We start from the raw sequence: 57,671 nt of genomic DNA on the forward strand, positions 1-57,671 counted from the left end.
TATGGCCCCTTATGCAGCCATTAATTTTATCCGGAATGGCATGGGATACGAAGAATACTTGCAGGAATATGCAAGGTATCGTAAAATAAAACCGGAAGAGCTTATGGAAACCCTGAACCGGATCCATGAAAGTGCCAGAGGAATGAAAACATTGGAAGAATGGATGGCCTATATGGACGAGTATACCAGAAAGCTGGAAGAACAGGCGAAGAAACAGGATGTGAAACGGGAAGGAGTGGTGATATCCACTCTTCATGCGGTCAAAGGTCTGGAATATGACAATGTATATATCATGAATGTAAATGAAGGCAGCATGCCTTATCGGAAGGCAGTCCTGGAGGCACATCTGGAGGAAGAACGGAGGCTTTTCTACGTTGGTATGACACGGGCAAAGAAGAAACTCTGCCTGTATTATGTAAGACAGCAGTATGAGAAGGAACGGGAACCGTCCCGTTTTCTTGAGGAGGCCGGATTATGAATGGGATTATTTATTATACGAAGATCAGAGATGAATATAACAGCAAGAACATGGAGCATATGATCGGGGAAAAGCTTCTGGAAATCGGACTTGAGCGGGAATTTGGACGGAAGCTTGCTTTTGAGCCTCGGTCAAAGGGGGAACATGGGAAACCGTTTTTTACCCTGCTTCCAAGAATTCATTATAATATCACACATTCCGGAAAATATGTGATGTGTCTGTTTGCCGGAGAAGAGGTGGGCATTGATGTGCAGATCCACAAGAAGGTAAATTACGAACGGCTCCTTGAAAGAATGGTGCCGGCAGATATGATACGGGAAATCCTGGATGCAGATGATATGGAGAAAGCCTTTTTTGCCCAGTGGGTTTTGAGAGAGGCATATATCAAATGGACCGGAGAGGGACTGTCCAGGGATCTGCGTACGATTTCCATGGATAAGGGAAATTACATAATGCTGGAGCTGGAACCGGGATACAGTGGTGCGATCTGGTCCAGAGACAGCCTGGAATTACGATTTGAATACGAAGACATCATTTTGAGATAGCAAATAGAGACGATGAAATGAACAAAGAGATGAAACACAGCTTCAGGATTTTCATTCTGAAGATCCTGGCAGTTGTTTTTGTGCTGTGCATATGTTATTTTTTATATGCATTTGTTTACCGTGCAAAAACTGAGCTGCCCACAAAAGCTGTGGTGACAAACCGAGGTGCTGCAGTGTATACACTGCGGGGACAGAAACAGATGCTTTCCCAGAAAGAGGATTTTTCTTATTTTGCCTTTGATGGGAGAGAAAAAGAGAAGGAATATGGAACATATGTCATTCCCGGGCTGAAGAATACCAGGACGCTGCTCACAAAAAAAGGTGCCACTCCTGCCATGTGTACATCCATGACGCCTCAGGGACTGGCGGTTACAGAGGATTATGTGCTGGTCAGCGCTTACTGCAGCACACAGAAACATAATTCGGTCATTTATGTGATCGATAAGGAAAAGCATAATTTTATTAAAGAAGTGATACTGCCTGGACAGCCTCATGTGGGAGGACTTGCCTATGACCCGGAGCATAAGTTATTATGGTATTCCTCCAATATCAACGGGATCGCACAGGCAGTGAGTATAAAGATGGATACAATAGAAGCCTACGATTATGATGACAGCCATCTGCCGGTGGATACTTTCCAGATAGTCAGTCTTTATGGGATCGTGAGAGATTCTTTTATGACCTTTTATAAGGGATGTCTGTATGTAGGCTGCTTTGAAAAATATAACGAAAGTGTAATTGCACGATACGGAGTTGACGAAGAGGGAAAACTGATCAATACCATGGACGAGAAACTGGGCATGGATTTTGAAATGGCAGTTCCGTTGGATTATTCCACCATATCGGAGCAGGTTCAGGGAATTGCTTTTTATAATGATAAGCTTTTGATCTCTCATTCTTTTGGAATCCTGCCATCCAGGCTGATGTTTTATGAACAATCCGATAAGCGTTTGTATGTAAACGAGAATTCTGCCAGAACTTATCGTTTTCCGGAACGACTGGAACAGATCGTGGTGGAGGGTGACAGTCTTTATGTGATGTTTGAATCCTGTGCCTATGCATACCGTGCGTCCTCCGTAAATATTGTGGATCGGGTCCTGAAGCTGAATCTTTCGAAGATGGAGACCTATGACGAAGAAGAAAGTCTTTTTTTTCTGTCGGAATAAAGAAAAAACGAGAGAGCATCAAAAAAGACAACAGGTACTAAATCCGGCATGTCCGCAATATATTTAAGTGTAAGAGGTGAAAACATGGACGCAAACCAGATCCAGAACCTGTTTGCCAGTAATGTCCGCCAGCTTCTGGTGGATGCAGACCTTGATTATGATAAATTATATGAGATACGTCTCCGCGTGGGAAGACCTCTGTTCCTCACTTATGATGGGGGAGAATGTTTCCTCCGGCAAAAAGATACAGAACCTTATCTGGTTACGCGGGAGGATCTTAAGGAAACACTGGAGTATGTCAGCGGCTATTCCCTGTATGCTTATGAAGATGAGATCCGCCAGGGGTTTTTGAGTGTACAGGGTGGGCACCGTGTAGGAGTTACCGGAAAGGTGATCCTGGACGGAAACCGTATCCGTGGGATGAAATATATTTCCTGCATCAATGTCCGTCTGGCACATGAGATCCAGGGATGTGCAGAAGAAGTGCTGCCATATATCCAGACAAGAGAGCAGATCATGCATACCTTGATCGTTTCTCCGCCCAGATGTGGGAAGACCACGCTTCTTCGGGATATCATCCGGCAGATGAGTAATGGATGGGGAAATATTTCCGGTGTTACGGTAGGAGTAGTCGATGAGCGCAGTGAGCTGGCCGGATGCTATCAGGGGATCCCTCAGAATGACCTTGGAATGCGTACGGATATCCTTGACGGCTGTCCGAAAGCAGAAGGGATGCAGATGCTGATCCGGTCAATGTCGCCGGTTGTGGTTGCTGTGGATGAACTTGGAAAAGAAGAAGATTTCAAGGCTGTGGAATCAGTTATCCACTGTGGATGTCGTCTGATCGCAACTGCACATGGAGCTTCCATGGAAGAAACATTATCCCAGCCGTTTTTCCGGAAATTGTGGGAAGCGCGGGTTTTCCAGAGATATATTTTTCTGGGAAAGCATGAACGTGCAGGAATCGTGGAAGGAATCTATGATGAAAATGGGAAATGCCTATGTACCGGATTGTAGGATGTATTCTGGTAGTGGCGGCAGGAGCCGGAATGGGATTTTCCGGAAGTATGAGACTTTCGGAGCAGATCCGTATACTGGAAAAACTGCTTCAGATGGTGATCTGCCTGAAAGGCGAGATCCGCTGCGGGAATGCATCACTGCCGGATGCTTTTTATGGAGCCGCAGGAAGAATGAATGGAAAATACAGAGAGTTTCTCATCAGTGCCGCGGACAGGATGAAAGCGGGAACAGGAGAAAAACTTTCACAGATATGCAGGGAATGTGCGGAAAGCGCCCTGAAAAAAAGCTGCCTTACCCATGGGGAAAAGGACGCTTTTTTTTCTTTCGGAGAATATCTGGGCTATATGGATCTGGAAATGCAGATGCGACAGCTTTCCCTGTATGAAAATAATCTGGAAGCAGAGATATTGAAGCGGAAAGCGGAGGTTTCCGGAAAGAAAAAACTGTACCAGGGAATTGGGATTCTTGGAGGCCTGCTGCTTGCGGTTCTCCTGGTATAGTATTGTTTATCAGACAGTAGTAAGAAGGACAGGCTTTCAGAAGAAAAGGAGGGATCATTTGGAGGTCAGTATCATATTTAAGATCGGTGCAGTAGGGATCCTGGTCTCTGTTCTTTCTCAGATCCTGAAACATAGCGGAAGGGAGGAACAGGCTTTTCTGGTGAGTTTTTCAGGACTTCTTTTAGTACTGTTCTGGATCGTGCCGTATATTTATGAGCTTTTTAAAAATATCCAGCAGCTTTTTGTACTGTAGGGGAGGGAAAGAACCGTGGATATTCTGAAGATTTCTGTTCTGGGAACAGCGGGGGTTCTTCTGGGAATTCTTCTGAAAGACCGTGCGCCGGAGTATGTAAGCCTTGTTACGATGGGAATAGGTCTTGTGATACTGGGATTAGCGGTAGGGAAGATCAGCTATCTGTTCCAGTCCCTGGAGAGACTGAAACAGAGTCTCCCGATTGATGGAAGCTATATCACTACTTTGCTGAAGATGATCGGGATCACCTATATCGGACAATTTTCATCCGGTATATGCAGAGATGCAGGATATTCCTCCACTGGTGCACAGATCGAACTGTTCTGCCGGTTATCTGTAATGGTTTTAAGTATGCCGGTTCTTCTGGCACTGCTGGATACTATACAGGGATTTCTTGCATGAAAAGATATTGGTCAGAGATTTGTGCAGCCCTGTTTCTGGCTGTAGTTATAAGCTGTTTTGGCGGTGTGATCGTTTATGCTTCTTCGGCGGAACAACAGATCACAGATCAGATGGAGCTTACCGACCTGCAGTCCATGGTAGATGAGATGCTTGGAGAAAAAACATTTTCTGTTGCAGAAGCGTTTCACAGACTGTTGTCAGGGGAAGAGGTGCTTTCGGAGGAGAGTGTGCGGGAATTTTTGCACAGTCTCCTTTTTTATGGTATTGAAAGAGAAAAAGAGCTGATCGTGAAGTTGTTGCTTCTGCTGTTGTTCGCTGCCGTTTTTTCCGGGTTTGCCGGTGCCTTTGATAACGGGCAGGTAGGAGAGATCAGTTTTTATGTGGTGTATCTTCTTGTTTTTACTCTTCTGATGAACAGTTTTTCCGGTTTGAGTGCATCACTGCTTTCAATGCTTGCGTGGATCACGGAGTTTATGAAGGAACTTTCACCGGTGTATTTTATGGCAGTGGCAGCAGCGTCAGGTGCATCCAGTGCAGCTGCTTTTTATCAGGGAGTATTGCTTCTGGTGTGGCTTTTTCAATGGATCCTGGAACGAGTACTGCTTCCCGGAGTGAGTTTATATATTCTTCTGAAATTTGTAAATCATCTTTCCAGGGAAGAAATGCTGGGAAAAATGGCTGAGCTGATCGAGACTGTGATCTCCTGGGGGCTTCGGACATTACTTGGAGTGGCAGCAGGACTGCAGGTGGTGCGTGGGCTTGTAGCTCCGGTAATGGATTCTCTGAAGCGGAGTGCTGTGGGAAAAACTGCAGGTGCTCTTCCTGGGATCGGGAGCGCGGTAAATGCAGTTACGGAACTGGTCCTTACCACAGCTGTTCTTGTAAGAAACAGTCTGGGCATTGCGCTTTTACTGGTAATCCTGGCGGTGGGGGCGGGGCCATTGGTCCGATATGGACTTTTGTCACTGACCTATCGCTTTCTGGCGGCTGCGGCGCAGCCTGTATCAGACAAACGGCTGGTAGAAGCCTTTGGCACCATGGCAGAGGGATGTGCACTTCTGATGAGAATCCTGTTTACTGCGGAAATTTTATGTATGCTTACATTTCTGATCCTGATGGCAGGAGGAGGCTTGGGATGAGAACAGAACTTTATCAGTGGATGAAAAGCCTGGCTTTTTTTCATGTACTTACTACAGCACTTCTGCATATTCTGCCTGATAAGCGTTATGAGCAGTATATACGGCTGTTTATGGGGCTTCTGTTGGTGCTTTTGATCTGTACGCCTATATTTGCCGTAGTGGGAAAAAGTGAAGAACTTCTGTCCGGATTCAGCAATAATTATGGGAGAGAAGAACAGGTACGTATGAAGACAGAAGCAGAAGGAATAAGGGAAACATTTCTTAAAGGAGCATATGAACAGGAGTTGAAGGATCAGGTTCAGGGTATCCTCAGGAAAGAAGGGGTTTTTTCGGCAAAAACAGAAGTAGATATGGAGAAAGAGCTTCAGCTGACCATAACACTTTATGGAACAGTCACAGAAAAACAGAGGGAGGCGGTGAAAAATGAGCTCGAAAGAATCTGCGGACTCAGGAAAGGACAGTATCAGATCCTGGCTTCTGAGGATGGGATGGAAGGAGTGGGGAGTTTTCCTTCTTCTGGGAATCCTTCTTCTGGTGGCAGGACTTCCGGTAACCCGAAAGAACAGTAAAACAGCAGAGGATCAGAATGCGGAGAAAACCCGCCTGGAGAGCCGCCTTGAGGAACTGCTTTCCAATGTAGAAGGAGTCGGAGAAGTGGAAGTGATCATTATGACCGGGGATGAGGGAAATACGGAAAACTTTTCCATAAGCAGCAAAAATGAAGTTACCGGTGTGCTGGTGGCGGCTCAGGGAGCAGGCAGCGCAGTGACAGTCCAGAATATTCAGCAGGCAATTATGGCATTATTTCAGATCGACGCTAATAAAATTAGAATAATGAAAATGAAATGAGGAGAGTAGAAGTGAAAAAGATCATGAAGAAAAATCAGGTAATCATCACCTCGCTGGCCATTCTCATTGCTGTGGCCGGATATCTGAATTTCGCAGATGTGGATCTGGGATTTAAGGATAAGGAGACGAGTACAGACAGCAGCAGTATCCTGGATGACGTGGATTATGACCTGACCGATGAAACAGCCCTTCTGGATGAGAACGGGGCAGATGGCACAACCCAGTCGGAGGTGATGGATACCGCATCCCCGGGCGAGGCCGTACTTACCGGTGCTTCGGATTTTGCAGCACAGGCAAAAGTCAGCAGGGAGCAGGTGCGTTCCCAGAACAAAGCGGACCTGCAGGCGATCATCAGTAATAAAGATATCAGCGAAGAGGAAAAACAGAATGCTATTAACACAATGGTTTCCATGACAGATCTTACAGAAAAAGAGGCGGCTGCAGAGCTTCTTCTGGAGGCGAAGGGCTTTGAAAATGTGATCGTAAATCTAACGGGTGAAACTGCGGATGTTGTGGTGCCGGATGCAGATCTGGAGGATGCAAAACGTGCACAGATCGAGGATATTGTAAAGAGGAAAACCGGTGTGGCAGCAGAGAGCATTGTGATCACGCCTCTGAGTCAAAGTAAAAATGCATCGGATGTCATAAATACTGCAGATGAAGCTGAAAAAAATACGGGAGGTGCAGAGGATAATGCGGAAAGTACAGGTGAGGAGGTGCAGGATACCGCTGCATCTGTGGAAAGCGATCCGGCGGATCAAACATCTGAGGACGCAGAGACGGCTGCAGATATCCAGAACGATCAGACTATTGATACAGAGGGAATTTACGACTGAATTGCCTTGACAGCAAAGCCTTGTCTATACTAGAATAGGAAAGGTTATAGTAAAATAGAGATATCAGAGAATATACAGGAGGCTCACGTGTCGAAGTATACGAAAGAAATAGAAAAAAGAAGAACATTTGCCATCATCTCTCATCCGGATGCCGGTAAAACAACATTAACAGAAAAATTCCTGCTGTATGGAGGGGCCATCAATCTGGCCGGAAGTGTAAAAGGTAAGGCTACGGCCCGCCATGCAGTATCAGACTGGATGGAGATCGAGAAGGAAAGAGGTATTTCCGTAACTTCATCCGTTCTTCAGTTCCATTATGACGGATATTGTATTAACATTCTGGATACACCGGGACATCAGGATTTCTCCGAGGATACCTACCGTACATTGATGGCTGCGGATTCAGCAGTTATGGTCATCGATGGATCCAAGGGTGTTGAGGCACAGACCCGTAAGCTTTTCAAGGTCTGTGTTATGAGACACATTCCGATCTTTACATTTATCAACAAGATGGACAGAGATGCCAATGATACGTTTGATCTTCTGGATGAGATCGAAAAAGAGCTTGGCATTGCTACCTGTCCGATCAACTGGCCAATCGGTTCCGGTAAGAAATTCCGAGGCGTTTTTGACCGTAATACAAAGAAGATCCTTACCTTCTCTGATACACAGAAAGGTACCAAGGAAGGTGTGATCGAAGAGATCGATATTGATGATCCTCATGCAGATGAGGTCATGGATCCGGAACAGAAAGAACAGCTGATGGAAGAGATCGAGCTTCTGGATGGCGCAAGTGCGGAGTTTTCTCAGGAAGAAGTCAGCAAAGGACAGCTGACACCGGTATTTTTCGGTTCTGCTCTTACCAACTTTGGTGTGGAAACATTTCTGGAGCATTTCCTGAAGATGACCACTTCTCCGCTTCCGAGAACTGCAGACTGCGGACCGGTAGATCCTATGAGTGATGATTTTTCAGCCTTTGTATTTAAGATCCAGGCGAATATGAACAAGGCTCACAGAGACCGTATCGCATTTATGAGGATCTGTTCAGGCAAGTTTGATGCGACCAAAGAGGTTTATCATGTGCAGGGAGACAAGAAGATGCGACTTCTTCAGCCGCAGCAGATGATGGCAGAATCCCGTCATGTTGTGGAGGAGGCTTATGCAGGTGATATCATCGGTGTCTTTGACCCGGGTATTTTTTCTATTGGAGATACCATCTGCGCACCTGGAAAGAAATTTGCCTTTGAGGGGATCCCGACCTTCGCGCCGGAGCATTTCGCACGTGTGCGTCAGATCGATACCATGAAGAGAAAACAGTTTGTAAAAGGTATCAACCAGATCGCTCAGGAAGGTGCAATCCAGATATTCCAGGAGTTTAACACCGGTATGGAAGAGATCATTGTGGGTGTTGTAGGTATCCTGCAGTTTGATGTCCTGAAATACCGTCTGGAGAATGAGTATAATGTAGATATCCGCCTGGAAACACTTCCATATGAGCATATCCGCTGGATTGCCAACAAGGAGACTGTAAAAGTAGACAAGATCGTGGGAACTTCTGATATGAAGAAAGTCACAGACCTTAAGGGAAATCCGTTGCTGCTCTTTGTCAATGCATGGAGTGTTGGCATGGTTGAGGACAGAAACCCTGATCTGGTACTGACAGAATTCAGTAAATAAGCCCTTTTATTTCATAACTTTTTTTGATATAATAGTATAAAATTACGAACAAAAATATTATATCCGTAGGAGGGTTTCCCATGGCAGAAAAAAGAACAACATATAAGATACAGGATTTGGGCGGAATCGGTGAAGTTCACATTGCAGATGAAGTTGTTGCGATCGTTGCAGGACTTGCAGCAACAGATGTGGATGGAGTTGCTTCCATGGCAGGAAATATCACCAATGAGCTGGTAAGTAAACTTGGAAAGAAGAATCTGTCCAAGGGCGTGAGAGTAACCATTCTGGAAGGAGTCGTTACCGTGGATCTGTCACTGAATATCGAGTATGGCAGAAACATTCTTGAGACAAGCAAGAAGGTTCAGGAGAAGGTTAAATCCGCTATTGAGAATATGACAGGACTTGAGGTTGCAGATGTAAATATTCATATTGCCAGCGTGGATATGGAGAACGAAAAAGGAAAGTAAACCTTTCCTTTTTTCCGTCTTAGGAGGAAATTATGAGAAGAAGAGAACAGAGAGAACATGTATTTAAACTTATGTTTATGACAGAGTTTAATTCAGAAGAAGAGATGACAGAACAGCTCTCTCTTTATTTTGAAGGTCTTGGAGAACTTTCAGAACAGGACCAGGAATATATGAAGAAGAAGTACGCACATGTGAAAGAACATCTGGAAGAGATCGATGCACAGCTGAACAGTGCAAGCCGTGGATGGAAGACAAAGCGTATGAGCCGTGTGGATCTTGCGGCACTTCGTCTGGCAGTATATGAGATGGAATATGATGCAGACGTACCGACAGGAGTAGCTATCAACGAAGCGGTAGAACTTGCCAAAAGATTTGGCGGAGATGCTTCCGGCTCCTTTGTAAATGGAGTACTGGGTAAGATCGCATCTGAGAAGGATGAGAAGAAAAACGAGGAGGAGACTGCTGACACAGAAGAGAAGGCAGCAGAAGCCCCGGAAGAGAACGCATGAGAAACGTCTATTCTGTCGGTCAGGTAAACCATTATGTCAAAAATATGTTTACCCAGGATTACTTTCTCCGGAAAGTCTACGTAAAGGGAGAGGTATCCAACTGTAAATACCATACCAGCGGACATATTTATTTTTCCCTGAAGGATGAAACAGGCACATTAAGCTGTGTGATGTTTGCGGGACACCGCAGAGGTCTTGCTTTTCGCATGAAGGACGGGGATAAGGTAGTTGCAGGCGGAATTGTAGACGTATATGAGAGAGACGGGCGTTATCAGCTTTATGCAAAAGAGATCACACTGGAAGGTGCTGGTGCCCTCTATGAACGGTATTTGGCACTGAAACAGGAACTTGAGGATATGGGGATGTTTGCCCAGGAATATAAGCAGCCCATTCCTCATTTTATTCATACCCTTGGCGTGGTGACAGCACCTACTGGTGCAGCAGTACAGGATATCCGCAATATTGCAGGCAGAAGGAATCCATATCTGCAGGTGATCCTTTATCCGGCACTTGTGCAGGGAGAGGGAGCGGCGCAGAGTATCGTAAAGGGAATCCGGATGCTGGATAAAGCAGGGGTGGACGTGATCATCGTCGGCCGTGGAGGTGGCTCTATTGAAGATCTCTGGGCCTTTAACGAGGAGAGCGTTGCCCGTGCTATTTTTGAGTGCAGGACACCGGTGATCTCGGCAGTGGGACATGAGACGGATTTTACCATTGCGGATTTTGTAGCAGACCTGCGGGCACCTACACCATCTGCTGCAGCAGAGCTGGCAGTGGATGATTTTCGCAGTGTTCTGGAGAGCTTTCATATGTACGGAGACCGTCTGCAGCGTGCCATGAACAGTAAGACAGAACTTTTTGCCGCAAAACTTAAGGCCTATGAGAACAGATTCCAGTATCTGAGCCCGGAGTCCATGTTACGTGAAAAACGTCAGTATGCATCGGAGCTGGAGGAATGCCTGCGTTCTTCCATGGAACAAAAGCTTACAGAGAAAAGACATGAACTGGCAATATGGATCCAGCGGTTTGAGGGACTTTCTCCATTAAGAAAGCTAAATGGAGGATATGCATTTGTGTCCGACTCAGACGGACATGCGGTGACAGAGATCAGTCAGATAAAAAAAGGTGACAGGATCTCCATTGCAGTAACCGATGGAGTCATAGAAGCAGTTGCGGATCGCATCAGGAAGGAAGAGCGATAATGGCAGAAGCAAAGAAAGAAGAGAAATCCATAGAAGATACTTTTGGGGAGCTTGATCTGCTTGCCCGGAAGCTGGAGGATAAAGAAACACCTCTTGAGGAGTCTTTCCGCCTCTACAGACAGGGAATGGAGCTCCTAAAGGATCTGAACGGAAGACTGGATACTGTAGAAAAAAAGATGCTTCAGATGAATGAGGATGGGACATTTCGTGAATTTTAAAGAAGAACTGAAAAGAAGAACAGAAGAAGCAGAACATGTGATCCGGGAATATCTTCCGGAAGAATCCGGTTTTGCAAAAACCATGGCAGAGGCCATGAATTACAGTATGACGGCAGGTGGAAAGAGACTCCGCCCGATCCTGATCAGGGAAACCTACGAGCTGTTTGGAGGAAAGGATAAGCTTTGTGAGCCTTTTATGGCGGCTATGGAGATGATCCATACACATTCGTTGATCCATGATGATCTCCCTGCACTGGATAACGATGATTACCGAAGGGGAAGGCTGACCACACATAAAGTATACGGAGAGGCCATGGGCGTTTTAAGCGGTGTGGCACTCCTTAACAGAGCTTATGAAGTGATGCTTTCCGCCTTTGATCTGACCGAGGATAAAGACCGTGTGATAGCCGCCATGCGGATCATTGCAGATAAGACCGGCATCAACGGTATGCTTGGTGGACAGAGTGTTGATGTGGAGAATGATGGGAAACCTCTGGAACACAAGATGCTGGATTATATTTACAAAAACAAGACCTCTGCATTGATCGAGGCTTCCATGATGACCGGTGCTGTGCTGGCAGGGGCATCTGAGAAAGAACTTAAGGTTGTGGAGCAGGCTGCAGAAAACATCGGGCTGGCTTTTCAGATCCAGGATGATATCCTTGATGTGACCAGTACCCAGGAGGAACTGGGAAAACCGATCCACAGTGATGAAAAAAACAACAAGGTTACCTATGTAAGCCTTGTTGGAGCCCCGGCAGCAGCCAGCAGGGTTAAAGAACTTTCTGACCATGCGGTAGAACTTTTAGACGACCTTGACAGGAAGAACGGATTTCTGGATCTTCTTGTGGAAAGTCTTGTCAGCCGCAGGAAATAGAAAGAACAAAGGAAGGGTACAAATGATTCTGGAAAAAATTAAAAAGCCAAATGATATTCATAAAGTTTCATTGGAGGATTTTCCGCGCCTTGCTGAGGAAATCAGGAGCTTTTTGATCCAGAGTGTAAGTGAGACAGGTGGCCATCTGGCATCCAATCTGGGTGTGGTGGAGCTGACTCTTGCTCTGCATAATGTGCTTGATCTTCCACAGGATAAGCTGATCTGGGATGTGGGACATCAGGCTTATACACATAAAATCCTTACAGGAAGAAAAGACGGCTTTAAGGATCTTCGTAAAGAAGGAGGTTTAAGCGGTTTTCCAAAAAGGAATGAAAGTAACTGTGATTCGTTTGATACCGGACACAGTTCCAATTCCATTTCCGCAGGACTTGGCTATGTCCGTGCCAGAGACCTGATGGGAGAGAAATACCATGTGGTTTCCGTGATCGGAGATGGTGCGCTTACCGGTGGGATGGCTTATGAAGCATTGAACAATGCGGCTGAGCTGAAGACTAATTTTATTATTATCATCAATGATAATAACATGTCTATTTCCAAGAACGTAGGAGGAATGTCCACCTATTTAAGCGCTCTGCGTACAGCTGAGACTTATACAGGAATGAAGATCGGCGTGACAAAAACACTCAAAAAGATTCCCCATGTTGGAACCGCCGTGGTAGATACGGTCCGAAAGACCAAGAGCAGCATCAAGCAGCTGATCATTCCCGGAATGCTTTTTGAAAATATGGGGCTGACTTATCTTGGACCGGTAGATGGCCATAATATGCGCCAGATGATGAAGCTTTTTAATGAGGCAAAGAGAGTGGAGGGACCGGTTGTTGTCCATGTCCTTACAGAAAAAGGCAGAGGCTATGGACCGGCATCTTCCCATCCGGAGCGTTTTCACGGAACAGGTCCTTTTGACATCCAGAGTGGCAGACCTCTTGCAGCAAAAACAGCGCCGACATATACGGATCATTTTTCCGGTGCAATATGTTCTTTGGCAGAGAAGAACAAAAAAGTAGTTGCTATTACAGCTGCTATGCCAGATGGAACCGGACTGAACCGATTCCGGAAGAAATTCCCGGAGCGTTTTTTTGATGTGGGTATTGCGGAAGAACATGCAGTAACCTTTGCGGCAGGCATGGCACTTGGGGGAATGATCCCGGTTTTTGCGGTATATTCTTCGTTCCTGCAGAGAGGGATCGATCAGATCCTTCACGATGTATGTATGCAGGATCTTCATGTGATCTTTGCCATTGACAGGGCAGGATTTGTCGGAGCAGATGGTGAAACACATCATGGATGCTTTGATTTATCCTATCTGTCCATGATTCCCAATATGACAGTTATGGCTCCCAAGAATGGAAAAGAGCTTGAGGAGATGTTGAAATTTGCAGTAGAAGAGCTGGATGGTCCCTGTGCGATCCGATATCCGAAAGGATCGGCATGTACCGATATGGAAGAATGTCATGAGCCACTTAAGAAGGGCAGAAGTGAAGTGATCACTCCAGGCAGTGAGATTGCAGTTCTCGGGGTTGGCAGCATGGTTTCTGTCTGTCAGAAGGTCTGTGAAGAGATAAGAGATCACAAAATAGCAGGAGCTACGTTTGTCAATGTCCGTTTTGTAAAGCCTCTGGATACAGAGCTTCTTGATCGGCTTTCGCAGAACCACAGTCTTTTGGTCACTGTGGAGGAGAATGTAAAAAGCGGTGGGTTCGGAGAACATGTATCTGCTTATATGGAAGCCTGTCATCCGGAAGTAAGAGTTCTTCCACTGGCAATACCGGATCATTTTATTGAGCATGGAACGGTGGACCGTCAGCGAATGAAAATAGGTTTAAATGTACAGGGAATCCTGGATGCGGTAGAACAGAGCTGGGAAAATCTTGTGAATAACAGAAAATAAAGGACATAGCCTTTGCAGAAGAATACGAAGCTGTGAGGCATTTTACAGCCCGGCACATAAAGAGCCGGGCTGTTGGAGGATAATATGAAAAAAAGACTGGATATCATGATGGTGGAACAGGGACTTGCACCGTCACGCGAAAAAGCAAAAGCGTATATCATGGCCGGGGAAGTATATGTCAACGGTCAGAAGGAAGACAAGGCTGGCTCCATGTTTGCTGAGACTGTCAAGCTGGAGGTAAGAGGAAAGACTCTTCCTTATGTCAGCAGAGGCGGACTGAAGCTGGAAAAAGCCATGAAAAATTTTGGCGTGACGCTGAAGGATAAGGTGTGCATGGATGTAGGCGCATCCACCGGCGGCTTTACAGACTGTATGCTTCAGAACGGAGCGGTCAAAGTCTATTCCATTGATGTGGGATATGGACAGCTGGACTGGAAACTCAGAAATGATCCGAGAGTTGTGTGTATGGAAAAGACAAACATTCGCTATGTGGTACCGGAAGATCTGGAAGATCCGGCAGCATTTTCTTCGATCGATGTTTCTTTTATCTCCCTTACAAAAGTGCTTCTTCCTGTAAGAAACCTTCTCACAGAGGACGGAGAGATCGTATGTCTCATCAAACCTCAGTTTGAGGCCGGCAGAGAAAAAGTTGGAAAAAAAGGCGTTGTCCGTGATCCGAAGGTCCATGAAGAAGTCATTGAGAAAGTCAGAGATTATGCCATGAGTATTTCTATGGAGCCCTGTCATCTTTCCTTTTCTCCCATCAAGGGACCTGAGGGAAATATTGAATATCTCCTTCATCTGAAAAAACATCCGGAAGGAACAGAAGTACCTGTGAGTCTTGACGTATCCGTAGAGGATGTGGTAAAGGAAGCCCACGGACAGCTGGACTGATGTTTGGAAAGGACTGAAGCAATATGGACAGATTTTATATAATTCCAAACAGTGCCAAGGATCCGGAACTGACATTTTCTAATAGGATCATTGCCTATCTGGAGAAGCATGGTGCCAGGTGTCATGTGCAGAAGATTACCGAAAAAATGGAAGGACCGTATCATTATACGGACCCGGATGGGATTCCGCAGGATACACAGTGCATTATTGTACTGGGTGGAGATGGAACACTTCTGCAGGCTGCAAGGGATGTGGTGCATCTGGATATCCCTCTTCTTGGAATCAATCTGGGAACTCTGGGATTTCTTGCCGAGGTGGATAAAAATTCCGTGTATCCGGCTCTGGATCGGCTTCTGTCAGATGACTATGAGCTGGAAGATCGTATGATGCTGGAAGGAAAGATCTATCGGGGAGAAGAACTTATTGGAAAAGATATCGCATTAAATGATATTGTGATCGGAAGAGAAGGACATCTCCGTGTGATCCGTTTCAAGAATTATGTTAATGATGCATATATGAATTCATACAATGCAGATGGTATCATCATTTCCACTCCGACCGGTTCTACCGGATATAGTCTGTCAGCGGGAGGTCCCGTGGTTTCTCCCAGTGCCAGTATGATGATCATGACCCCCATCGCTCCCCATACCATGAACACCCGAAGTATCATTCTTTCTGGGGAAGAGGCAGTTACAGTAGAGATCGGTGAGGGAAGACATAATACCATTGAGAAAGCGGTGGCCTCTTTCGACGGGGATACCCAGATATCCATGGTCACCGGTGATCGGATCGTGATCCGGAAAGCCACAGTCAGGACAAAAATCCTCAAGCTGAACCATCTGAGCTTTGTGGAGGTTCTGAGACAGAAAATGAGTAACAGCTGATGCAGGAGGTTCAATTTTGAAAGTAGCAAGACATGAAAAAATTATCGAACTGATCCGTCAGTACGAGATCGATACACAGGAAGAACTTGCGGCAAGACTGAATGAGGCCGGTTTTAAGGTTACGCAGGCTACCGTATCCAGAGATATCCGTGCTCTGAAAATGACAAAGGTTGCAGGCAGCAATGGAAAGTCCAGATATGCGATCCTGGAAGAACATACACCGGATGTGTTAAGTGATAAATATTCCAGAGTTTTGAAAGATGCAGTGATCGCTATGAACATCGGACAGAATATCGTAGTGGTAAAAACAATTCCGGGAATGGCCATGGCGGCAGCAGCAGCTCTTGATGCCATGAAATGGCCGGAAATCCTGGGATGTATTGCCGGAGATGATACCATTATGTGTGTGGTGAAAACCTCTGAACAGGCACCGGGTGTAGTTCAGAAGCTTGGCGGGATCTTATCCAGAGGAAAATAAAATGACAGAATATGTAAATGCTTTATACCAGAAAGGAAATCAATGTTAGTACATCTGCATGTAAAAAATCTTGCACTGATAGAGGAATCAGAGGTGGAATTCGGACCAGGCTTAAATATCTTAACTGGTGAGACCGGAGCCGGAAAATCCATTCTGTTAGGATCTATACAGCTTATCCTGGGTGGAAAAACTTCCAGAAGCATGATTCGTGAAAATGCTTCCTATGCCCTGGTAGAGTTGCTGTTTCAGGTTGAAAACACGAAAGCCAGAGAGTCCCTTGCGGCGCTTGACATCTATCCGGAAGACGGACAGGTGCTGATGTCCCGCAAGATCATGGACGGCAGAAGTATCAACAAGATCAACGGAGAGACAAGTACTGTCAGCCAGATGAAAGCAGCAGCAGCCTGTCTTCTGGACATTCACGGACAGCATGAGCATCAGTCACTTCTTTATGGAGACCGCCAGCTGGCTATTTTGGATGTATATGGAAAAGAACAGATCCTTCCTGCCAGGGAGAAGGTCCGGAAAGCTTATCAGGAGTATCGGGACTATGTGGATCAGCTGAAAGCACTGGATATGGATGAGGAACAGCGCAACCGTGAAAAAGCCTTTCTGGAATTTGAGATCAATGAGATCGAGGAGGCAGCTCTTATTCCAGGAGAGGACGAAACACTGGAGGACCGCTACCGGAAGCTGAGCAACGCCAGAAGGATCATGGAAACAGCACAAATGGTTCGTGGGATGACCGGATATGAACAGGGCGCCGCAGATATGACCGGAAATGCCCTGAAAGAGTTTTCAAGAATTGCAGATTACGATAAGGATCTTGCACCTTTACAGGAAGCTCTTGTGGAAATCGATTCACTTCTCAGTGACTTCTGCCGTGATCTGTCCTCTTATATGGATAGTTTGACTTTTGACGAAGAAACTTTTTTCGAAACAGAAAAAAGACTGGATCTGATCAATAGTCTGAAGGCAAAGTATGGACAGACGATCCATGAAATTTTGTCCTATCAGAAGGAACAGCAGGAAAAATTAGAAAAACTTCAAAGATTCGAAGAAAATTTCCGGTTACTGAAAGAAAAACTTATGCAGGCAGAAAAGATTCTTGAGGAAGCTTCGCATGAACTTTCAGAGATCCGGAAAAAATACAGTAAACAGCTGGATGAAAAGATTATCGAAGGATTGAAGGAACTGAATTTTGAGGATGTGGATTTTTCTATCCGTTTTGACCGCAGAAAAAATTATACAGATAATGGTTATGATGCGGTGGAATATGAGATTTCCACAAATCCAGGTGAGAGTAGAAAACCGCTGGGACAGATTGTATCCGGTGGTGAGCTTTCCAGGATCATGCTTGCCATCAAAGCGATCCTTGCAGATAAAGATCAGATCGATACACTGATCTTTGATGAGATCGATACAGGGATCAGTGGGCGTACTGCACAGAAGGTCTCTGAAAAAATGGCAGTGATCGGACAGCACAGGCAGGTGCTTTGTATCACACATCTTCCACAGATCGCAGCAATGGCAGATACCCATTTTGAGATTGAGAAACATGTAGAAGGAACAGAAACTATCACCCAGATCCATCCTCTGGAAGGAGAGGAATCTGTTCGTGAGCTTGCCAGACTTCTGGGCGGTGCCCAGATCACGCCGGCTGTTCTTGGAAATGCAAGAGAGATGAAGGAATTGGCACAGCAACAAAAAAATACAAGACTGAAATAATTTATACGTTACATACTAAGAGAGGACGGCCGAAAGGTCGGTCCTCTTTTTTAACCGAATCAAGTCAATCCCCTGCTTCAGTTGCGAAAAGCAATAAGCAGTGGGTGGGGATTTGTTTGTATCAGAAAATTACAAAGGATGTGACGTAAGATGAACAGAAAAAGAAAATACCGATGTTGGCTCCTTGTATTTCTTGCGCTGGATCTGATTCTGATGGGATGGCTGGGCTACCGGCTTTTGGACAGAAAGATCCCGGATCAGATCCTGGTGGATCATGAGGACAGCCGGGAAGTAGCCAATCTTCTTAAACGCCCTTTTATCAGCTTTGATGATGCGATCACCGTTTCAGGAAAAGACAGCTATAAGTTGCACTGCAGACTCTTGGGAGTGATCCCTTTTAAGGATGTGAAGGTAAAAAATATAACTGCAAAAGAAGTATATGCAAGCGGAGATGCAGTAGGTATTTATATGCAGACGAAAGGAGTTCTGATCATTGATACAGGCGAGATCCTTTCGGAAAGTGGTGAGATGGAAGAACCGGCCCGGGACATTGTAAAGCCGGGAGATTATATTGTGGCTTTTGATCAGAACCGGATCCAGTGCAAGCAGGATCTTCTGGAGGATCTTGCAGATCTTTGCGGAGAATCTGTAACACTGAAGGTCCGCCGGGGAAAAGAGACGATTCCCCTGTCCCTGACGCCGGTGAAAGATGATAAAGGAAACTATAAGCTTGGCATCTGGGTGAGGGACGATACACAGGGAATCGGAACCCTGACTTATGTGGACGAAAATGGAGGGTTCGGTGCTCTTGGTCACGGGATCAGCGATGTGGATACCGGCGAACTTTTAAGTATCGCAGATGGAAATCTTTACAACGCCCAGATCCTGGGGATCCGGAAAGGAGAAAAAGGAAATCCCGGAGAACTATCTGGTCTGATCCGATACGAAGCTGACAATATCCTGGGTGAGATTTCCGAAAACAGTAAAAACGGCATTTTTGGAACTGTGGATGCTGATCAGGTGAAAAATCTGGATCTGAAGAAGATTCCTGTAGGTTACAAACAGGATCTGAAAATTGGACCCGCATCTGTTCTCTGCTGCACAGACGGCGAAGTAAAAGAATATGCCGCAGAGATCACCAGGATCGATATGAACCATGAGGATTCTAATAAGAGCTTCGTGATCCAGATCACAGATAAAGAACTCCTGGAAAAAACAGGTGGGATCGTTCAGGGAATGTCTGGAAGTCCTGTGCTTCAGAACGGAAAACTCTTTGGTGCTGTGACTCATGTATTTGTGCAGGATTCTACCGGCGGATATGGGATTTTTATTGAAAATATGACAGGCAATGCATAATCTGCAGTTGAGGAAAGAGGCACAAAAACATGGAAAAAGTCCGGGAAAAGTGCCTCTTTTTTATATGGGGAAAAATGCCGGATACAGATTGAAATACCTGCATTTTGGTGAATTTTGTGATATATAAGAGAAAAAATGTCGAAAAATATCGTACGAAAGTGTGATAAAATAACTACTTTTATCTTGATTTTACTACAGGATTTCCACTATAATAATTTTGTCGCCAGCAAGGGGAAAGCGCAGGCAGCTAACAGTGTCGGTTACTGCCGTGGTGACAGGGGGTATGTCTGGAAACCCAAGGAGATAGAAGTTAGGAGGGTCCTCATGGACAAATTAAATGTTGCAATTGCTGATGATAACGCGAAAATGACAGACATGCTCGGTCAGATGATCGAAGAAGATAAAGACCTTGAACTGGTCGGAAAAGCACACAACGGAGAAGAAATCTGTAACATAATTAAAGATAAGGAGCCGGATGTGGTGATTCTCGACATCATTATGCCGAAGATGGACGGCCTTTCCGTTATGGAGAAATTTTCCCATAACGCAAATGTCAAAAAAGTTCCAGTGTTTATCGTATTATCTGCAATTGGACAGGAGAGGATTACAGAGGATGCATTCAGTCTTGGAGCAGACTATTATGTTTTGAAGCCTTTTGACAACACCACACTTTTAAACCGGATCAAACATATTCGGAAGATTGGGGACAGAAGAGTGCGGGAGATTGCAAGGCCAGGTATCACAGAAACCAAAAAGCCTCAGCCGGAGAGGAATCTGGAAACCGATGTGACGAATATCATTCATGAGATCGGAGTTCCGGCACACATCAAGGGGTATCAGTATTTAAGGGATGCGATCATTTTGTCTGTCAATGACATGGAAATGCTCAATTCCATTACCAAGGTATTATATCCAACCATTGCGAAACGTCATCAGACAACACCGAGCAGAGTGGAGCGGGCGATCCGACATGCGATCGAGGTGGCATGGAGCCGGGGAAAGATGGATACCATTGATGAATTGTTTGGATATACTGTAAGCACCGGAAAAGGGAAACCCACGAATTCTGAATTTATAGCACTGATCGCAGATAAAATCAGACTAGAATATAAAAATCGGTCTTTAAATTAGATGAATTTTGGAGTATAATCATAAATAAAAACGGGTGTACCCAGGGAGGGGAATACAGATGAAAAAAATTCTGTTTGCTACATCAGAAGCAGTACCTTTTATCAAAACAGGAGGACTCGCTGATGTTGCCGGCTCACTGCCTAAGTGCTTTGACAAAAAATATTTTGATATACGCGTGATCTTACCGAAATATGCCTGCATGAAACAGGAATGGAAAGACAAAATGGAGTATGTGACCCATTTTTATATGGATCTGGGATTTAAGAACTGCTATGTAGGCATTATGCAGATGCAGTATGACGGGATCCAGTTTTACTTCATTGACAATGAATATTATTTCAGCGGTCCGAAACCATATGACAGTGCACCATGGGATCTTGAGAAATTTGCTTTCTTTTCCAAAGCTGTGTTATCGGTTCTTCCGGTGATCGGATTCAGACCGGATATCATCCATTGTCATGACTGGCAGACAGGACTTGTTCCGGTTTACCTTCACGATTCTTTCCAGGAGAATGAATTCTTCCGTGGAATCAAGACTGTTATGACAATACATAACCTGAAATTTCAGGGTGTATGGGATGTTAAGACTGTTAAGGATATCACAGGCCTTTCCGATTACTACTTTGCGCCGGATAAACTGGAAGCATACAAGGACGCAAACTTCCTGAAGGGCGGTATGGTATTTGCAGATGCCATTACCACAGTAAGTAATACCTATGCAGAAGAGATCAAGACACCGTTTTATGGTGAGAAGCTGGACGGACTTCTCAATGCGAGAGCCAACAGCCTGCGTGGTATTGTAAATGGTATTGATTACAATGAATTCAATCCGGAGACAGATCCGAATATCACCAAGAACTACAATGCAAAGAACTTCCGCAAGGAGAAGATCAAGAACAAGATCCAGCTTCAGAAAGATCTTGGACTTGAGCAGGATCCGAAAGCTATGATGATCGGTATTGTATCCCGCCTGACAGATCAGAAGGGATTTGATCTGATCGCTTATATCATGGACGAACTGTGTCAGGATGCGGTTCAGATCGTTGCTCTTGGTACCGGTGAGGAACGTTATGAGAATATGTTCCGTCATTTTGACTGGAAGTATCATGGCAAGGTATCTGCACAGATCTACTATGATGAGGCAATGTCTCACAGAATTTATGCAGCATCTGACGCATTTCTGATGCCGTCACTGTTTGAGCCATGTGGCTTAAGCCAGCTGATGAGCCTTCGTTATGGAACTCTTCCGATCGTCAGAGAGACCGGTGGTCTGAAGGATACAGTTGTCCCGTACAATGAATTCGAGGGAACCGGAACAGGATTCTCCTTCGTAAATTACAATGCACATGAAATGCTTGCTACGATCCGTTATGCAGAGAGTGTATATTATGACAAGAAACGTGAATGGAATAAAATGGTAGATCGCGCGATGGCTGCAGATTTTTCCTGGAACAATTCCGCACGTCAGTATGAGGAAATGTACAATTGGTTAATTGGTGAGTAAGGATTCACCGAAGCGGTTCTCGCAATAAAAAGGCGCAGACGACAGATAATATGTCGTTTGCGCTTTTTTATTGCGGGAATATACATGGATGTTATTGTATGTCTGAAAAAAAATATGAAGATGTTTGTTTATCAAACAGGAATTGTGTTAAAGTGAGAAAAAATATAAATGTTAATGATAAATAACTTTTGAATTGGTATTATTTGTACGAAACTTATCAGATTAATCAGTTATTGTCAAATAACTTAAATTGTGTTACATTTATATTAGTACATCGTTTTTGAAATAACTATACCATTCACTTGTCTGTGAATCCGATTGATATAGTTATTTACGAAACGATGTACCAGTGGATAATACAGATATATGTATTGACCATGTAAATTGTACTTATGATGAGGTGACAATATGACACTGGACAAATTAAAGACTGGAGAATGTGGCAGAATCATCAGTGTTCGTGGCGAGGGGGAGCTGAGACATCATCTTCTGGATATGGGGCTTACACCGGGGACAGAAGTGTCTCTTCGTAAAACAGCTCCTATGGGAGATCCGGTACAGCTTGTGCTGCGCGGATATGAGCTGACATTGCGGCTGGCGGAAGCTGCAAAGATTGAGATCGTATCGATCGAATCCATGACGGAAACGAAGAAAGAAAATGAACGGCATCAGCCGATTGCTCATCCTGGTGTGGGAGAACTTGGAAAGGCTCGAGATTATCGTAAGAACCGGATCGGTGATACGATTCCCAAAGGGGAACCGATCACGTTTGCACTGGCAGGTAATCAGAACTGTGGAAAGACAACTCTTTTTAATCAGCTGACAGGTTCCAATCAGCATGTTGGTAACTTTCCAGGTGTAACTGTTGACAAGAAAGAAGGAAGCATCCGGAGGCATCCGGAGGCAACGGTAACGGATCTTCCTGGAATCTATTCACTTTCCCCGTATTCCAGCGAGGAGATCGTAACAAGAGATTTTCTGCTGAATGAGAAGCCGACAGGAATCATTAATATTGTAGATGCTTCCAATATTGAGAGAAATCTTTATCTTACCATGCAGCTGATGGAGCTTGGAATCCCAATGGTGCTGGCCTTAAATATGATGGATGAGGTAAGGGCAAATGGAGGCTCTGTTCGGATCAATGAACTGGAGGAGATTTTAGGAATTCCGGTTGTACCTATTTCAGCAGCGAAGAATGAAGGAATTGATGAGCTGATCGATCATGCAGTCCATGTTGCAAGATACAGAGAAGCACCAGGAAGAATTGATTTCTGTACTGACAATCAGTCACCGAAGGATCCGGTAGGCGCACTTCACAGATGTATCCATGCAGCCGTTCATCTGATCGAACCCTATGCAAAAAAAGCAGGACTTCCTGTACGTTTTGCAGCTACGAAGATCGTAGAGAAAGATTCTCTGATCGAAAAACGTCTGGCTTTGCCTGAAGGTGAAAAAAAGGTTCTTGATGGGCTGGTACATGTTATGGAGAAGGATGGCGGTCTGGACCGTGAGGCAGCTCTTGCGAACATGCGCTTCAATTTTATTGAAAAGCTTTGTGAGAAAACTGTGGTAAAACCGGCAGAAAGCCGTGAGCATAAACGAAGTGTCGCCATAGATCGTATCCTTACCGGAAAATATACAGCAATTCCCTGTTTTGTGGGAATTATGGCAATTGTATTTGTGATGACGTTTAATTATCTGGGAGCCTGGCTTTCAGACGGAATGACTATGGTCGTGAACTGGGTAATTGCACTTATTGGCAGGGGACTGGAGGTGGCAGGTGTCAGCTCAGTACTGCAGTCACTGGTTGTGGATGGAATTTTAAGCGGTATCGGAAGCGTGATCGGATTTCTTCCTACGATCGTTACTTTGTTTTTCTTCCTGTCAATCCTGGAAGATACCGGATATATGGCTCGTGTAGCCTTTGTTATGGACAAGCTCCTTCGAAAGATCGGACTTTCCGGAAGAAGCTTTGTGCCGATGCTGATCGGATTCGGCTGTTCGGTGCCGGCCATTATGGCAACCAGAACATTATCCAGTGAACGTGACCGGAAAATGACGATCCTGATTACTCCGTTTATGAGCTGCAGTGCCAAGCTTCCAATCTACGGACTTCTCACCAGTGCATTTTTCCCGAAGCAGTGGAGAGGAGTTGTGATGATCAGCCTTTATTTTGCAGGAATTCTCTGCGGGATCCTGTATGCGCTGATCCTGAAAAAGACGAAATATAAGGGAGAGCCGGTTCCGTTTGTCATGGAGCTTCCCAATTACCGGCTTCCTTCTGCAAAAAGTGTAGGACAGCTGATCTGGGAAAAGGCGAAGGACTTTATCCAGAAAGCGTTTACAATTATTTTTGCGGCAACGCTGATCGTGTGGTTCCTGCAGAACTTTGATGCAGGTCTTAACCTTGTTACCAGCACAGATCAGAGCCTTCTGGCAAAGATCGGAAGCATCGTGGCACCACTTTTTGCTCCGCTGGGCTTTGGTGACTGGAGAGTATCCACCGCATTGATCACGGGCTTTATGGCAAAAGAGAGTGTTGTGTCTACGCTGACAGTCCTTCTGGGCGGAAATACGGCGTTGCTTCAGACTTTATTTACACCGTTTACTGCTTACGTATTTTTGATCTTTACTTTGCTCTATACACCCTGTGTTGCAGCTATTGCAACTGTGCGTCGGGAGATGGGAACTGTAAGAGCTGCCGCTGGTATTGTATTAGTACAGTGTGCCACTGCATGGATCGTTGCGTTTGCGGTACATGGTGTGGGAATGATGCTTGGATTATAGAAAAAATACCTTACATATGGCTTTTCACAAACTGCAGAAAACATTCTGCAGAGGTTGTGAGAGCCATATTTTTTTTATGGGCAATTCCAACAGATAGCTTTTCCAGTCCATTAACCGGGACAGCAACAAGCGAAGGCTGACGAAAGAACTGAAAGCTGCTTTCTGTAAGAAGACTGATCCCTTCGCCAATTTCCACTGCGCTGACAATAGATTCTGCACGGGCAGTACGCAGAAGCTGAGGGTGGATCCCTGCATTATGAAAACTTTGCATACAGAAACGGTAAATGGAAGTGTGCGGAGGCATCAGGATAAAAGATTCTTTTTTCAGTTCGGAAAGAGAGACCGATTTTTTGGACGCGGAGGGATGAGCTTCAGGAAAAACAGCAACCAGACGGTCTGCTGTGAGAGCATGAAAAGTATAGAGCTCCGGGTCTATCATGTGTTTTCGTACAAAGATCAGATTAAAAAAGTCTTTTTCAAGACCGGAAAGAAGTTCTTCGTCTTCTACCTCCTTCAGAGAAAAAGAAAGCTCCGGGTGTGTATCACAAAAACTGTGTATCACAGAAGTAAGATGGTACTGAGAAAGAAAAGGAAGTGTTCCAATATGAAGTGCCTGGAGCTTACTGTCCTTAAAATAGTACACCGCTTCCAGAGAACGATGATACTGTCTGGAAATCTTAAGTGCTTCTTTGTAAAAAAACTCTCCTTCAGGAGTAAGCACAGCAGTACGCTTGCTGCGGTCCCATAAGGTAAGCTCCAGTTCTTTTTCCAGTTTCATGATCTGCTTGGAAAGGGAGGACTGGGAGATATGCATAGCTTCTGCAGCATCAAAAAAAGTCCGGGATTGAGCTGCACAGATAAAATAGTCGATCTGTTCAAGGGTCATGGTAACACCTGCCTTTTAGAAAATAGTGACGAATCATTCCATATTGGAAACAATTATATCATAGAAAGAATTGATTCACCATGTAAAAAAGAGATAAAATAACATAAGAAAATAAAGATGTTACTGAGAACGGAGTGAACAGTAATATAAAGATAACGCAGGAGGTTTTTTATGGCAGAAAAAGTAAGAGATCTGAGAAGTGCTCTGGCACTTCTGGAGCAGATGCCAGATCAGCTGATCGAAACAGAGGTGGAAGTTGATCCGATGGCAGAGCTTGCAGGGGTATATCGTTATGTAGGAGCCGGTGGAACGGTGAAGCGTCCCACAAAGGAAGGACCTGCCATGATCTTTAGTCGTATAAAAGGACACCCGGATGCAAGGGTAGCTATCGGTCTTCTGGCAAGCAGAAAAAGAGTTGCTGCTTTACTTGACACTCAGCCGGAAAATCTTGGAAAGATGCTCTGCAAAAGCGTGGAGAATCCAATTCCACCGGTCGATCTTGAAGGCGATGCACCGTGTCAGCAGGTGGTGCATAAGGCAGCAGATCCGGATTTTGACCTCTATAAGCTGGTTCCTGCGCCAACGAACACACCGGATGATGCGGGCCCGTATATCACACTTGGCATGTGCTACGCCACACACCCGGATACTGGAGTTCACGATGTGACCATTCACCGTCTCTGCATTCAGGGAAAAGATGAGCTTTCCATTTTCTTTACACCTGGTGCCAGACATATCGGAGCAATGGCAGAGCGTGCTGAGGAGCTGGGACAAAGGCTGCCGATTTCTATCAGTATCGGAGTTGATCCTGCTATTGAGATCGGTTCCTGTTTTGAGCCGCCTACAACACCACTGGGGTATGATGAGCTGTCTGTAGCCGGTGCACTGCGCAAAGAGCCGGTGGAACTCTGTAAATGTTTAACCGTTAACGAGCGTGCCATCGCCAATGCGGAATACGTGATCGAGGGAGAAGTGATCCCGGGTGTGCGTGTAAAGGAAGATCAGAACAGCAATACCGGATACGCCATGCCGGAGTTTCCGGGATATACAGGGCCTGCAAGTGATCAGTGCTGGCTGATCAAGGTTACAGCAGTGACACATCGTGAAAATCCGATCATGCAGACCTGTATCGGGCCAAGTGAGGAGCACGTATCCATGGCGGGAATCCCTACAGAGGCCAGCATCTATGGCATGGTGGAAAAAGCAATGCCTGGAAGGCTTCAGAACGTATACTGCAGCAGTGCCGGAGGTGGAAAGTATATGGCTGTCCTTCAGTTTAAAAAGCTTTCTCAAAGTGATGAGGGAAGACAGCGTCAGGCTGCACTTCTTGCATTTTCCGCCTTTAGTGAGCTGAAAAATGTATTTCTGGTAGATGAAGATGTGGACTGCTTTGATATGAATGATGTACTTTGGGCGATGAATACGAGATTCCAGGGGGATGTGGATGTGATCACCATTCCGGGTGTCCGTTGTCATCCTCTTGATCCGTCCAATGATCCTGCATTTTCTCCAAGTATCCGTGATCATGGAATTGCATGCAAGACTATTTTTGACTGTACGGTGTCTTATGATCTGAAGGAAGATTTTCACAGAGCCCGTTTTATGGAACTGGATCCGGAGAAATGGCTGAAAAAATGAAAAAGAGAATTATAGTTGGTGCGACAGGTGCAAGCGGCCTGCCGCTCCTTGTAAAATGTCTGGAGATCATCCGGGAGAATCCGGATTTTGAGTCTTATCTGATCATGAGTTCCAGTGCAGAGATGACTCTTCGCCAGGAGACGGAGCTGGAACCGGAGGATGTGAAACGATTGGCAGATCATGTATGTGCACCGGGAGAAATTGGGGCAAAACCGGCCAGTGGTTCTTTCAAAACAGAGGGGATGCTGATCGTGCCCTGCAGCATGAAGACGATCGCGGGGATCCACAGTGGCTATGCAGATAATCTTATTCTGCGTGCGGCAGATGTGACGGTCAAGGAACAGAGAATACTGGTGCTGGCAGCCAGAGAAACACCGTTAAGCGGGATTCATCTCCGAAATCTTTATGAGCTTTCCATGCTTCCGGGAGTGCGGATCATTCCGCCGATGCTGACGTTTTATCATAAACCGGAAAGCATTGATGATATGGTGTATCATATTGCGGCAAAGCTTTTGGAACCGTTTGGGATCGAAGCAAAGGAGTATCGCAGATGGAATGGATTATAAAAGAGTGTGTGGAGACTGCAGGCTGTGAGCTGGAGGTCAGTGCTGCATTTATCGGAGAGGATGTGCTTATCTGTCTGAAAGGCGGAGAGAGACCTCATCTGGGATGTGTGGTGCAGACGGAACCGAGAGTGTCTCTGACAGGGGATGGTTCTGTGAGTGCGACTTCTTCAGTTTTGAATTTTCCGGGACATAAGGACGAGGTGATCTGCCGGTGGATGGCGGAGAAGGTTTCGAAAGAGCTGGGAAAGAGAGTGGTTTGCACCGGGGGATTTCATAAGGATGGTATTTCGGAGAAAGAGATCCGGGAGGTGCAGGGAAGTGTTGTGCGTCTGACAGAGATGGTGATAGAAGGACTGCAGCGGTAGTTGAGTAACGAACGGCTGGAACCTGCTAAAGTTATTTTCCAAAAGTCCAAAACTTTCTTCGCTCAAACAGCGAATTTTTGAAAAATAACGCAGATTCCAGCCGTCTAAAATGTTTCTGTATTCTATTTATTTTCAAATATATTCTCACGGGTAATATTCTTAGCCCACTTCCCACTGAGATACCTTTTGATCACCCATGGCCACTTCACAAATTCATCCGTACAGAGCAGAAAATACACCCACATAACCGGCAGCTTCAGTACAAAAGCAGCGAAGAATCCAAGGGGTACTGCATATACCCACATATCAATGGTATCACAGATCAGACCAAACTTTGTATCACCACCTGCCCGGAACACACCGGCGATCAGGGTTGTATTTACGGCAGACCCCATAATATAGTAGCTGTTGATCAGAAGCATATATTTCAGATAATGCATGGCAGTGGGTGTCAGGGACGCAAATCTCATTACGAACGGTGTGATGGCAAGAACGATAAGTCCGCCCAAAAAACCTGCAATAACAGTAAGCTTCAGTGTTTTGGAAGCATAACGCCTGGAACGTTCCAGATCGCCCTGCCCCATAACATTGCCTAGAAGGATACCTCCTGCACTGGCAATACCGAAACAGAAAACAGAGCCGATATTACGGACTACTACAACCAGAGAATTGGCAGCAACCGCATCCGTACCAAGATGCCCCAGGATCACAGAGTACATGGAAAAACCAATACTCCAGGAAATATCATTGCCAAGAGCCGGCAGGGAAAGCCGCACGAAATCACTGAACAGCAGTTTGTTTTTTGTGAACATACATCGGAGATCCAGTCGGACATTTTTGCTGAAAGCAGAAACAATAAAACAGGCGATCAGCTCGATCATTCTGGAAAGTGCAGTAGCAATAGCCACACCGGTAGCACCAAGCTTGGGTGCTCCGAACAATCCGAAGATAAAAGTCGCATTCAAAAGAATATTTAGTCCAAAGGCCAGCATATTCATCGCCATGCTGGTAGTCACCCGTCCAATGCTTCGAAGAACAGCCAGATAAACCTCCGTCATACCCCAGCAGATATAGGTGATACCCATAATGCGGATATAGGAAGAACCAATGGCCAGAAGCTCCGGATCGTTGGTGAACAGTTTCATCATCATCTGTGGCATGGTAAATGCAACGAGTGCCACGAGAACAGAGATGATCATGGAAAAACGAAGAGCGATTCCCTCGATGATCTGAATGGCTTTGTAATCTCCCTTTCCATAATACTGGGCACAAAGCAGGGTGGCTCCCGTACCAAGACCGTAATAAACCATAAACAGGACATTGGAATAATTCGCTGCCAGGGATACTGCGGAGATGGATGACTGACCTACAAAGTTCAGCATGATAACATCGGCGGAATTGACCGCTGCACTTAGCAGATTTTGAATGATGATGGGGATGACAAGCTTAACGATCTGTGGATAAAAATCATCCCGCTGTGAAAGTTGATTTCTCATTTCCTCCTCCAAAAAAATACAATTACAATGACGTGAAAAACAGTAGATCACATACATGGTAACTGTGTCAGCTTTTGTAAAAAATGAAAGCAGACATGATTGCACGATAACATAGTTTACAGGCAGTGTCAATCAGCAAACTGTGGAACTGTTTAAACAACTTACGGGAAAATGACGAATACAAAAAATGAATAAAAAATGCATAAAAAACCATATCAGCAGTTGTTGAGATTTCCAATCCATGATAAACTGAATGAAGATATTTTTCAGAGAAAGAGGAGTAAAAAATATGCCAGTTTTTGATTTCAGCGCAGCACCGGCAGATAAAAAAGAGACAAAAAGCCAGTGCACATATACAACGTTTCGTTCCAATGAAACAAAAGCCACACCGGAGAAACCGGTGCTGATTCTGGATAACAGCAAAAGAGAGTGGAAACATCATTCTTGCGGATATTTTTCCAATCCTGCGAAGCAGACTGCATTTGAGTTTAAGGAAGAGGACGGTGTTTTTCCGGCAGACATCCTGAAGATCGATTCCCGTTTTACAAGCCTGATCAAATGGCTCGGAGAAAATCATATCAACATCCGTCTTTCAGGACAGAATACAGAAGAAGGATATGCTGTTTACAAAATCCGCGAGATCGCTTTTGGCGGAGGCACCAAGCTTTCTGCTGAGGACGGATTTCTTCAGTTTATGATCGAGCGTCTGTTTGCAAGCAGTGCGCCGGCAGAAGAAAATGAGAACGATGAGGAGGAAGAAGACGGTGACGATATGAAGCTTACCAGTATTCAGAGTATCACCGACTTTATGAACTGTGCCGGAAAGACTATGCCGGATAATATCCGTCTCTGGGCAAGAAGAAATCTGGCAGTTGCCCGTTCTCATGAGGTTTCTCAGGAGGAAAGACGCCATGCCCAGAGAGCACTTTCCATCATGATGAATATTCAGTGGAAGCATAATTATTTTGAGTCTATTGATCCGAAGGAAGCACGTCGTATCCTGGATGAGGAGCTTTATGGAATGGAGCGTGTAAAACAGAGGATCATTGAGACGATCATTCAGATCAACCGTACTCATACACTTCCTGCTTACGGACTGCTTCTTGTAGGACCGGCAGGTACCGGTAAATCTCAGATCGCTTATGCAGTTGCAAGAATCCTGAAAATGCCGTGGACAACCCTGGATATGAGTTCGATCAATGATCCGGAACAGCTTACAGGAAGCTCTCGTGTTTATGCAAATGCCAAGCCTGGAATCATCATGGAGGCTTTTTCCATGGCAGGAGAATCCAATCTGGTATTTATCATCAATGAGCTTGACAAGGCTGCATCAGGTAAAGGAAACGGAAATCCGGCAGACGTGCTTTTGACACTGCTGGATAACCTTGGTTTTACAGATAACTATATGGAATGTATGGTTCCGACAGTTGGTGTCTATCCTATTGCCACAGCCAATGATAAGGCACAGATCAGCGCACCTTTGATGTCACGTTTTGCAGTGATCGATATTCCGGATTACACACCGGAGGAAAAGAAGATCATCTTTTCCCGATTTGCGCTTCCCAAGGTTCTGAAACGCATGAGCCTGAAACAGGAAGAATGTATCGTAACGGATGAGGCGCTGGACGCAGTAATTAAGAAATTTGAAGATACCACAGGAATCCGTGATCTGGAGCAGGCTGCGGAGCATATTGCGGCCAATGCCCTGTATCAGATCGAGGTAGATCATGTGAAGGCTGTAACCTTTACCCCCGAGATGGTACAGGAGCTTCTGGACTGACAAAGGGATCTGTTTTGCAATGATAAAAATGCTTCCGGAGATTTTTTTCGGAAGCATTTTTGGCTGAAGGAATGCACCTGTTTATGCCGGGCCTGTCTGATCGTAAAGGAAAATTATAAAAATAATGAAATCAGGGATTGCCTGAGAAAGTGTAAATGTGTATAATGAGATAAAAGAGCGTGCGCGTGAACACAAAGCGCACAGGAGAGGTTTTGGAGGGTAAAATATGGCAGTAACATTACAACAGATTGCGGAAGCAGCAGGAGTTTCAAGAGGCACTGTGGACAGGGCACTGAACAACAGAGGCCGTATCCGCCCGGAAGTAGAAGAAAGGATCAAAAGGATCGCCCGGGAGATGGGATATCAGCCCAGCCGTGCCGGTCGTGCCCTTGCCATGGCAAAGAGGAAAATCCGTATCGGTGTGATCCTTCAGTATATGGAGACTCCTTTTATGCAGCAGGTTTTAAAGGGAGTCCTGGAAGCAAAAGAAGAAGTGGAGAGCTTTGGCGGAACAGTAAAGATCTATGAGATTGAAGGCGTGGAACCGGAAAAAGTAATGGCTGCAATGGAAGAACTCCGGGAAAAGGGGTTTAATGGAATCGCGCTGACTCCATCAGAGGATCAGCTTTTGAGAGCGAGGATCGATCAGTATCAGGAAGAGTATGGAATTCCGATAGTTACCTTTAATGCAGATCTGGAAGATACAAAAAGGTTATGCTTTGTGGGACAGGATACCTTTCAGGCCGGTCGTACGGCAGCAGGCCTGATGTGGGAGATGACAGGCGGAAACGGGCAGGTTGCCATAATTTCCGGACAGGTTGCCAATCCTGGTCTGATCAGCAGGCAGAAAGGATTCACGACAGAGATTAAAGAAAGCTTTCCGGGAATCGAGATCGTGGATATAAGGTATTCTTATGATGACGAATGGGTGGCATCCAAGATCGTGGAAGAACTTCTGGAGCTTTATCCGGAGCTGACCGGGATCTATATTACGGGTCATGGTGTAAAGGGTGTCTGCCAGACCTTGCAGAAGCTTGGAAAGGATAAAACCATGCATGTGATCGCCAATGATTTCCTGGAAGAAAATCTGAAATGGCTGAAAGAGGGGACGATCAATTTCCTTATCGGTCAGGATGCGGCTGTACAGGGACATTCTCCGGTGATTATTTTGTTCCAGCTTCTCTTTGACAGCAAGGCACCGGAAAAGGAATACCAGTATACAGATATTGTGATCCGGACGAAATATAATATGGGTTAAAAAGTCAGTATAATCATTAAAATTGCTGTTGTGCACGGAGTCTATAGTCAGATTATATACCAGGGTTCTGTACAGAAAAAAGCAGATTCAGGAGGAAAAATGAATTATAAAAATGTAAAGATCGCAGAAGGTGCCAGGATTGCAAAGCAGTCTGTGATCCTGGGAAATGTAACGATCGGCCGTGACAGCTGTGTATTATATTATGCGGTGATCCGCGGAGATGATGCGCCGGTAGTGATCGGAGAAGAAACAAATATCCAGGAAAACTGTACCATTCATGTGAGCCACAACATGCCGGTCCATATCGGAAACAACGTTACTGTGGGACATAATGCGGTGATCCATGGATGTACCATCGGAGACCGGACACTGATCGGAATGGGAGCCGTGATCCTGGATGGTGCAAAGATCGGAAACGAATGTATCATAGGAGCCGGAAGCCTTGTGACTAAAAATACGGTGATCCCGGATGGCTCCCTGGTAATGGGAAGTCCGGCTAGGATCAAACGAAACCTTACTTGGGAAGAGAAGCTTGGTATCGTGGAAAACAGCAAAGAATATCTTACTGTGTCCGAAGAGATGAAAGCGCAGGATGTATTATAAAAAAGTGAAGAAGACATTTGTAAACGGACAGCTCCGACTGCTTTGTAATATGAGAAGCAGTCGGAGCTGTAACTTTGTTATATAAAATGCTTATATTTATCGCTTTTTTATTTATCGATCACTTCCACCGGTGTGTCATCCCGTGCATCCAGATCGTTGATATATTTTTTGGTCTCTTTTACGATCACATTGGAAAGCAGTAATACTGCGATCAGGTTTGGAATAGCCATCAGTGCATTCAGGATATCCGCTACGGTCCATACCAGGTTCAGAGAAATAACAGGGGAGATGGCAGCTACCGCAATGTACAGCACACGATAGGGGATGAGTCCCTTTTTGCCGGAGAAATACTCCACGCACCGCTCGCCATAATATGCCCATCCAAGGACTGTAGAATATGCGAAGGAAATGATACCCACTACAAGGATCACAGGACCAAGAACCGGGATCTGCTGAAAAGCCAGTGTAGTAAGAACACCGCCATCAGTGATATTTCCCATGTCGATCGAAGGATTTTTCATAATACTGGTTACCAGAACAAGACCGGTCATCAGACATACCACAACGGTATCCCAGAATGTACCGGTGCTGGAAACGAGAGCCTGACGAACCGGATTTCTTGTCTGTGCGGCAGCAGCAGCGATGGGGGCAGAACCCATACCGGATTCATTGGAAAAAAGTCCTCTTGCGATTCCATACTGCATGGCCATCATGATACCACGTCCTACAAGACCTCCTGCAGCAGCACCAGGGGTAAAAGCAAATTTGCAGATGGTTTTTACTGCGGGAATGATAAAATCGAAATTGATCCCCAGGATGATGATACATCCGATCACATAGAAAAATGCCATAAACGGAACAAGACGTTCACATACATTGGCGATGGATTTGATCCCGCCGAAAATAACAAGAGCAGTAAGAACTGCCACAGCAATGCCGATCGCTGCCGGAGAAATATGAAGGTTCTCATTACATACCGTTGCAATGGCATTGACCTGGGTAGCACATCCGATTCCAAAGGAAGCAAAGCCACCGAAAAAGGCAAAGATCAGACCAAGCCAGCGCATATTTAATCCGCGCTCCAGGGCATACATAGCACCACCCTGCATACGGCCGTCTTTGGTTTTGACGCGGTATTTTACAGCGATAAGAGACTCACTGTATTTGGTGGCGATTCCGAAGACACCGGTAAGCCAGCACCAGAGGACTGCACCGGGACCACCAAGAGCAATGGCAGTACCGACACCGATGATATTTCCGGTTCCAATAGTGGAAGCAAGGGCTGTTGTCAGGGCGCCAAACTGGCTGACTTCACCTTCCGCATTGGTATCTTTGGTGACAGACAGGCGAATGGCGGTACCAATCTTACGCTGGATCACACCGGTACGGATGGTCATGAAAATATGGGTGCCCAGAAGTAAAATGATCATCCACCAGCCCCACACCAGACTGTCGATCTGGTTTATCACACTTCCGATTGCATTCATCATAGAAATCTCCTCCCTTTCTCAAAGCGAAATATCGCAGGACTGCAGAAATAGCACAAGGGCGTACAGACACAGGAAATATGTGCTGTACGCCCTTGTACGTTACGCTCTTAAGTTTTGATTATTGTGTTAATTATACAGGAATATTCAGAATAATGCAACAAAAAGATTCCCTCTGAACAGAAGATTTTTTGCTTCAATATATGTTGATCAAAACACTACAGGACCTTCCTTGCAGTACATATAAAATCCCGGGCGTACTGTGGGAGATAGGTACCTCTTCGGTATGCAATTGTCAGTGTGCTGAAAACGCCATCTTCACCAATGGAAAAACAGGCTGGTTTTACAGGGAGGTCCATATTTTGAACATAGGTTTCCGGGGTGAAACACATACCAAGTCCTTGCATGCAGAGTTTGACACAGGTTTCTGTGTTGCGGCTCTGTATTGGCACATAAGGCTTGATATGGGCAGCTTTCAATGCTTCCAGCGAAAGCTGTCCGGTAGTCTGTTCCGGAAAATGCAGGATAAAAGGCTCTTCTGCCAGAAGTGAGAGATCAAGCTTCGGGTATATGCCGTGAGTGGATACACTGCCGGCAGCAGCCAATGGGTGCTCCGGAGGCATGATCAGAAGGATTTCTTCTTTTTTCAGCAGTTCGTATTCCAGCTTGGGGTGTTTATGTACTTCATTGAAAATGCCAAAATCAAGCTGATCATTGAGCAGAAGTTTTTCCTGGATAGAATATGCCTCTTCCAGGATATTGACCTTTACTTTAGGATATTTTTGAAAAAAAGAGGTCATGATCTGAGGAACCATACAGGTACTCCTCATCAGTGGGAAAGCAACGTTCAGTTCTCCTTCATTATTTTCTGTAAGATCTTTCAGCTCTTTTTCCCAGTCCTGTTGTATCTGCAGGATCTTTCGGGTATACTCCATATATTTGCGGCCCGCAAAGGTAGGTGTATAGCTGTTTCCGCTGCGGCTGAACAGCTTGGTCCCCATTTCTCGTTCCAGTTTCTGGAGATGCTTGGTCAGGGTTGGCTGGGAAATATAAAGCTCCTGTGCGGCTTTTGTAAGATTCTGATATTTGGCAATGCAGAGAATGTACTTCAGTTCATGATAGTTCATGTTTTCCTCCAATTATTCCATTTTGGTATAATTTTTATGTATAATATGAATTTGACTTCCTGATATGCATATTTTACAATACATCCTATCATCATATCAAGGGGGAAAAAATAAATGAAAAACTGGCTGGAAAAACAGTTCAGACTGTCTGAGTTCAATACAAATATAAAAACAGAACTTCTGGCAGGACTGACAACTTTTGTAACTATGGCATATGTGCTTGCCACGATCCCAAATATTCTGGCAGGCGCCGGTTATGATAAACACACGACTCTGACAGCTATGATCATTCTGATCATTGTGACCAGCTGTGCAATGGCATTGGTTACCAATCGACCGTTTGCTCTGGCTCCGGGACTTGGAAGCGTTGGAATTATTGCGTCTATGATTACCAATGAAGGCGTAAGTATGCCGATCGCAGCAGGTGTGATATTCTGGAGTGGTGTTCTTTTTATCATAATTTCATTCTTTGGTCTGAGAGAAGCCGTGGTACGTGTGATCCCGGTAAGCCTGAAACAAGCGGTTAGTGCCGGTATTGGTCTGTTTATCGCACTTCTTGGTGCAAAAAACTGTGGATTGATCGTGGCAAATGATGCAAAAAACTGTCTTTCCTTTGGAGATCTTGCATCTCCATCTGTGATCGTAGCAGTGATCGGATTTCTGATCCTTCTGGTGATCAAGGTACGAAATATACCGGGTGGTATGATTCTTGCGATCCTGCTGACCACTCTGGCAGGAATTCCTTTCGGTGTTACACATGCTCCGGAATCCATTTTTGCATTTCCGGCAGGTATCGGCCATCAGTTCCTGAAAGTTGATTTTATGGGAGCGCTGAATTTTGCTTATATTCCATTTCTGATCGCTCTGTTTGTACCGGATTTCTTTTCTACATTCGGAACAGTTCTGGGAGTGGGAGCAAAGGCAGGCTATCTGGATAAGGATGGAAATCTTCCGGGTATTGATAAATGCTTTAAGGTAGATGCGATTGCAACAAGCTTTGGAGCATTGTTTGGAATGCCGAGTCTTACTACTTATCTGGAGTCATCTGCAGGCGTAGAAGCAGGAGGAAAAACGGGACTTACGGTTATTTTTACAAGCATTTTCTTCGGACTTTCGCTGTTTCTGGCACCACTGGCTCTTGTGATCCCATCTGCGGCAACCGGTCCGGTGCTGATCTATATCGGCATCAATATGCTTGGTGCTATGAGAAATATTGATTATTCGGATATTACAGAGTATATTCCGGCATTTTTATGTGTAACCTTTACGATTTTTGCAAATAATATCGCAAATGGTATCTGCGTGGCGCTTCCGGCTTATCTCGTTATGAAGATCGCAGCAGGAAAGATCAAAAAGGTTGAACCGGTCATGTATGTACTGGTAGCAGTCTGTCTGTTGTATTTTTATTCAATTATCTAAGGATGGTGAAATGGTATGGAGCAGGTTCATCTGCTGATCAAAAACGCAAAGGTATTTAATTCCTATCTTAAGAAATTCATATCTGCCAATGTTGCGGTGAAAGATGGAAAATTTTATTACATAGACAGAAAACAGGATACGGATCTTCAGACTGACAATGTGATCGATGCAAAGGGATCATACATGATTCCAGGACTGACAGATATTCACATGCATATTGAGAGTTCTATGGCCACACCGGCTTTTTTTGGAAAATGTGCAGGAGAAAATGGTGTGACGACGGTGGTTTCAGAGCCTCACGAAATGGCCAATGTCAAAGGGATCCGAGGGGTTCTGGAAATGATCTCTGCGGCAAAGAATGCACCTATCGATATTTTTTACGGGATTCCAAGCAGCGTTCCGTCAACCAGTGAAAAGCTGGAAACAACAGGCGGGATCATTGACTGCAGTGCAATGAAGCATCTGCTGGAAGAAAAAGATGTGGTATGTGTAGGCGAAATCATGAATTACCGGCAGATCATCCGGGAAAATGATCTGGAGATCAGCCGGTTTCTGGAATATCTGAAAAAAGACCATCCGGGATATGTGATCGAGGGACACTGTCCGTCATTACTGGATCTGGATCTTGCAAAGTTTCTTTATCTGGGTATTAATGGTGATCATACAGAACATACTCTTGAGGAAGTAAAGCAGCGGATCGAAAACGGAATGTTTTTTGAGATCCAGGATAAAATGCTGAAACCGGAAATCCTGGAATATATCTGCCAGAATCAGCTCTACGAGTATTGTTCCTTTGTAACAGATGATACTATGGCAGATGTTTTGTATGAGCAGGGACCGCTGAATGCAGTGGTACAGAAAGCGATCGATATGGGATTTCCGATGGAACAGGCAATCTACTGTGCCACATATACACCATGTCAGCGGATGCATTTTTATGACAGAGGAGCTATCGCACCGGGAAAACTTGCGGACTTTATGCTGCTTAAAGATCCGTCCGTTCTTAAACCGGAAGCTGTATTCAAAAATGGTGTTCCGATTTATGCAAAGGATGAACCGCAGTTGCCGCTGTCTGCTTCCACATATGAATTTCCGGCAGATTTTTACCGGAGTGTACAGCTTCCGGAGATTTTTCTGAAGGATTTTCAGGTGAATGCTCCTTTTCAGGAAGGATATGCAACGGTTCGTGTGATAGAAATCAATCCGGATCGTACCCATACTACTGAAAAACTGGTGGAAATGCCGGTGAAAGCCGGAAAGATCTGCTGGGAAAACAGCGGATGTCTTCTGGCTATGGTGGTGGAACGTCATGGGAAGAACGGAAATATCGGCTATGGATTTCTTACAGGCTCCTGCTTGAAAAAGGGAACTGTGGCAACAACATATTTTCATGATCATCATAATCTCTTTGTGGCAGGAAGCTCTCCGGATGATATGTTATTTGCTGTAAACAGGATCCGGGAACTGCAGGGGGGATTTCTGGCAGTAAAAGATGGAAGGATCCTTTCTGAACTTGCACTTCCGGTATGTGGGCTTTTATCCGAAAAATCAATCAGGGAGAATGGCCTTGCATTGAAGGCGGTAAGAAAAAGCCTTACAGATCTGGGATATGTGCATAATAATCCGATCATGTCAGTGGCAACACTTGGATTACCGGTAAGCCCGGCACTGAAGCTGACTGATAAGGGACTGGTGGATGTAAAAAAAGGAGAAATTGTTCCGCTGATCGTAAACACAAAGAAAAATAAATAACGTTGTTCTTATTGCCGCAATATAAGCCGGACGTGAGTCGCGGAAAGCGGCATAATAAGGCATAATAATCAGATATCGTTGTAAAAAATCTGCATTTTTCAATCTTATGATTGGAATCTGCAGATTTTTTGTTATAGAGAAAAAACAAAAATCATGGTAAAATAAAAATGCAGGACAAAAAAGGTTAGATCAGGAGAAAACGTATGAAAAAGAATCACTTTGAATTAAAAAATTATGTTATGGCAACCGGCGTTTTTATCTTGGCGGTTATAGCAGGGATTCTTATTTTTTTCGAGTGTGTGCAGAGGGCTGTACAGGTGAATTCTCAGAATACATTGAAGATAAATGTGCAGAGACAAAGCGAACATTTGCGGACGATACTGGATATTAATTATCAATATCTGAATGAGATTGCCTCTGCAATGGGAAAATCAGAAGAACTTTTTTCAGAAGAAAATAAAGAACAACTGATATCTATTTATGAAAAGACAGACCTGGAGAGGGCTGCTCTTATTGATAAGAATGGAGATGCATACTACGACAATGGAGTAACCAAGAATGTTTCTCATCGCAGATATTTTCAGGAGGCTATCAGTGGAGAGCAGACCATCAGCGATCCCCTGGAAAGCAGTGTGGACCATAAGGTGCGGGTGGTTTTAGGTGTGCCGGTATACAAAGACCATAAAGTGATCGGTGTGTTGGGCGGATCCTGTAATGTTACAGCGCTGAGCCATATGCTTTTTAATGATCTTTTTGATGGAGCGGGAAACAGTCTTCTGGCCACAAGTGATGGAGAGATCATTGCCTTTGACAGTGGTTCGGCGTCTGGTACGGAGATCACATATGGAATCAATCTTTTTAAATATTACGGAGAAAAAAATCTCAAAGGAAAGCATGCTCTTCAGGATATTCAGGAAGATTTTAAAGTTGGCGAAAGTGGTCTGGTGAAGTTTAGTCTCAAAGAGAGAAAAGAAGAGGACCGGTATCTGGCATATATGCCTCTTGGATACAATGACTGGATGATCTGTTATGCAATTCCTGTAAAAAGTGCACAGCAGGCTTATGAATTCATTTCTGGTTATGAAATCCTATTTATGGGAAGCTTCTGTATTCTGGTGCTGCTCCTGCTCCTGTATATTGTTGTAAGAAATAATCAGGAGAAAGCGGAATTGGTACGTTCTGCCCAGAAGGATGCGCTTACAGGCGTTTATAACAGAGAGAATACGCAGAAGGTGATCGATGCTATTCTGAGAGAAAAAGCTCCGGAAGGCTTTCATGGCTTCCTGATCCTGGATATGGATCATTTTAAAGAAGTGAATGATGTTTACGGACATGTCATGGGAGATAATGTATTAAAAATGCTGGGAGGTTTTCTTAAAGAGCAGTTCCGGGAACAGGATGTGATCGGGCGTATCGGCGGGGATGAGTTTGTGATCCTGCTCTGTAATATCGGTTCACGGGAAAATATGGAGAGCAGAATAAAAAAACTTCATGAAAAGCTCAGGGAGATCCGTATGGAAGGCATGGGAGAGCATACATTTACTTTTAGTGCAGGAATTGCTTTTGCACCACAGGATGGAGATACCTTTATGGAACTGTATCAAAAAGCAGATTTTGCCCTTTATCAGGTAAAACGCTCCGGAAGGGATGGCTACCGGATCTATAAATAACAATAAAAAAGACAGAAGATATCCTGAAGAGAAAAAAGGAAATCTTCTGTCTTCTTTTTGTATAAATTGGAATGGGAAGCTTTGATGTCCTTAGGCTTCCGGAATTTTTTGAATGATCGTTCTGTTTATGACAACCAGGAAAGCTACGGACACGATCAGAGAAATGATCTCCGCAATGGGGAAAGACCACCATACTGCGTGAAGTCCGCCGATGGAAGCAAGGATATAAGCAGCAGGTACCAGGACAAACAGCTGACGCATGATAGATACGATCATACTGAATACAGCTTTTCCGAGTGCCTGGAATACAGTTCCCGCAATGATACAGAACCATGCGATCAGATAGTGGATTCCTATGATACGAAGTGCAGGGATTCCGATGGTAAGCATATCTTCGGAAGCACTGAACAGCCCCAGCAGTGTTTTCGGAATAAATTCAAAGGCAAGAAAACCAATGAATGTAAAACAGAATGCGATGAACATGCTGACTTTGACAGTTTTAAGCATACGCTTTCTGTGGCGTGCACCATAATTATAGGCAATGATCGGTGTAATGCCGTTGTTAAGTCCAAATACAGGCATGAAGAAAAAACTCTGTAATTTGAAGTAAACACCAAATACTGCAGTTGCAGTGACTGTGAACTGTACCAGGATCAGATTCATGCAGTAGGTCATGATAGAACTGATGGACTGCATGATGATCGATGGAATACCTACTGCATAAATATGGCCGATGATCTTAAGGTCAGGACGGAAGCCCCTGAAGCTGAGCCGGACTTCATGATTAAATTTATGGTTGCAGATTCCGGCAACGATGCAGGCTACACACTGTCCGATCACAGTAGCTACAGCAGCTCCGGTAACACCCATTTTCGGAGCACCGAACAGACCAAAGATCAGGATCGGGTCAAGGATGATGTTGGTGATGGCACCGCACAGCTGAGAAGTCATGCTGAATATGGTTTTTCCTGTGGATGTGAGCAGACGTTCAAAGAAAAACTGTCCAATCAGACCAAAGGAGAATATCATAACTGTGCTCAGATATTCAATCCCAAATTTAAGGATCTCAGGGTCTGCGTTATGTACCTGGCTGGCATAAAATGGTTTTACTACTGTAAATCCAAGGATCAGGAAAACCAGATAGCTTAAGCCATACAGGAAAGCAGCATTGCTGGCTGTCTGATCAGCTTTTTTAAAATTCTTTTCTCCAAGGGATTTGGAAAGCAGTGCGTTCATACCCACACCGGTACCTGCACCTACTGCGATCAGAAGTGTCTGCAGTGGAAAAGCCATGGAAACTGCCGTCAGAGCATTTTCGGAAAGCATGGCAACGAAAACACTGTCTACAATATTGTACAATGCCTGCACCAGCATGGAGATCATCATTGGCAGAGACATGTTTAGTACAAGCCTTCCTACGGGCATGGTCCCCATTTTGTTTTCTGCTATGGGAGCAGATGTACTTTTTTGATTCATATTTCCTCCATTTTGTATTTTGTAGTTTTTGACCTAATTATACATATTAGCATGAAAATATGAGGGATTCAAGAAAAGAATATCCTTCTGACATTATTATAAATGGTTCATACTATAAGTATTTAAACGATTTTGATAGTTGACATGAATTTTCAGATATGCTATGCTTATGAAGATTTTGAAGGACAAGAAAGAGTCTTTTCAAAGCAATTATTTTGGACCACTCCATTTTGGGGTCAAGGCCATACGGACAGCCGGGTCCACTGCCGCTGATGGTAACTTTGGTTGCCTTATTGATTGAGTTAGAAGCTCAAATTTTATAAGTTGGTTCCTTTGATAACCGTCATGCGCCTGTTGCGCAGACTTGTGAAACGGTCAATAAGAGTAGTAAAAGTATGATTGCTATATAGACTCTGACATATATCATCCGGATTCTGATCTCATGTAAATATGGGGATTCTCATATTTATATGCGATGAAAATAAAATCAGGAAGAATGATCTAAGCAGGTTTACGGTTTTGTATCGGCCTGCTTTTTTTGTGCGGATAAAGGAACTGGAAATGGAGAAGCAATGAACAGAAGTCGTTTTAAACTGGACCAGAATCATGCTCCAATTCATGAAGCTCTTGAAAAATTCCTGCGTATGAGAGTAGTACCTTTCGATGTGCCGGGACATAAAAGAGGAAGAGGAAATCCGGAGCTTACTGAATTTCTGGGACAAAAATGTGTAGGTGTGGATGTAAACAGCATGAAGCCGCTTGATAATCTCTGTCATCCTGTATCCGTGATCCGGGAGGCGGAAGAGCTGGCAGCAGATGCCTTTGGAGCAGCTCATGCATTTCTTATGGTTGGAGGAACTACAAGCTCAGTACAGACTATGGTGCTAACTGCCTGTAAGAGGGGAGATGAGATCATTCTTCCCCGAAATGTCCACAGAAGTGTGCTGAATGCGCTGGTTCTGTGCGGAGCAATCCCGGTCTATGTGAATCCGGAGGTGGATCAGAGACTTGGAATTTCTCTTGGAATGCGACGTGAACAGGTGGCAAAGGCAATTAAGGAGCACCCAAATGCGGTGGCTGTGCTGGTGAACAATCCCACCTATTATGGAATCTGCAGTGATCTTCGCGCAATTGTACGCATGGCTCATGAAGCAGGAATGCTGTGTCTGGCAGATGAGGCACATGGAACCCATTTTTATTTTGGCGGAGGTCTGCCGGTTTCGGCAATGGCAGCTGGTGCAGATATGGCGTCTGTATCCATGCATAAAAGTGGCGGAAGCCTGACCCAGTCCAGCCTTCTTCTTACAGGACCAGGTGTTCATGCCGGTTATGTCCGTCAGATCATCAATCTGACTCAGACTACTTCAGGCAGCTATCTTCTGATGTCAAGTCTTGACATTTCGCGCCGGAATCTTGCACAGCGAGGACGCCAGATTTTTCATCAGGTAGCAGATATGGCAGAGTATGCAAGGGAAGAGATCAATGCTATTGGCGGCTATTATGCATTTGGAAAAGAGCTGGTGAATGGAGATTCGGTTTTTGATTTTGACATTACGAAATTAAGTGTACATACCCTGGATATCGGACTTGCAGGAATCGAGGTTTACGATATACTGAGAGATGAATATGATATTCAGATCGAATTTGGTGATATTGGAAATATTCTGGCTTATCTGTCGATCGGAGATCGTGCCCAGGAAATAGAGCGGCTGGTAAGTGCTCTTGCGGAGATCCGCAGGCGATTCCAGAAGGATAAATCAGGATTGCTGGATCAGGAATATATCGATCCTCAGGTAGTGACAAGTCCTCAGGAAGCTTTTTATGCAGAAAAATGCAGCCTTCCTCTCAGAGAAACCGAAGGCAAGGTATGCAGCGAGTTTGTAATGTGTTATCCTCCGGGAATCCCGATTTTGGCTCCGGGGGAACGAATCACTCCGGAAATCCTGGATTATATTGAATATGCCAAGGCAAAAGGATGCAATATGACAGGCCCTGAAGATCCGGATATATTGCGTTTAAACGTACTGGCAGGGAGGTAAAGAAAATGGAAATGTGGTTTTCGGAATTTCATACACCGGATGTGAAGCATAGTATCCGGGTAAACCGTCAGCTTTATTCAAAGCAGAGTGACTATCAGAGAATTGATATTTTTGAGACACCGGAATTTGGCAGGGTGCTCACACTGGACGGTAATGTAATGCTCACAGAGCGTGACGAATTTATTTATGACGAAATGATCACTCATGTACCTATGGCTATTCACAAAGAAGCTAAAGATATTCTTGTGATCGGAGCAGGAGATGGCGGAGTTGTACGTGAACTGACCAGGTATGACCGTGTCAGCCATATTGATCTGGTAGAGATGGATCCTATGGTAGTAGAAGCCTGTCGCGCATATCTTCCGGGAAATGCCTGCAGGCTGGATGACAGGAGAGTGCACCTTCATTATGAAAATGCGTTGAAATATATACGCCGCTGCGAAAATAAATATGATCTTATTATTGTAGATTCCTCGGATCCCTTTGGCCCATCGGAGGGATTATTTACCCGTGAATTTTACGGAAACTGCTATAATGCGCTGAAGGCGGATGGAATTATGGTTAATCAGCAGGGAAGTCCTTTTTATTCCGAGGATGCGCATGCCATGCAGCGCAGTCACAAAAGAATTGCCAGTACTTTCCAGATCAGCCGTGTTTACCAGGCTCATATTCCTACCTTTGCTGCCGGCTACTGGCTGTTTGGCTTTGCAAGTAAAAAATATCATCCTGTGGATGACCTGGATTCGAAGGCATGGAATTCACTGAATCTTCGCACCCGTTACTATACTACAAGGCTTCACAAAGGTGCATTTTATCTTCCGGCTTTTCTGGAGGAAATGCTTCAGGAGGTGGAGGGCTGATTTATGATCTTACCAAATATTGAAAATTTTATCGGTTGTGACAGCAGCTTTGAGGAAGCAGAAATTGTTCTTTACGGAGCTCCCTTTGATTCGACCACAAGCTTTCGTCCGGGAGCCAGGTTCGGTCCTTCTGCCATTCGTCATGAAAGCTTTGGACTGGAAACCTACAGCCCGTATCAGGATCGTGACCTTATGGATATCCGGGTATTTGACAGTGGAGATCTGGAGCTTTGCTTCGGCAGCAGTGAAAAGGCGCTTGCTGATATACAGGATCGTGCAGAGGAAATCCTGAAAGAGGGAAAAATGCCGCTGCTTCTGGGGGGAGAGCATCTGGTGACGCTGGCTGCTGTGAGAGCTGCCGCCAGGAGATATCCGGGACTTCATATTATTCATTTTGATGCGCACGCAGATTTAAGAGACGATTATCTTGGTGCCCATTTAAGTCATGCGTGTGTTATCCGCAGATGCTATGATATTCTGGGAGATGGGAGGATACATCAGTTTTGTATCCGAAGCGGGGAGAGAGAAGAATTCCGGTTTGCAAAAGAGCATACAGATTTTCATCCCTTTACCTTTGAATGCCTGGAAGAAACCGTACAGGAATTGGCCAGGAAGCAGGTTCCGGTATATTTTACCATTGATCTGGACTGTCTGGATCCATCTGTATTTCCGGGAACCGGTACACCGGAGGCAGGAGGCGTAAGCTTCCTTGAATTGCTCGCTGCTATCCGGAAGGTATCAGAATTAAATATTGTGGGAGCAGATGTCAATGAGCTGGCACCTATGCTGGACCCAAGCGGTGTTTCCACAGCTACAGCATGTAAGGTGGTCAGGGAACTGCTGCTGGCGGTGGCAAAATAAAAACAGTTACGAAAATTGAGTATAAAAAAGGAGACAAAAAACATGAGCAGAGTACTTGTAATCGGCTGCGGCGGAGTAGCCAGTGTAGCAATTCAGAAGTGTTGTCAGGCAGATACTGTATTTACAGAACTGTGTATAGCAAGCAGGACAAAAGAAAAATGTGATGCACTTGCCCGGAAACTGGAAGGAAAAACAAAAACAGTTATTACCACCGCAAAGGTGGATGCGGATGATGTAAACCAGCTGATCCAGCTGATCAATAGTTACAAACCGGATCTGGTAATGAACATTGCGCTTCCGTATCAGGATCTGACCATCATGGATGCATGTCTGGCATGTGGTGTAAACTATATGGATACGGCAAACTATGAGCCGGAGGATACGGATGATCCCAAATGGCGTGCTATTTACGAAAAACGCTGCAAGGAAGCGGGATTTTCCGCATATTTTGATTATTCCTGGCAGTGGGCATACCGGAAGAAATTTGAAGAGGCAGGACTTACAGCACTTCTTGGCTGCGGCTTTGACCCGGGTGTTACCCAGGCATATTGTGCATATGCATTAAAGCATGAGTTTGACCAGATCGATACCATTGATATTCTGGACTGCAATGGAGGAGACCACGGATATGCATTTGCAACCAACTTTAATCCGGAAATCAATCTTCGTGAGGTAAGTGCGCCCGGAAGCTACTGGGAGAATGGACACTGGGTGGAAATTCCTCCGATGGCGATCAAGCGGGAATATGATTTTGATCAGGTCGGCGATAAAGATATGTATCTTCTGCATCACGAGGAGATCGAGTCCCTTGCCCAGACAATTCCGGGTGTAAAGAGAATCCGTTTCTTTATGACCTTCGGACAGAGCTATCTGGATCACATGCGCTGTCTGGAGGATGTAGGAATGCTTTCTACTACTCCGATCAACTATAATGGACAGGAAATCGTTCCTATCCAGTTTTTGAAGGCTCTTCTCCCGGATCCGGCCAGCCTGGGTCCACGTACTAAGGGAAAAACTAATATTGGCTGCATTTTCACCGGGGTAAAGGATGGAAAAGAGAAAACCTATTATATTTATAATGTTTGTGACCACCAGGAATGTTATAAAGAGGTTGGAAGTCAGGCAATCAGCTATACGACAGGCGTTCCGGCTATGTGCGGAGCATTAATGATGCTTACCGGAAAATGGATCCGCCCGGGAGTGTACACAGTAGAAGAATTTGACCCGGATCCGTTCCTGGAAGCACTTGACAAATATGGACTTCCACGCAGCGAAAATCATGATCCGGAGCTGGTGGATTAATGGAAAGAACAGATACAAGACCACCCTTTGCAGCGTCCGGCGGAATTATTCCGCCGGAGCTGCGGAAGATCAAAACACCTTGTTATGTTCTCGACGAAGCGGCGCTTATAAAAAATGCAGAATTAATGGGGAATATTGCCAAAAGAACAGGCTGCAAAATGCTCCTGGCACAGAAGGCTTTCAGTAATTATGACTGCTATCATCTTTTGGAACCATATTTGACAGGAACAGAAGCAAGCGGACTGTACGAAGCCAGGCTTGGTGCCCAGGAGATGCCCGGAAAAGAGGTACATGTATTTTGCGCCGGATATCGTGAGGATGAATTTGAGGAGCTGCTTAGCTTTGCAGATCATATAGTGTTTAACTCTCCTTCTCAGCTTCTTCGCTTTGGAAAAAGAGTGAAGGAGGCCGGGAAAAGTGCAGGGCTTCGGATCAATCCGGAATGCTCCACCCAGGAGGGACATGCTATTTATGATCCCTGTGCCCCAGGCAGCCGCATGGGTACCACAAGAGCACAGTGGGAGACTGCTGTGAGAAAGCATCCGGAGCTGATCAGATTATTGGATGGTATTCATTTTCACACCCTTTGTGAGCAGGACTCTTCTGATCTGGAAACTACTCTTACAGCAGTAAAGACGAAATTCGGAGATCTGATTTCTCAGATGAAATGGCTGAACCTGGGAGGTGGACATCATATTACAAGACCAGGCTATGATATTGCACGGCTTGAGAAGTGCATTAGAGCAGCAAAGGAAGAATGGAAGGTAGATGTTTATCTGGAGCCCGGAGAGGCATGGGCCTTAAATGCAGGATTCTTTTTGACAACTGTTCTGGATGTGCTGCAAAATGGTGATACCCGGCTTGCAATTTTGGATGGAAGTGCTGCCTGTCATATGCCGGATGTTCTGGAAATGCCTTATCGTCCTCCTCTTCTTGGAGCAGATGAACCGGGAGAAAATGCAGTCACAATCCGGCTCGGAGGACCAACCTGCCTGTCAGGAGATATCATAGGAGATTACAGCTTTTCAGAGCCGTTGAAGTACGGAGATATCCTCATGTTTGGTGATATGGCCATTTATACAACCTGCAAGAACAATACCTTTAATGGAATGCCTTTGCCTGATATATGGCTGAGACATGGCGATAAAACCATGGAACGTCTTACTGATTTTGGGTATGAAGATTTTAAAGGCAGACTTGGACGCTGCAGGAAATAAGAGCAGTTTTTTTGAAAAATAATATTGACAGGTTTAATGAAAAATGGGAGGGAGATTCAAAAATGAGCAAAAACGAAGGAAAAGGGTTAAAGTCTTTTAACAAGGGATTCCAAGTGCCTGATACCTACATTATCATCTTTTTTGTAGTTGTTTTCGCAGCACTTATGACATTTCTTGTACCAAAGGGATTTTACGAAACACAGGATATTTCATATATGATCAATGGTGTTGAGAAAACCCGCACAGTAATCAAAGACGGAAGTTTCCAGTATCTGACAGATGATACAGGAAATGTAGTAACAGAAGGAGTAGCACTCTTTAGTGGAGATGGTGGAACAGGATTTTTTAACTATATGTATAACGGAATCGTAAATAGTTCTGCAATCGAGATTATCGCATTTCTTATGGTAGTAGGTGGTGCATTCGGTATCATGATCCGTACAGGTGCGATTGAATCCGGATTGATCGGATTGATCCGTAAGGCAGAGGGAGCAGAAAAACTACTGATTCCGATACTTTTCGTACTGTTTTCTCTTGGTGGAGCAGTTTTCGGGATGGGAGAAGAAGCGCTTCCGTTTACTATGATTCTTTGTCCGTTGTTTGTAGCAGTTGGATATGATTCAGTTATCGCAGTTCTTGTTACTTATGTTGCAACACAGATTGGTTTTGGTTCATCTTGGATGAATCCATTCTCTGTAGGTATTGCACAGGGTATTGCAGGTATTGACGTATTCTCCGGAGCAGGATTCCGTATGGTAATGTGGGTAGTATTTACAGCACTCGGCTGTGGAATGACTATGTTCTATGCATCAAAGATCAAAAAGACTCCGACAATCTCAATCGCATATAAGACTGATTCATATTTCCGTGAGCAGAATGAAAAAACAGGAATTGACGAAGGACATTCATTTGGTCTTGGACACATTTTAGTTCTTCTGACACTGGCTGCTACAGTAGTATGGGTAATTTGGGGAGTTATGACTCAAGGATACTACATGCCGGAGATTGCTACACAGTTCTTTATTATGGGAATTGTTTCCGGTGTGATCGGAGTTATCTTTAAACTGAACGACATGAAACTGAATGATATCGCAATATCATTCAAAGATGGAGCAAAAGATCTGATTGGTGCTGCACTTGTTGTTGCTATGGCACAGGGTATCATGCAGGTTCTTGGTGGATCTGATCCGACCACACCTACAGTTATCAATACAATTATGTATAATATTTCAAATGCATTGGCTGGAGTTTCCGGAGCGGTTGCAGCAGTACTTATGTATCTGTTCCAGTCCGTATTTAACTTCTTTGTTGTATCCGGAACAGGACAGGCTGCGATCACAATGCCGATCATGGCTCCACTGTCAGACCTGTTAGGTGTTTCACGACAGACAGCTGTAGTTGCATTCCAGCTTGGTGATGCATTTACAAACCTGATTGTTCCTACATCCGGATGTCTGATCGGATCTCTTGCAATTGCAAAGATCGAGTGGTCTAATTGGATTAAATTCATGTGGAAATTCCTTGGCGTCTTAATGATTGGTGCAATCATTACAGTTCTTATTGCAGTTGGAATTGGATTCTAAAACATGCATTGGATAATTGGGAGTGATTTATGATGAAATTAATTCAGAATATTGATGTTTATGCTCCACAGCATCTGGGGAAAAAAGATGTACTTATGATCAATGATAAGATTGTTAAGATTAAAGATGCAGGTTCTATATCCGCAGACGGATTTCTTTCTGAGGCAGAAATGATCAATGGAGAGGGGTTACTTTTAACTCCGGGATTCATTGATAGTCATGTTCATGTACTCGGAGGCGGTGGCGAAGGTGGATTCGCCAATCGTACTCCGGAAGCAACTATGGAAGGACTTACGAAGTTTGGAGTAACAACAGTTGTTGGCTGCCTTGGAACAGATGGAATCGGTCGTGATATATGTGCACTGGTTGCAAAGACAAAAGGATTGAATGAGCAGGGAATGTCTGCATACTGTTATACAGGCAGTTATCAGATTCCGGTTCGTACGTTGACTGACAGTATTGTGAAAGATATTATGATGATTCAGGAAATCATTGGAACTGGAGAAATCGCGATCTCCGATCATCGGTCTTCACAGCCGACTTTTGAGGAATTTGTACGTGTCGTTGCGGATACAAGACTTGGTGGTGTTCTTTCCGGGAAAGCTGGTATTGTAAATGTTCATCTTGGTGACAGTCCGAGATGCTTAGATCTTATTGAACGGGTGGTAGATGAGACAGAGATACCGACTTCTCAAATACTGCCAACACATATCAATCGAAATGAGCTGCTTTTCTGCAAGTCAATGGAATATGCGCTGAAAGGCGGAGCAGTAGATTTTACCGGAAATGAAGATATTGACTATTGGGAAACTATCTGTGATGAGGTACGAGTATGTAATGGTATCAAACGGATGTTAGATGCAGGAGTAAATCCTAACCGCATGACAATTTCTTCTGATGGACAGGGAAGCCTTCCGATGTACAGTAGTGATGGCGAATTCCTTGGAATGGGCGTTGGACAGTCCAGCTGCCTTCTGAAGGAAGTTAAAGAGTGTGTGTTTAAAGCGGATATCCCGTTGGAAATTGCACTTTCAACAATAACATCCAATCCGGCAGAAATCCTTCGCCTTAATGGAAAAGGAAAGATTGAAGAGGGCTATGATGCGGATCTTTGTATCCTGGATCAGGACCTGCAGCTTGTTGAGGTAATAGCAAGAGGTAAAACAGTGTATACAAAATAGAATCAGAAATATCCGGTATAAGAACAGATGTGTTCCGTACCGGATATTTTACTAGTATACATTCTAATAGATGGGGGCAAAATAATGCTGACTTATACATATGTTTCAAAGGGAAAATTTGAACTAATGGAAAAACCGAAACCAGTGCTCATGCATGAACGAGATGCCATTGTAAAGGTGACACTGGCCAGCATCTGTTCCAGTGACCTGCATATTAAACACGGAAGTGTTCCGCGTGCAGTCCCGGGAATTACAGTTGGCCATGAGATGGTAGGTATTGTTGAGGCAGTCGGTTCTAAGGTGACGCATGTAAAACCGGGAGACCGGGTGACTGTAAATGTAGAAACCTTTTGCGGAGAGTGTTTTTTCTGTAAGAAAGGATATGTAAACAATTGTACCGACAAGAATGGTGGCTGGGCACTTGGCTGTCGTATCGATGGGGGACAGGCAGAATATGTCCGGGTTCCTTTTGCAGATCAGGGATTGAATAAAATCCCGGAAGGTGTTACGGACAGACAGGCTTTACTGGTAGGAGATGTTCTTGCTACTGGTTATTGGGCAGCACGTATTTCTGAAATCACAGAGGAAGATACTGTACTAATCATTGGAGCCGGTCCAACGGGAATATGTACTTTACTTAGTGTTATGCTGAAAAATCCAGCGAAGATCATTATATGTGAAAAGGACGAGACACGTATTCGCTTTATTAATGAGCATTATCCGGAGATTCTTACTGTTTCACCGGAAGACTGTAAAGAGTTTGTTAAGACTAATAGTGAGCATGGTGGAGCTGATGCAGTCCTTGAAGTTGCCGGAGCAGAATCGACATTTAAACTGGCGTGGGAATGTGCCCGACCAAATGCAATCGTGACAGTGGTTGCGCTTTACGATAAAGCGCAGATGTTACCACTCCCAGATATGTATGGTAAAAATCTCACTTTTAAAACAGGTGGAGTGGATGGCTGCGATTGCGAAGAAATTCTGAAGCTGATATCAGAAGGTAAGATCAACACGGAACCGCTGATTACGCATACATATCCGTTAAACAGGATTGAAGAGGCATATGAATTGTTCGAAAATAAGAGAGATGGTGTGATTAAAGTAGCAGTGGAATGCTGAGAAACAGGTACGGGAGGCTGAACAATAGTGAGTTTATCACAAGTAATTTTACTCGTGATCATAATGCTTATTATTGGGATGATCTGCAGAGAGAAAAAACTGATCCGCCCAGAGGGAATTGAAGGACTTCAGGCATTGGTTATGAATTTTACACTTCCAATCTCATTGTTTTATACTTTTTATCGGGCAAGTATTAAAGCAGATACTGTGATATTTCCGGTTACCTTCTTCGTAGTGACCGCAGGTGGGAGTTTTGCAGGAAGGCTGCTATGTAAACTTGTAAAAGAAAAAGATGTCTATTTTCCCTTTACACTGACAGGATATGAGGCAGGAATGCTGGGATATGCTCTGTTTGGTATTCTGCTTGGAAATGATAAGATCACGCAATAACTTGCTTAATCTTGCCCCATTTTGCCAAGATGGCAGCTAAAACACACATTTCACAAATCCCCGAAATCCATTGCAAAACAGGGCATTTCCGGGCAAATCAAGGAGAAATAAAACAATGATAAAAATATTTTTCATCTGCCACGGCACTCTTTGAAAGATTCTTCAAAAAGCCGGTAAAATCAAGGTCTGGAAGGCATAGGCGGTTAGAAAATAACCCGAAAATAACCCATGGGATTTTGTGCAGATATTACATGTAAATATAGATGATGTTTGGGATGCAACATGATAGAAGAGCTGTAAGATTTTGAAAAGAAAATCTTATGGCTTTTTTTGCAAACAAATAGAAGAGGAAAATAGTGGTGAAAAAGTTATTGACATACACCACAAACATAGTTATAATTCCAAATGTTTGAATTATAACTATTTATATGATAAAAGAAGGAGCTAAATAATAAATGGATGATTCATTTCACTACCTGTCTATGATAAACCATATGACTGTCCAGAAAAAACTAATGGAACAGCTGGCAGACACAGGCCTTACCTTGGGACAGCCCAAAGTATTGGATTACCTGAAAGATCGCGATGGTGCCAGCCAGAAAGAGATTGCGGCAGGATGCCTCATCGAGGCAGGATCTTTAACGTCCATTTTGAACCGTATGGAAGAAAAAGGTCTGATCGAAAGAAAAATGCTCAATGGAAACCGTCGTACTTTTCATATTTTTATGACAGAATCCGGAAAGAAAAATCAGAAGCTTGTGGAGGAGGCTTTTAAGAAAATAGAAAAAACTGCATTAAATGGTATTTCCGAAGAAGAGCAGAAGTTGTTTATGGATATTTTTTGCCGGATCTATCGAAATCTTGCAGATATGAAATGAGGAGGAAATAAAAAATGGAGAAACTAAAACGATATTTAATATTTCTGGTGGGATTGTTTGTAAACTCCCTGGGAGTCAGTCTGATCACAAAGGCAAACCTAGGAACATCCCCGATTTCATCAATTCCTTACGTATTAAGTCTTAATTTTCCATTTACACTTGGAAATTTTACCATCTTTTTCAGTATCTTTCTGATCGTACTGCAGTTGATCATCCTGAGAAAGAACTTTAAATTGGAGCACATCCTTCAGATTCCGGTATCCATCATATTTGGATATTTTATTGATCTTACCATGATTCTTTTTTCCTGGGTCAATCCGGAAGCGTACATCATGAAGATTGTATATCTTCTCATCGGATGTCTGATTCTTGGCGTAGGTGTATATATGGAGGTCTTGGCAGACGTTGTCATGCTTCCGGGAGAATCTTTTGTCCGTGCTATTGTTCTTACATGGAAAACAAATTTCGGAACAACCAAGATCTGTTTTGATGTATCCATGTCAGTGATCGCTGCTGTACTTTCTTTCGTATTTGCAGGAAGACTGGATGGTGTAAGAGAAGGTACCGTTATTGCTGCCCTTCTGGTAGGCTTTATCGCCAGACTCATCGGTAAGAAACTTGCATTCCTGAAAGATATGATTTTCCCGGAAAGCGTATCTGCAGAAAACGAGAACGAAGCAAAAGAACAGACAGCAGGAACCTATGGAAAAAATGTTATCGCCATTGGAAGACAGTTTGGAAGTGGCGGCCACGATATTGGCAAGATTCTTGCAGAAAAGTTGGGATATGATTTTTATGATGCGGAGATTATCCAGATGACAGCAGGAACCACCGGATACACACCGGAATTCATCAAGAAAAACGAAGAGATCATGACAAACAGTCTCATCTATGATCTGGTTAATCAGATGTATCTGAATGCGGATATGCAGGATGAAGCGCCGAAGGATAAAATTTTCGAGGCAGAATGTCAGGTTGTACGTAATCTTGCGAAAAAAGGCAACTGCGTGATAGTAGGCCGTTGTGCAGATTACGTTCTCAGAAATTCCGGAAACTGTCTGAAAGTATTTTTTTCAGCGCCTCTTATGAGCAGAATTAGAAGAGTGGCACAGAGACAGAATATCTCCGAGGGAGAAGCCAAAGCTACGGTTCAGAAAAATGAAAAACTCCGTGCAGATAACTACCGTTATTACACCCGCCGTATGTGGGGTGCAGCCGGAAACTTTGATCTCAGCCTGAATACAGATTTGGGAGAAGAATATATTGAGAACTGCATCCGCAGTGCTATGAAACTGTAAAAATATATAAAGCCTTATAATATTTGTCGTAAATGATATAGCCCCTTAAGGAACAGTCAATCTAAAAATCATATTTGAGGGACATATCATTTGCAGTAATATTATAAGGCTTTTTCTTTTCTACTGTATACAGATAAGACACATACAGGACTTATAAAGTATTTCAGTATTCCGCTGGTGTCATATGGAACTTTTTCTCAAAAATTTTATAAAAATGCGTAATGTTGGAATAACCGATCTCTTCCATGACAGCAGTAACAGAACGATCAGGCTGCTTTAATATTTCCGCCGCTCTGGACAGACGGATATTCTGGATAAGAGAAGAAAAAGTCTGTCCCGTATAATTTTTTAGGATAAAACGCAGGAATCCTCGGCAATTCAATTACCGAGATGAAAGCGTAAACTGTGCATGTCTACACTCATAATAAATGAAAAGATTGCAGAAAAGTACAACACAACACCAGAAGAGGTACGCAGAGAAATGCAGATAGCCATAGATGCAGGATTTGATAATCCTGATCCGGCTGTGCAGGAAGTATTTATGGGAAAACTGAATCCGGTCATAAGGAAGGTGAACCGGATGTAGTAGGAACATTTTCCGTAAATTGGGATGAAAATTTAACCGTGATGGCTAACCGGGGAGATATTGAGGATTGATGTTCGCTGATAATAGGTATCTATGATATCCTGTAAAGTAATCATATTCATTTTTTCTTCAGCAGTTTTTTGGATTTCATTATAGAATTCCTGTAAAGACAACTGAATATTAATGCCAACGCCGCAATCAGGGTTGGTATGAGTATCTAAATGAAGCAGCGGCTTCTCACCTTCAACTGCTTTATAAATATCCAGCAATGTAATCTGATCTGCTGGTTTTGAAAGAGAAGGACGGGCATGTCCGGCTACACTGGTCATAAGTCCGGCTTTTTTTAGTTTTAACATAAGCTGGCGTACAAAGCCGGGATTTGTATGGACACTTTCTGCAATTGAGGCACTGGAGAGAGATTTTTCCTGGTTGATAGCAATCAGAACCATCACATGAACAGTATCGCTTAATTTTGTTGAATATTTCATGATAAGAAACTCCTTATAGTATGATATAATGATTTTTTTCACATTTTTGAGACAAAAATATTTCTGGTTTGTCTAAAACATTTCAAGTTCTCAACAGTTCTTTTTTATGTGTTGAGAAACTGTGCATATTTATTATTTTGATGATTGTAAATAATATAATTACAACTATAATGAAATTTAAAGGAAAAGTCAACACAGTAATGAAACTTACGGAGGAGTGTATAATATGCTGATCGTAGACAAATCTATGAAACTATGACTGAGATAATGAGTTTTGTCCAGGAATGGATAAAAGAGAATCCGGACAAAGTTAGATTTATGAGAATACTAAAATCCTTGTATAAACATTGATTATTACATGATACTATAAATGTTCACAAAGGAGAGCTTATGGAATACAAAAATCAAACAGAAAATCGTGCATTTCAGGAAATGTTGCAGGCAGCAGTAAAACGGCTGCAAAATCGTTCCGGAGAGGATCTTGCTGCAAAAAGTGGGGCTGTTTTTCATAGCAGTCGAAATGTGCTTGAAGTACTGAGTTTTTATGAAACGATTGAAATTCAACTCCCTGAGTTTCGTATTAACTCAAATATGGACGAATGGCATTATCTGACATTGCTGCATTATCTGGATATGGCCGATGGAACAGAAGGTTCACAGAAGCTCATTACTTTTGGTAACCTGAAAGATGGATTGATTCGAGGAACCAAGTTTGATCGGACTGCAGAGCAGAAACTGGAAAAGCTTTTGCAGGATAAAGATCCTGAGAAAATTCAGAAAGCATGTAAAAACCTGGGTGCAGAATTCACAGAGACAAAGGCGGATTTGTGTGCTGTTTTTCCAGTTCTGCCAAGATATCCGGTAACTTTAAAGATATGGTTTGCAGATGAAGAATTTCCTGTATCTGGCAAAATATTTCTTCAGGATCATGCCGATCATTATCTGAGTGTAGAAGATGCGGTAACAGTTGGAGAAATTTTGCTGCAAAAATTATCGGAAGCATTTTCTTCCCTCTGATCATGGATCAGAAAACTTTCCAGTCCGGCTTTGATAAATTTGTCAATTGTTGTCTGAATCTGTTTCCAGTCATTACAGTGATTGCGTAGCATCAGTCTGTTGATGGAAAGGCAGCCATTCATTTGAAAATAAAAAACCGATTCTGCCTGCTCAAAGGTCAGGAGGCTGTGTGACATAAGCCAGGTCACATAGCCTTCTTTTGTATTTTCTGCTAATTTTTCCAGAAGAATGGGGGCAATTGCATCATCCAGAAACAGTGCCCTGTATTGTGATTCCATCTGTATTTTCTGACAGAACGGATAGGAACAGCTTTTTTGATTTAGACAGAATAAATGATCTACAGTTGTTAACATATCCTGAGTCATATCATTAAAAATATCTGATAATACATCATGGATATCGTAGTAATGAAGATAAAAAGTGCCACGGTTGATTTCAGCATTTTTGCAGATCTCTGTAACTGTAATTTTTGTAAAACTCTTCTGCTTTAATAATTCTAAGAACGTATCTTTTATGGTTT

The 57,671-nt window shown here is 44.1% G+C and carries 56 protein-coding genes (1 of these 56 running past the window's edge); 48 read left to right on the forward strand and 8 right to left on the reverse strand.

Annotation, left to right across the window (positions count from 1 at the left end):
* The 26 genes from AB5026_RS03820 to feoB form a co-directional block, all read left to right on the forward strand.
* The coding region (locus tag AB5026_RS03820; protein ID WP_368212770.1) for a 3'-5' exonuclease at positions 1-478 on the forward strand (478 nt) is incomplete at its 5' end.
* Entirely contained in the window at positions 475-1,023 is a 549-nt protein-coding gene (locus AB5026_RS03825) for a 4'-phosphopantetheinyl transferase superfamily protein (RefSeq protein ID WP_110103006.1), read from the forward strand. The genes AB5026_RS03820 and AB5026_RS03825, both read left to right, overlap by 4 nt.
* 17 nt (positions 1,024-1,040) lie before the next feature.
* Positions 1,041-2,189 (forward strand): YncE family protein, encoded by a 1,149-nt coding sequence (locus AB5026_RS03830; protein ID WP_237971431.1) that lies wholly within the window; start codon positions 1,041-1,043, stop codon positions 2,187-2,189.
* Positions 2,190-2,273: 84 nt separating this feature from the next.
* A complete protein-coding gene (gene spoIIIAA / locus AB5026_RS03835) occupies positions 2,274-3,206 on the forward strand; it encodes a stage III sporulation protein AA (RefSeq protein ID WP_015524435.1) in 933 nt (310 codons plus the stop codon).
* Positions 3,191-3,709 carry a stage III sporulation protein AB gene (locus AB5026_RS03840; protein WP_021650701.1) on the forward strand — a complete coding sequence of 173 codons (519 nt, stop codon included), beginning with the start codon at positions 3,191-3,193 and terminating at the stop codon, positions 3,707-3,709. Before spoIIIAA ends, AB5026_RS03840 begins: the two co-directional genes overlap by 16 nt.
* A gap of 58 nt (positions 3,710-3,767) precedes the next feature.
* A complete protein-coding gene (gene spoIIIAC / locus AB5026_RS03845) occupies positions 3,768-3,962 on the forward strand; it encodes a stage III sporulation protein AC (RefSeq protein WP_021650700.1) in 195 nt (64 codons plus the stop codon).
* Positions 3,963-3,977: 15 nt separating this feature from the next.
* Positions 3,978-4,364: a SpoIIIAC/SpoIIIAD family protein gene (locus AB5026_RS03850; protein WP_022426372.1), complete on the forward strand. Its 387-nt coding sequence runs from the start codon at positions 3,978-3,980 to the stop codon at positions 4,362-4,364.
* Positions 4,361-5,503, forward strand: a complete 1,143-nt coding sequence (locus AB5026_RS03855; RefSeq protein ID WP_173733881.1) for a stage III sporulation protein AE — start codon at positions 4,361-4,363, stop codon at positions 5,501-5,503. Before AB5026_RS03850 ends, AB5026_RS03855 begins: the two co-directional genes overlap by 4 nt.
* Positions 5,500-6,072, forward strand: a complete 573-nt coding sequence (locus AB5026_RS03860; RefSeq protein WP_158526435.1) for a stage III sporulation protein AF — start codon at positions 5,500-5,502, stop codon at positions 6,070-6,072. Before AB5026_RS03855 ends, AB5026_RS03860 begins: the two co-directional genes overlap by 4 nt.
* Positions 6,038-6,352, forward strand: a complete 315-nt coding sequence (locus AB5026_RS03865) for a stage III sporulation protein AG (protein ID WP_021650696.1) — start codon at positions 6,038-6,040, stop codon at positions 6,350-6,352. Before AB5026_RS03860 ends, AB5026_RS03865 begins: the two co-directional genes overlap by 35 nt.
* A gap of 11 nt (positions 6,353-6,363) precedes the next feature.
* Entirely contained in the window at positions 6,364-7,188 is an 825-nt protein-coding gene (locus AB5026_RS03870) for a SpoIIIAH-like family protein (protein ID WP_044960974.1), read from the forward strand.
* 87 nt (positions 7,189-7,275) lie between these two features.
* Positions 7,276-8,865, forward strand: a complete 1,590-nt coding sequence (locus AB5026_RS03875; RefSeq protein ID WP_368212773.1) for a peptide chain release factor 3 — start codon at positions 7,276-7,278, stop codon at positions 8,863-8,865.
* 80 nt (positions 8,866-8,945) lie between these two features.
* Complete coding sequence (locus tag AB5026_RS03880) at positions 8,946-9,332, forward strand: Asp23/Gls24 family envelope stress response protein (RefSeq protein ID WP_015524453.1); 387 nt, start codon at positions 8,946-8,948, stop codon at positions 9,330-9,332.
* A gap of 32 nt (positions 9,333-9,364) precedes the next feature.
* The gene (nusB, locus tag AB5026_RS03885; RefSeq protein ID WP_015524454.1) at positions 9,365-9,841 is read left to right on the forward strand and encodes a transcription antitermination factor NusB; all 477 of its coding nucleotides are present in this window, start codon (positions 9,365-9,367) and stop codon (positions 9,839-9,841) included.
* Entirely contained in the window at positions 9,838-11,043 is a 1,206-nt protein-coding gene (gene xseA, locus AB5026_RS03890; protein ID WP_022426367.1) for an exodeoxyribonuclease VII large subunit, read from the forward strand. Before nusB ends, xseA begins: the two co-directional genes overlap by 4 nt.
* Positions 11,043-11,261 carry an exodeoxyribonuclease VII small subunit gene (gene xseB / locus AB5026_RS03895; RefSeq protein WP_021650691.1) on the forward strand — a complete coding sequence of 73 codons (219 nt, stop codon included), beginning with the start codon at positions 11,043-11,045 and terminating at the stop codon, positions 11,259-11,261. The genes xseA and xseB overlap by 1 nt, the downstream gene beginning before the upstream one ends.
* Complete coding sequence (locus tag AB5026_RS03900; RefSeq protein WP_044960972.1) at positions 11,251-12,138, forward strand: polyprenyl synthetase family protein; 888 nt, start codon at positions 11,251-11,253, stop codon at positions 12,136-12,138. Before xseB ends, AB5026_RS03900 begins: the two co-directional genes overlap by 11 nt.
* A 22-nt stretch (positions 12,139-12,160) precedes the next feature.
* Positions 12,161-14,047, forward strand: coding sequence for a 1-deoxy-D-xylulose-5-phosphate synthase (dxs, locus tag AB5026_RS03905; RefSeq protein WP_022426365.1), 1,887 nt, complete (start codon positions 12,161-12,163; stop codon positions 14,045-14,047).
* Between the two features lie 84 nt (positions 14,048-14,131).
* The gene (locus AB5026_RS03910) at positions 14,132-14,941 is read left to right on the forward strand and encodes a TlyA family RNA methyltransferase (RefSeq protein ID WP_022426364.1); all 810 of its coding nucleotides are present in this window, start codon (positions 14,132-14,134) and stop codon (positions 14,939-14,941) included.
* A 23-nt stretch (positions 14,942-14,964) separates the two neighbouring features.
* Positions 14,965-15,825, forward strand: a complete 861-nt coding sequence (locus AB5026_RS03915) for an NAD(+)/NADH kinase (protein WP_015524460.1) — start codon at positions 14,965-14,967, stop codon at positions 15,823-15,825.
* A 16-nt stretch (positions 15,826-15,841) separates the two neighbouring features.
* Positions 15,842-16,303 carry an arginine repressor gene (argR, locus tag AB5026_RS03920; protein WP_021650687.1) on the forward strand — a complete coding sequence of 154 codons (462 nt, stop codon included), beginning with the start codon at positions 15,842-15,844 and terminating at the stop codon, positions 16,301-16,303.
* Positions 16,304-16,345: 42 nt separating this feature from the next.
* Positions 16,346-18,031, forward strand: coding sequence for a DNA repair protein RecN (gene recN, locus AB5026_RS03925; protein WP_022426363.1), 1,686 nt, complete (start codon positions 16,346-16,348; stop codon positions 18,029-18,031).
* Positions 18,032-18,181: 150 nt separating this feature from the next.
* Entirely contained in the window at positions 18,182-19,387 is a 1,206-nt protein-coding gene (spoIVB, locus tag AB5026_RS03930) for a SpoIVB peptidase (RefSeq protein WP_021650685.1), read from the forward strand.
* 324 nt (positions 19,388-19,711) lie between these two features.
* Positions 19,712-20,518 (forward strand): sporulation transcription factor Spo0A, encoded by an 807-nt coding sequence (spo0A, locus tag AB5026_RS03935; RefSeq protein ID WP_015524464.1) that lies wholly within the window; start codon positions 19,712-19,714, stop codon positions 20,516-20,518.
* Between the two features lie 58 nt (positions 20,519-20,576).
* A complete protein-coding gene (gene glgA / locus AB5026_RS03940; protein WP_015524465.1) occupies positions 20,577-22,022 on the forward strand; it encodes a glycogen synthase GlgA in 1,446 nt (481 codons plus the stop codon).
* A 408-nt stretch (positions 22,023-22,430) separates the two neighbouring features.
* Positions 22,431-24,809: a ferrous iron transport protein B gene (feoB, locus tag AB5026_RS03945; protein ID WP_022426361.1), complete on the forward strand. Its 2,379-nt coding sequence runs from the start codon at positions 22,431-22,433 to the stop codon at positions 24,807-24,809.
* 10 nt (positions 24,810-24,819) lie between these two features.
* On the opposite strand, the gene AB5026_RS03950 is transcribed toward feoB, so the two are convergent.
* Complete coding sequence (locus tag AB5026_RS03950) at positions 24,820-25,695, reverse strand: LysR family transcriptional regulator (RefSeq protein ID WP_022426360.1); 876 nt, start codon at positions 25,693-25,695, stop codon at positions 24,820-24,822.
* Positions 25,696-25,866: 171 nt separating this feature from the next.
* Between AB5026_RS03950 and AB5026_RS03955 the strand changes: the two genes are divergently transcribed.
* Genes AB5026_RS03955 through AB5026_RS03965 form a run of 3 tightly spaced genes read left to right on the forward strand, consistent with a single transcriptional unit; the run spans position 25,867 to position 28,264 of the window.
* A complete protein-coding gene (locus tag AB5026_RS03955; RefSeq protein ID WP_022426359.1) occupies positions 25,867-27,333 on the forward strand; it encodes a UbiD family decarboxylase in 1,467 nt (488 codons plus the stop codon).
* Positions 27,330-27,899, forward strand: coding sequence for a UbiX family flavin prenyltransferase (locus AB5026_RS03960; RefSeq protein WP_192926453.1), 570 nt, complete (start codon positions 27,330-27,332; stop codon positions 27,897-27,899). The genes AB5026_RS03955 and AB5026_RS03960 overlap by 4 nt, the downstream gene beginning before the upstream one ends.
* Positions 27,884-28,264, forward strand: coding sequence for a hypothetical protein (locus tag AB5026_RS03965; RefSeq protein WP_015524472.1), 381 nt, complete (start codon positions 27,884-27,886; stop codon positions 28,262-28,264). The genes AB5026_RS03960 and AB5026_RS03965 overlap by 16 nt, the downstream gene beginning before the upstream one ends.
* Positions 28,265-28,386: 122 nt before the next feature.
* Here AB5026_RS03965 and AB5026_RS03970 read toward each other — a convergent pair whose 3' ends face one another.
* A complete protein-coding gene (locus tag AB5026_RS03970) occupies positions 28,387-29,760 on the reverse strand; it encodes an MATE family efflux transporter (RefSeq protein ID WP_022426357.1) in 1,374 nt (457 codons plus the stop codon).
* A 289-nt stretch (positions 29,761-30,049) separates the two neighbouring features.
* On the opposite strand from AB5026_RS03970, the gene AB5026_RS03975 reads away from it, so the two are divergent.
* From AB5026_RS03975 to AB5026_RS03985, 3 genes are all read left to right on the forward strand, one after another.
* Positions 30,050-31,540, forward strand: coding sequence for an AAA family ATPase (locus AB5026_RS03975; RefSeq protein WP_015524474.1), 1,491 nt, complete (start codon positions 30,050-30,052; stop codon positions 31,538-31,540).
* Between the two features lie 226 nt (positions 31,541-31,766).
* Positions 31,767-32,798: a LacI family DNA-binding transcriptional regulator gene (locus tag AB5026_RS03980; RefSeq protein ID WP_022426356.1), complete on the forward strand. Its 1,032-nt coding sequence runs from the start codon at positions 31,767-31,769 to the stop codon at positions 32,796-32,798.
* A gap of 99 nt (positions 32,799-32,897) precedes the next feature.
* Positions 32,898-33,401 (forward strand): gamma carbonic anhydrase family protein, encoded by a 504-nt coding sequence (locus AB5026_RS03985; RefSeq protein ID WP_022426355.1) that lies wholly within the window; start codon positions 32,898-32,900, stop codon positions 33,399-33,401.
* A gap of 107 nt (positions 33,402-33,508) precedes the next feature.
* Here AB5026_RS03985 and AB5026_RS03990 read toward each other — a convergent pair whose 3' ends face one another.
* Both AB5026_RS03990 and AB5026_RS03995 read right to left on the reverse strand, forming a co-directional pair.
* Positions 33,509-34,891, reverse strand: a complete 1,383-nt coding sequence (locus AB5026_RS03990) for a sodium:alanine symporter family protein (protein ID WP_021650672.1) — start codon at positions 34,889-34,891, stop codon at positions 33,509-33,511.
* A 215-nt stretch (positions 34,892-35,106) separates the two neighbouring features.
* Positions 35,107-36,015, reverse strand: a complete 909-nt coding sequence (locus tag AB5026_RS03995; RefSeq protein WP_022426354.1) for a LysR family transcriptional regulator — start codon at positions 36,013-36,015, stop codon at positions 35,107-35,109.
* 114 nt (positions 36,016-36,129) lie between these two features.
* Here AB5026_RS03995 and AB5026_RS04000 point away from each other — a divergent pair, with 114 nt between their 5' ends.
* The 3 genes from AB5026_RS04000 (at position 36,130) to AB5026_RS04010 (ending at position 40,856) form a co-directional block, all read left to right on the forward strand.
* On the forward strand, positions 36,130-37,434 hold the full coding sequence (locus AB5026_RS04000; protein ID WP_021650670.1) for an NCS2 family permease: 1,305 nt from the start codon (positions 36,130-36,132) through the stop codon (positions 37,432-37,434).
* A gap of 15 nt (positions 37,435-37,449) precedes the next feature.
* Positions 37,450-39,186: an adenine deaminase C-terminal domain-containing protein gene (locus tag AB5026_RS04005; protein ID WP_022426353.1), complete on the forward strand. Its 1,737-nt coding sequence runs from the start codon at positions 37,450-37,452 to the stop codon at positions 39,184-39,186.
* A 203-nt stretch (positions 39,187-39,389) separates the two neighbouring features.
* Positions 39,390-40,856 (forward strand): sensor domain-containing diguanylate cyclase, encoded by a 1,467-nt coding sequence (locus AB5026_RS04010; RefSeq protein WP_015524482.1) that lies wholly within the window; start codon positions 39,390-39,392, stop codon positions 40,854-40,856.
* A gap of 90 nt (positions 40,857-40,946) precedes the next feature.
* Here the strand turns inward: AB5026_RS04010 and AB5026_RS04015 are convergent, their stop codons facing one another.
* The gene (locus AB5026_RS04015; RefSeq protein ID WP_368212779.1) at positions 40,947-42,332 is read right to left on the reverse strand and encodes an MATE family efflux transporter; all 1,386 of its coding nucleotides are present in this window, start codon (positions 42,330-42,332) and stop codon (positions 40,947-40,949) included.
* A gap of 572 nt (positions 42,333-42,904) precedes the next feature.
* Here AB5026_RS04015 and AB5026_RS04020 point away from each other — a divergent pair.
* The 11 genes from AB5026_RS04020 to AB5026_RS04070 all read left to right on the forward strand — a co-directional run bounded on the left by AB5026_RS04020 (position 42,905) and on the right by AB5026_RS04070 (position 55,060).
* Positions 42,905-44,371 carry an aminotransferase class I/II-fold pyridoxal phosphate-dependent enzyme gene (locus tag AB5026_RS04020; protein WP_015524484.1) on the forward strand — a complete coding sequence of 489 codons (1,467 nt, stop codon included), beginning with the start codon at positions 42,905-42,907 and terminating at the stop codon, positions 44,369-44,371.
* 5 nt (positions 44,372-44,376) lie between these two features.
* A complete protein-coding gene (speE, locus tag AB5026_RS04025) occupies positions 44,377-45,231 on the forward strand; it encodes a polyamine aminopropyltransferase (protein ID WP_022426350.1) in 855 nt (284 codons plus the stop codon).
* A 3-nt stretch (positions 45,232-45,234) separates the two neighbouring features.
* Positions 45,235-46,092 carry an agmatinase gene (speB, locus tag AB5026_RS04030; protein ID WP_022426349.1) on the forward strand — a complete coding sequence of 286 codons (858 nt, stop codon included), beginning with the start codon at positions 45,235-45,237 and terminating at the stop codon, positions 46,090-46,092.
* A gap of 42 nt (positions 46,093-46,134) precedes the next feature.
* Positions 46,135-47,394, forward strand: coding sequence for a saccharopine dehydrogenase family protein (locus AB5026_RS04035; protein ID WP_022426348.1), 1,260 nt, complete (start codon positions 46,135-46,137; stop codon positions 47,392-47,394).
* Positions 47,394-48,611, forward strand: coding sequence for a carboxynorspermidine decarboxylase (locus AB5026_RS04040; RefSeq protein ID WP_022426347.1), 1,218 nt, complete (start codon positions 47,394-47,396; stop codon positions 48,609-48,611). Before AB5026_RS04035 ends, AB5026_RS04040 begins: the two co-directional genes overlap by 1 nt.
* Before the next feature lie 62 nt (positions 48,612-48,673).
* Entirely contained in the window at positions 48,674-50,194 is a 1,521-nt protein-coding gene (gene yfcC, locus AB5026_RS04045) for a putative basic amino acid antiporter YfcC (protein WP_215638388.1), read from the forward strand.
* Between the two features lie 32 nt (positions 50,195-50,226).
* A complete protein-coding gene (gene iadA, locus AB5026_RS04050; protein ID WP_118368405.1) occupies positions 50,227-51,375 on the forward strand; it encodes a beta-aspartyl-peptidase in 1,149 nt (382 codons plus the stop codon).
* An 84-nt stretch (positions 51,376-51,459) separates the two neighbouring features.
* Entirely contained in the window at positions 51,460-52,494 is a 1,035-nt protein-coding gene (locus AB5026_RS04055; protein WP_015524494.1) for an alcohol dehydrogenase, read from the forward strand.
* 27 nt (positions 52,495-52,521) lie between these two features.
* Entirely contained in the window at positions 52,522-52,884 is a 363-nt protein-coding gene (locus AB5026_RS04060) for an AEC family transporter (RefSeq protein ID WP_022426732.1), read from the forward strand.
* A 455-nt stretch (positions 52,885-53,339) separates the two neighbouring features.
* Positions 53,340-53,762: a MarR family winged helix-turn-helix transcriptional regulator gene (locus AB5026_RS04065; protein ID WP_110102401.1), complete on the forward strand. Its 423-nt coding sequence runs from the start codon at positions 53,340-53,342 to the stop codon at positions 53,760-53,762.
* A 14-nt stretch (positions 53,763-53,776) separates the two neighbouring features.
* Positions 53,777-55,060, forward strand: a complete 1,284-nt coding sequence (locus AB5026_RS04070; RefSeq protein WP_368212782.1) for a DUF6198 family protein — start codon at positions 53,777-53,779, stop codon at positions 55,058-55,060.
* A 163-nt stretch (positions 55,061-55,223) separates the two neighbouring features.
* Here the strand turns inward: AB5026_RS04070 and AB5026_RS04075 are convergent, their stop codons facing one another.
* Positions 55,224-55,442 carry a helix-turn-helix transcriptional regulator gene (locus tag AB5026_RS04075; RefSeq protein ID WP_368212784.1) on the reverse strand — a complete coding sequence of 73 codons (219 nt, stop codon included), beginning with the start codon at positions 55,440-55,442 and terminating at the stop codon, positions 55,224-55,226.
* Positions 55,443-55,469: 27 nt separating this feature from the next.
* Here AB5026_RS04075 and AB5026_RS04080 point away from each other — a divergent pair, with 27 nt between their 5' ends.
* Positions 55,470-55,646 carry a sporulation initiation factor Spo0A C-terminal domain-containing protein gene (locus AB5026_RS04080; RefSeq protein WP_368212785.1) on the forward strand — a complete coding sequence of 59 codons (177 nt, stop codon included), beginning with the start codon at positions 55,470-55,472 and terminating at the stop codon, positions 55,644-55,646.
* A 32-nt stretch (positions 55,647-55,678) separates the two neighbouring features.
* Here the strand turns inward: AB5026_RS04080 and AB5026_RS04085 are convergent, their stop codons facing one another.
* Complete coding sequence (locus AB5026_RS04085; RefSeq protein ID WP_110102406.1) at positions 55,679-56,134, reverse strand: Rrf2 family transcriptional regulator; 456 nt, start codon at positions 56,132-56,134, stop codon at positions 55,679-55,681.
* A gap of 390 nt (positions 56,135-56,524) precedes the next feature.
* On the opposite strand from AB5026_RS04085, the gene AB5026_RS04090 reads away from it, so the two are divergent.
* On the forward strand, positions 56,525-57,151 hold the full coding sequence (locus AB5026_RS04090; RefSeq protein ID WP_368212786.1) for a DUF3786 domain-containing protein: 627 nt from the start codon (positions 56,525-56,527) through the stop codon (positions 57,149-57,151).
* Here AB5026_RS04090 and AB5026_RS04095 read toward each other — a convergent pair.
* Positions 57,073-57,671, reverse strand: partial view of a TetR/AcrR family transcriptional regulator gene (locus AB5026_RS04095; RefSeq protein ID WP_059085498.1) — the 3' portion only. Its footprint extends 49 nt past the window's final position; only the last 599 of its 648 coding nucleotides appear in the window; the start codon falls outside the window, past its right edge; it ends in the stop codon at positions 57,073-57,075. The two genes, AB5026_RS04090 and AB5026_RS04095, sit on opposite strands and share 79 nt — an antisense overlap.

The organism is Blautia sp. RTP21359st1_E11_RTP21359_211015 (assembly GCF_040910705.1).
GTDB lineage: Bacteria > Bacillota > Clostridia > Lachnospirales > Lachnospiraceae > Blautia_A > Blautia_A fusiformis.

Bases quoted from the DNA above. Each gene is read 5' to 3' on its own strand.
- AB5026_RS03825 (WP_110103006.1), top strand. From the start codon at position 475: ATGAATGGGATTATTTATTATACGAAGATCAGAGATGAATATAACAGC.
- AB5026_RS03830 (WP_237971431.1), top strand. From the start codon at position 1,041: ATGAACAAAGAGATGAAACACAGCTTCAGGATTTTCATTCTGAAGATC.
- spoIIIAA (WP_015524435.1), top strand. From the start codon at position 2,274: ATGGACGCAAACCAGATCCAGAACCTGTTTGCCAGTAATGTCCGCCAG.
- AB5026_RS03840 (WP_021650701.1), top strand. From the start codon at position 3,191: ATGTACCGGATTGTAGGATGTATTCTGGTAGTGGCGGCAGGAGCCGGA.
- AB5026_RS03855 (WP_173733881.1), top strand. From the start codon at position 4,361: ATGAAAAGATATTGGTCAGAGATTTGTGCAGCCCTGTTTCTGGCTGTA.
- AB5026_RS03860 (WP_158526435.1), top strand. From the start codon at position 5,500: ATGAGAACAGAACTTTATCAGTGGATGAAAAGCCTGGCTTTTTTTCAT.
- AB5026_RS03880 (WP_015524453.1), top strand. From the start codon at position 8,946: ATGGCAGAAAAAAGAACAACATATAAGATACAGGATTTGGGCGGAATC.
- nusB (WP_015524454.1), top strand. From the start codon at position 9,365: ATGAGAAGAAGAGAACAGAGAGAACATGTATTTAAACTTATGTTTATG.
- xseA (WP_022426367.1), top strand. From the start codon at position 9,838: ATGAGAAACGTCTATTCTGTCGGTCAGGTAAACCATTATGTCAAAAAT.
- xseB (WP_021650691.1), top strand. From the start codon at position 11,043: ATGGCAGAAGCAAAGAAAGAAGAGAAATCCATAGAAGATACTTTTGGG.
- dxs (WP_022426365.1), top strand. From the start codon at position 12,161: ATGATTCTGGAAAAAATTAAAAAGCCAAATGATATTCATAAAGTTTCA.
- AB5026_RS03910 (WP_022426364.1), top strand. From the start codon at position 14,132: ATGAAAAAAAGACTGGATATCATGATGGTGGAACAGGGACTTGCACCG.
- AB5026_RS03915 (WP_015524460.1), top strand. From the start codon at position 14,965: ATGGACAGATTTTATATAATTCCAAACAGTGCCAAGGATCCGGAACTG.
- recN (WP_022426363.1), top strand. From the start codon at position 16,346: ATGTTAGTACATCTGCATGTAAAAAATCTTGCACTGATAGAGGAATCA.
- spoIVB (WP_021650685.1), top strand. From the start codon at position 18,182: ATGAACAGAAAAAGAAAATACCGATGTTGGCTCCTTGTATTTCTTGCG.
- spo0A (WP_015524464.1), top strand. From the start codon at position 19,712: ATGGACAAATTAAATGTTGCAATTGCTGATGATAACGCGAAAATGACA.
- glgA (WP_015524465.1), top strand. From the start codon at position 20,577: ATGAAAAAAATTCTGTTTGCTACATCAGAAGCAGTACCTTTTATCAAA.
- feoB (WP_022426361.1), top strand. From the start codon at position 22,431: ATGACACTGGACAAATTAAAGACTGGAGAATGTGGCAGAATCATCAGT.
- AB5026_RS03950 (WP_022426360.1), bottom strand. From the start codon at position 25,695: ATGACCCTTGAACAGATCGACTATTTTATCTGTGCAGCTCAATCCCGG.
- AB5026_RS03955 (WP_022426359.1), top strand. From the start codon at position 25,867: ATGGCAGAAAAAGTAAGAGATCTGAGAAGTGCTCTGGCACTTCTGGAG.
- AB5026_RS03960 (WP_192926453.1), top strand. From the start codon at position 27,330: ATGAAAAAGAGAATTATAGTTGGTGCGACAGGTGCAAGCGGCCTGCCG.
- AB5026_RS03965 (WP_015524472.1), top strand. From the start codon at position 27,884: ATGGAATGGATTATAAAAGAGTGTGTGGAGACTGCAGGCTGTGAGCTG.
- AB5026_RS03970 (WP_022426357.1), bottom strand. From the start codon at position 29,760: ATGAGAAATCAACTTTCACAGCGGGATGATTTTTATCCACAGATCGTT.
- AB5026_RS03975 (WP_015524474.1), top strand. From the start codon at position 30,050: ATGCCAGTTTTTGATTTCAGCGCAGCACCGGCAGATAAAAAAGAGACA.
- AB5026_RS03980 (WP_022426356.1), top strand. From the start codon at position 31,767: ATGGCAGTAACATTACAACAGATTGCGGAAGCAGCAGGAGTTTCAAGA.
- AB5026_RS03985 (WP_022426355.1), top strand. From the start codon at position 32,898: ATGAATTATAAAAATGTAAAGATCGCAGAAGGTGCCAGGATTGCAAAG.
- AB5026_RS03990 (WP_021650672.1), bottom strand. From the start codon at position 34,891: ATGATGAATGCAATCGGAAGTGTGATAAACCAGATCGACAGTCTGGTG.
- AB5026_RS03995 (WP_022426354.1), bottom strand. From the start codon at position 36,015: ATGAACTATCATGAACTGAAGTACATTCTCTGCATTGCCAAATATCAG.
- AB5026_RS04000 (WP_021650670.1), top strand. From the start codon at position 36,130: ATGAAAAACTGGCTGGAAAAACAGTTCAGACTGTCTGAGTTCAATACA.
- AB5026_RS04005 (WP_022426353.1), top strand. From the start codon at position 37,450: ATGGAGCAGGTTCATCTGCTGATCAAAAACGCAAAGGTATTTAATTCC.
- AB5026_RS04010 (WP_015524482.1), top strand. From the start codon at position 39,390: ATGAAAAAGAATCACTTTGAATTAAAAAATTATGTTATGGCAACCGGC.
- AB5026_RS04015 (WP_368212779.1), bottom strand. From the start codon at position 42,332: ATGAATCAAAAAAGTACATCTGCTCCCATAGCAGAAAACAAAATGGGG.
- AB5026_RS04020 (WP_015524484.1), top strand. From the start codon at position 42,905: ATGAACAGAAGTCGTTTTAAACTGGACCAGAATCATGCTCCAATTCAT.
- speE (WP_022426350.1), top strand. From the start codon at position 44,377: ATGGAAATGTGGTTTTCGGAATTTCATACACCGGATGTGAAGCATAGT.
- speB (WP_022426349.1), top strand. From the start codon at position 45,235: ATGATCTTACCAAATATTGAAAATTTTATCGGTTGTGACAGCAGCTTT.
- AB5026_RS04035 (WP_022426348.1), top strand. From the start codon at position 46,135: ATGAGCAGAGTACTTGTAATCGGCTGCGGCGGAGTAGCCAGTGTAGCA.
- AB5026_RS04040 (WP_022426347.1), top strand. From the start codon at position 47,394: ATGGAAAGAACAGATACAAGACCACCCTTTGCAGCGTCCGGCGGAATT.
- yfcC (WP_215638388.1), top strand. From the start codon at position 48,674: ATGAGCAAAAACGAAGGAAAAGGGTTAAAGTCTTTTAACAAGGGATTC.
- iadA (WP_118368405.1), top strand. From the start codon at position 50,227: ATGAAATTAATTCAGAATATTGATGTTTATGCTCCACAGCATCTGGGG.
- AB5026_RS04055 (WP_015524494.1), top strand. From the start codon at position 51,460: ATGCTGACTTATACATATGTTTCAAAGGGAAAATTTGAACTAATGGAA.
- AB5026_RS04065 (WP_110102401.1), top strand. From the start codon at position 53,340: ATGGATGATTCATTTCACTACCTGTCTATGATAAACCATATGACTGTC.
- AB5026_RS04070 (WP_368212782.1), top strand. From the start codon at position 53,777: ATGGAGAAACTAAAACGATATTTAATATTTCTGGTGGGATTGTTTGTA.
- AB5026_RS04080 (WP_368212785.1), top strand. From the start codon at position 55,470: ATGTCTACACTCATAATAAATGAAAAGATTGCAGAAAAGTACAACACA.
- AB5026_RS04085 (WP_110102406.1), bottom strand. From the start codon at position 56,134: ATGAAATATTCAACAAAATTAAGCGATACTGTTCATGTGATGGTTCTG.
- AB5026_RS04090 (WP_368212786.1), top strand. From the start codon at position 56,525: ATGGAATACAAAAATCAAACAGAAAATCGTGCATTTCAGGAAATGTTG.